Below are 57,421 nucleotides of genomic sequence, written 5' to 3'. Positions count from 1 at the left end.
GCCGCTCCGGGGCGTACCAGCGCCACCGTGCATGAGTTCTTCGACCTGCTCGGTGAGCAGCGGTGCGCGCTGATCACCCACGTCAGCGCCGATGGGGCCGACTTCATCGACACCGTCGTGACTGATCGGTGTCCGGCCGCAGTGCGGGTGGCCGATCCGTTCCACATCGTCGCCTGGGCCACTGACGCCCTCGATGAGGTCCGCCGCCAGGGGTGGAACGATGCCCGTAAACAGGCCCGGGCCGAGCCGAAACGGGGCCGTGGACGCCCACGGTCCGACGCCCCACCTAGGCCGGCCAGCGACCGTGCCAAGGCACTCAAAGGCGCCCGGTACTCGCTGTGGAAGAACCCCGAGAACCGCACCGCCAATCAGCAGGCCAAGCTCGCCTGGATCGCCAGGACCGACCCGAGGCTGCATCGCGCCTACCTGCTCAAGGAAGGTCTGCGGGTGGTATTTGCGCTGCCCCATGACGCGGCCGCTGAAGCCCTGGACCGCTGGATCAGTTGGGCTCGTCGCTGCCGGATCCCCGCGTTCGTGAAACTCCAAAAACGCATCGCCAAACACCGCGACCGGATCCTCGCCGCGATCGAGCATCGACTATCCAACGGCCTGATCGAGTCGACCAACACCAAGATCCGACTGATCACCCGGATGGCCTACGGCTTCAAGTCCGCCGAAGCCCTCATCGCCATGGCCATGCTCAGTCTCGGCGGTCACCGGCCCGTGCTTCCAGGCCGCAAATGACCCACAGATCAGTCAGGAGAGCCATTTTTTGGCGACCTTTTCACGAGTGGTAGTGGGCCGGACATTCCAGTGACACTGACGGCGGGCGAACACGAACTTACGCGCGTGAAGGTGAGCGTGAAGGGTGAGTCCCCTGGAGTGGTGGGGTTTGGTGGCTCGCTGAGGGCGGTGGACACGCCGGAGAGCTTGGTGTCGCCGTTGGGGTGGGCCATCGCGTGATGATCAGTGAGTTACCTCACAAGTGACTCAACTGAAAGGCAATCACGCGATGACCCACGACCATTCTGCCCTGCTCGAGCAACTGACTGAACTCGGCACACTCCGATCCGATGAACTCGGTCTTGCCGGAGTGCTCCCGGAGATCCTGCGGGCCGGCTTGCAGGCCCTGATCGAGGCCGAGGCGACAGCGGCGATCGGTGCCGGCCGTTACGAGCGCTCGGCGGACCGAACGACGGTCCGAAACGGGCATCGACCCAAGACGATCTCGACGCCGGCCGGTGATGTGCGGGTGAAGATTCCCAAGCTGCGGGCTGGGTCGTTCTTCCCGGTCCTGCTGGAACGACGCCGCCGGATCGACAAGGCCCTCTACGCGGTGATCATGGAGGCCTACGTGCAGGGTATCTCGACCCGCAGTGTCGACGATCTGGTGCGGGCCATGGGCGTGGACTCCGGGGTCTCCAAGAGTGAGGTATCCCGGATCTGTGCAGGTCTCGACGCTGAGATCGCCGAGTTCCGGGAGCGTTCACTGACCCACACCGAGTTCCCGTATGTGTTCTGCGACGCCACGTTCTGCAAGGTCCGTGTCGGCGCGCACGTGGTCTCCCAGGCGCTGATAGTGGCTACCGGTGTGTCGATCACCGGCACCCGCGAGGTCCTGGGTACCGCTGTCGGGCAGAGCGAATCGTACGAGTTCTGGCGCGAGTTCCTGGCAAGCTTGAAGGCCCGTGGGCTGCACGGGGTGCATCTGGTCATCTCTGACGCCCATGCAGGATTGAAAACCGCTGTGGCACAACAGTTTACGGGTGCCACGTGGCAACGGTGCCGCGTCCATTTCATGAGGAACCTGCACGGAGCGGTCGCGGCGAAACAGCAGCCCGTCGTTACCGCCGGAGTGCGGACTATCTTCGCTCACACCGAAGCGAAAGATGTTGCCGCGCAATGGGATCAAGTCGCCAACACCTTCGACGGGCCGTTCCCCAAGGCGGCAGCGATGATGCGGGACGCGAAAACCGACGTGCTGGCATTCTCAGCGTTCCCGAAGCCGCACTGGCAGAAAATCTGGTCGAACAACCCGATCGAGCGACTGAACAAGGAAATCAAACGACGCGCCGACGTCGTGGAGATCTTCCCGAACCCCGCCGCGTTCCTCCGACTCGCGACCGCCGTCGTGATCGACGCACACGACGAATGGCAAGTCACCCGCAGATACATGTCCGAGGTCTCCATGGACGAGCTACGCGAGGTCCTCGCCGAGAAGGACAAGGCCGCCGCACTCATGGACGCGCAAGCCCAAATCGCATAGCGTTCACAACGACTCGTTGATCAGAACGCGTGACTCTACGCCCGATCCGAAGTCCACCACCCCAAGGGGCACTATCAGCGTGAATCCTGGAACTGCGGTGTCCATCGGCGGTGACCTGGTAATTACGGATCGGCGGATGCTATTCGCGCCGATCGACGTCCGGAAGGCTGCCGAACTGTTGCGGCGGCTGACTCCGACCTGACTCGTGCCACATTTTGGTGACTTGGCTCGGCGGGTCGTTGCGACCTGGGGTTTTGGCCGCTGGTAGTGCCCGTTTAGGGCACTAAACTGGGTGTCTACGATCGATCGTGTGGGGTTGTTCGTCCGGAAGGTGCGGACCGCGTCGGGTGCGACAGCGGTACAGATCGTGTCGAAGGAACGTGGTGTGCGCCGGATCGTCGAACACATCGGATCGGCGCATTCACCCGAAGAACTCGCGGTGCTGCTCGAGGTCGCCGATACGAAGCTCCATGCAGGTCAGCTCGCTTTCGACTTGTCGGCGTTGGCGCCGGCGAAGGTCTCGGCGGTCCCCGAGGTGGCCGGGTCGCAATCGCGCGTGTTGTGGGAAGTCCTCGAACAGGGCTACCGCGATCTCGGGTTCGACAAGATCGGCACTGACGCGTTCAAACAGTTGGTGCTGGCCAGGATCGTCGAACCGACGAGCAAGGCCGACACGATCCGAGTGCTGGCCGAACTCGGAGTGCCTTCACCATCGCTGCGCACGATCTGGCGCACCCTCACACGCAGTGTCAGCGAGGACTGGCGGACACAGCTCGCTTCGGCGGCGTTGGGGCATGTCACCGCGGGCGGGGCCCTGTCTGTCGTGATGTACGACGTGACGACCCTGTACTTCGAAGCCGAGAACGAAGACACCTTCCGGAAAGTCGGGATGAGCAAGGAACGGCGGGTCGACCCCCAGATCCTCGTCGGGATGCTCGTCGACCCGACCGGGTTTCCCCTCGAAGTGCACTCCTTCGCCGGCAACCGGGCAGAGACCAGCACCCTGCTGCCCGTGCTCACCCGGTTCCGCGAACGCCACCACGGCGCTGACGTCGTCGTCGTCGCTGACGCCGGAATGCTGTCGGCCGCTAATCTCAACGCCCTGCAGGAGGCAGGTTTCGATTTCATCGTCGGGTCCCGCACCGGCTCGGCGCCACGTGACCTGGCCGAACACTACGAACGCCGCGGCACCTACCTTCGCGACGGCCAAACCATCGAGACCAAGCGGACCATGGGGACCGGCGCGCACGCTCGCACACGGCGGGTGGTCTGGCACTACTCACGCAAACGCGAGCGCCGCGACAACATCACCTTGAACAAGCAGATCGAACGAGCCCAGGACATCGCCGACGGACGGCGCCGGCCGAAGAAGGACCGATTCGTGGCCCTCGGGAACCAGCCCGGCGTGAACTGGGACGCGGTCGACAAGGCCCGCTCCTACCTCGGCCTCAAAGGCTATGTCACCAGCCTCCCAAAGACACGCTCTCCGGCGAACAAGTCGTCGCGGCCTACCACGACCTCTTCCGAGTCGAGGAATCATTCCGCATGGCCAAAAGCGACCTACGGGCCCGGCCGATGTTCCACCACCAGCGTGACTCCATCGAAGCGCACCTCACCATCGTGTTCGCCGCACTCGCCGTCACCCGCCACCTCACCGACACCACCGGCTACTCCATCAAACGCATCATCACCACACTGCGCCCAGTCCGCGACGTCATGATCCGGGTACGCGGACAACACGTCATGGCCGAAACACCACTCGACGGAACCGCCGCCGACATCATCGCGAAACTCCACGCCTCAACGGGGCACTAAAGTGGCACGACTCGGGTCCGATATTGGGGATGCCTAGTCTGATTTCAAGGCTCATAGACGGTGGAGTGGCGCTGATAGGAGATCAGCGCGATGTCGTTGCTGATCGTGCAACTGCGATTTCGGTGGCAGCTGGACGTCCCGCATCGTTGTTGGTGCCGCCTACTCTGGTACTCACAGTTGCCGAAGAATCTGTTGAGATCGGCGTACTGGCCGGCCGCTGTTCGCCAAATCTGTCGGCCAAGAACACCGTTGAACGCGACCGGTTGGTTGGGTCGATATCGGAATGGTCTTCATTGCGCGGATAGCTACCGTCCTCGAGCTCGTAGGAACTGGAGTGAAGTCGCTGATCTGTTCGCGGCAGGCGAGGTGCGATGCCAAACGGCCGGATGATGATTTCAGCGGGACCGCGGGTCATCTCTGCCCCTGATGTCAGGGCAGGGGGAGGGTGCGGCCGGCGACTACCAGGACGACCTGCTCGGACTCCACCGACAGCCGGGTGTTGAGTCGTCCGAGTTCGTCGCGGAACACGCGGCCCGCGGCGGTCGCGGGCACCACGCCGGACCCGACCTCGTTGCTGACGGCCACGACTCGGTGCGGGCAGCGGCGCCAGGCAGCGATCAGTCCGTCGACTTCACGGTTTAGCTCGGCCATGGCGTGGGTCAGCGGAGCGCGGTCGCCGTCGTCGGCCCGTTCGAGGGCGGTCCACAGCTCGTGGCGGTCCATCATCCCGGTGAGCCAGGTGCCGAGGCAGTCGATCAGGACCGGTCCGGCGGCGTCGTCCAGCACGGCGGCGAGGTCGAGCGTTTCAGCGGTCCGCCAACTCGCGGGACGACGCGCCCGGTGCAGTGCGACCCGCTCGGCCCATTCGGCGTCGCCGTCGCGGGTGCCTCCGGTCGCGACGTAGAGGACCGAATCCTGGTCGGCGAGAAGGGTTTCGGCGTGCACCGACTTGCCGGACCGGACCGCGCCGAGCACCAGTGTTCGCCCCGTCGGCGTCGACGTCGCGGTCGCGGCCTCGTCCGGCAGGGGGAGGCGCATGCCGTCGACTCCGATCTCGGCGCCCCACTCGGCGAGGACCTCGGCCAACTGCGCGGGCGGGGGATTGTGGTGGCTCAGATGCACGGCGATGACGCGGGTGCCGGTGGTGACGGCACCGGCGCTGCGCAGGGCGGCCAGGGTGCGGGGGAACGAGTCGAGGTCGTGATGATCGGCGCCGTGCTCGATGAATCGCCCGAACGTCTCTTCCAGCAGAAGGAAATCCAGCTCGGTGCCGGTGAGGGCGTCCAATGCCGCGGCGGGCAGCGGCCCGGTGTCGGCGGCCCACAGCAGACGGGCCGCGCGATCGCCGTGTTCGTCGAGGGCGGTGACGTCGTACAGGACGGCGGGTTCGCCGAGGGTCGAGGTGTGCGCGGCGGTCAGGACCCGGACCCGGTAGTCGCCGTCGTTCCCGGTCAACGTCACCTCGTCGCCGGCTGCGACCGATCGCAGTCGCACCGGGTCGGTGTCGGCGATCCAGTCGCGGCACGCGGCCAGCGCGGCGGGCGGGCCGATCACGTCGAGCGGGGTGCGGGCGCCCGCCCACGACCGGATCAACAGTGCTTGCCCGGCGAGATGGTCGAAGTGGTCGTGGGTCAGCAGCAGGTAGCGCACCCCGGCCAGGTCGACCCCGGCGTGGGTGGCCGCGGCGAGCACGTCGGGCCCGCAGTCGATCAGCACCGTGCCGTCGATCAGGGCGGAACTGTGGCCGCGTCGTTCGCCGGAGTCGCGGGCCGCGGTGCACGACGCGCACCGGCAGAACGGGTTGGGCCAGCCGTCGGCCGCGCCGCTGCCCAGCAGCACCACCTCGGTCACGACGACACCTCGGTGCCCGGCGGCGTCGCCGGCTCGGCTTCCTCGGCCTCCTCGGCCCGGTCGGACGCCGGTCGCTCGGTGCGCAGCGGCAGCACCACCGGCACGCCGTCGTGCAGGACGACGTCGACGCGCGCGCCGTACACCTCGCCGATCAATTCCGGATTGAGAACCTCGGTCGGCGAACCGTCGGCGAGTGCGCGACCGTCGCTCAAGAGGATCATGCGCTCGCCGTAGACGGCGGCCAGGGAGAGGTCGTGCATGGCGGCCACGACGGTGATGCCGTCGTCGCGGCGCATGTGTTCCACGAGGTCGAGCACCTGTTGCTGACGGCCGATGTCCAGCGCGCTGGTCGGCTCGTCGAGCAACAGCACCTTCGGTTGCTGCGCCAGCGCTCGGCCCAGGACTGCGCGCTGGAGCTCGCCGCCGGAGAGGGTGCTCGCGACGCGGTCGGCCAGTGGCCCGAGCCCGAGGCGGTCGACCACGTCGGCGACCACCTTCCGGTCCCGCGGTCCCTCGACATCGAAACGGGGAACGTGCGGGGTGCGCCCGAGGGCGATGAGTTCGCGGACCGTCACGCCGTCGGGCACGACGGGACGTTGCGGCATGATCGCGATCATCCGGGCGATCTCGCGCCGTTTGCTGCGGCCGATCCGCCGACCGGCGACGGTCACCTCGCCTTCGACGGAGGTGCCCGCGGGCAGCAAGCCGGCCAGTGCGTGCAGCAGCGTCGTCTTGCCGGCGCCGTTGGGGCCGATCATCGAGACCCATTCACCTTGCGTCACCGTCAGATCCACGGCGTCGACCACGGTGCGGCCGCTGCGCACCACGGTCAGCCCGCGGCAGGTCACCACGTCGGGGGCGCTCATCGGGCCACCCGCCCGCGGCGTAGGACCAGGAGGAAGAACGGCGCACCGATCGCGGCGGTCACCACCCCGATGGGTAGTTCGGCCGGCGCGATCACCGTGCGCGCCAGCAGGTCCGCGCAGACCAGGAACACGGCACCGACGAGCACGGACAGCGGCAGCAGCAGCCGGTGCCCGGGCCCGACCAGCATGCGCACCGCATGCGGAACGACGATGCCGACGAACCCGATCAGTCCCGACACGGACACCACGGCGGCGGTGCCGAGCGTGGCCACTGCGATCAGCAGCAGCCGCACCCGGACCGGTTCCACGCCGAGGCTGGCGGCCTCGGTGTCGCCGACGAGCATCACGTCGAGGGTTCGGCGGAAAGCCATCACCACGGCGATGGTCACCAGCACGTAGGGGACGACCACCTGGATCTGGTTCCAGCCGTCGGTGGCCAGCCGACCGAGCAGCCAGGAGTACACCTGACGCAGGGTCTCGCTGTGGCGCTGCATGAGATAGGTCTGACCGGCGTTGGCGAACGCCGCCACGGCGACGCCGGCGAGGATGATGACGGTCTCGCTGCGCCCGCCGCCTACGGTGCGGCCGAGCAGGAGCGTGGCCGTGACAGCGGCCGCGCCGCCGATGAACGCAGCGGTGGGCACCGCCGCCGAACTCATCGACAGCCCGGCCACGATCGCCGCGGTGGCGCCGAGACCGGCGCCGGACGACACGCCCAGCAGATACGGGTCGGCCAGCGGGTTGCGGAATACGCCCTGATAGGCGGCGCCGGCGATGGCCAGCGTCGCACCGACCAGTGCGCCCAGCACCACGCGCGGCATGCGGATCTGCCACAGGATGGCGTGCTGTTGGTCGGTGAGGCCGCTGTCGACGTCGATGCCGGGCAGCGCATCCACCAGGGAGAGCACCACGCCGCGTGCCGACAGGCCGGCGGGGCCGACGAGAATCGCCCCGAGCATCACGGCGGCCAGCAGCACCGTCGCGCCGATGATGATCGCCCAGCGGGCGCGGGGCCGGTTCTGCCAGCGCCCGCCGGCGTCGCCGCGGGTGGAGTCGCCGCCGGGAACTGTCCCGGCGGATACGAGGTCGGTGCCGGTCACCCGACCGGCGCTGGCTGCGTCGCTGGCAGCGTGGCCAGCAGCCCACTCAGTTGCTCCACCAAGTCGGCCAGGCGCGGACCCCAACGCGAGGCGATGTCTTCGTCGAGCACGTACACGCGGCCTTCGCGGACGGCCGTGATCTGGTCCCAACCGGCACGCTTGGCGACGGCTTCCGGGGTGACGCCGCAGCACTGGTTGTCGGCGAGGAAGATCAGATCCGGATTGTCGGTGATGATCTGCTCGGACTGCAGTTGCGGGTAGGTCACGCCGCCGATGTCGGCGCCGGCGATGTTCTTCAGGCCGAACAGTCCGTACACGTGGCCGATGAAGGTGTCGCCGGCCGCGGTGAAGAACGTCTGATCCAGCTCGTGGTAGTAGGTCAGACCGTCGGCCTGCGGGGCCGCGAGGACGGCCTTGTCGATGCGGGTCGTCATCTCGTCGACCAGCTCGGCGGCGGCGTCGCCCTCACCGACGCTCACACCGATCTTCTCGATCTGGGCGTACGCCTCGGCGACGGTGCTCGGCGCGGGCTGGTCCAGGACGGTCACCCCGGCGCGCTCGAGCCCGGACACCACGTCCGGCGCGAGTTCATTCGACACCACCAGGTCGGGGGTGTAGCCGAGGATCGCCTCCAGGTTCGGGGTGTACCCGGACAGGGCGGTCTTCGGGGCGTCCTCCGGGTAGTCCGACTGATCGTCGACGGCCACCACGCGGTCGCCGGCGCCGACGGCGAACAGCGTCTCGGTGGCCGACGGACTGAGCGAGACGATCCGGGCGGCCGCGGTTTCGGTGTCGGTGACCCCGCCCGAGCCGGTATCCGACGAGCAGGAGGCCACGAGGGCGGCGGTCGCGAGGAGGCTCGCGAGGGCGATACCGCGACGGCGGCGGTTGCTGACTGTCATGAAGTAGTTCCTTCTTCCGAGGAATCAAGTCATTCGTCACGACGGAGCTGACCTGACTCATCCGCCGTGTGGCGGCATCACAGTTGCGGGGACAGCGCCGGATTCGCACCGGCTTCACTGGACGTCGTGACGACCCGACCGGCGGTCGGGTCCACCGCGCGATTCTACCCGTGCACCCGCACGCAACAGAACTCGCGCAGTCCGCGATTGGGCCGCGCGGGGACGACCGGAGCGGCGACGGTACTACTATTTCCCCGAGATACAAGTGTTTCCCCGATAGCGGGTTTGGAGAAGGAAAAGATGACGTCCTCGGAGAATTCGGCGTTGGTCGAGCGGGTCGGGCACTACTACGTTGCCGACCACACCTATGAGATCGGGCATGAGAAGGTTCGCGAATATGCGCGCGCCGTGCAGGATTACCACCCCGCCCACTGGGACATCGCCGCGGCGAAGGAGCTCGGTTATAGCGGGCTGGTGGCGCCGTTGACCTTCACCTCGATCCCGGCGATGGCCGCGAACCAGAAGCTCATGCAAGAAGTGGTCGTCGGCTACGAGACCTATGTGCAGACCGAGCAGTCGTTCCACCAGCACCGGCCGATCGTCGTCGGCGACGTGCTGACCACCGACGTCGAGCTCACCTCGGTGCGACGCATCGCGGGCAAGGACATGATCACCATCACCAACACGCTGGTGGATCAGCACGGCGAGACGGTGCACACCATGGCCACCACCGTCGTGGGCGTGTCCGCCGACGAGGTGGATCCCGGGATCGCGCAGGCCGTCGCCAAGGTGATGATGCACGACGTCGAAATCCTGTCGGTGGAGGCCGCCGCGGCCGACTACGTGAAGACGGTCCGCGAAGGCGAGCCCGCGCCGCAGTCGCAGGCCGGTGCGACCCGGACCGTCGGTTCGCGCAACTTCGACGACCTCGCCAAGGGCGACGCCCTGCCGGTGCACCACAGCGGCCTCACCCGTGGCGACCTGGTCAACTACGCCGGTGTGGCCGGCGACGCCAACCCGATCCACTGGGACGAGAGCATCGCCAAGCTGGCCGGCCTGCCGGACGTGATCGCGCACGGCATGCTCACCATGGGTATGGGCGCCGGTTCGATCTCCGCGTGGTCGGGCGATCCGGGTGCGGTCAGCAAGTACGCGGTGCGCCTGTCGGCCCCCGCGGTGGTCCCGGCCGACGGTCGCGGCGACATCGAATACGGCGGCAAGATCAAGTCGCTGGACGCCGAGACCCGTAGCGGCACAGTCATTTTGACCGCGAAGTCGAACGACAAGAAGATCTTCGGCATGGCCACCCTGGACCTTCGCTTCTCCTGACCTGGCCTTGAGCCACCAGTTGTGCGCGGGCGGAAAATAATTGCGCGTAGGTGTTTCGGACCGCGTCGAGGTGTGACATAGTTGTTGGGCGGGTGACAGATCTGTGCCCGCCAATCTGAAGAAGGCAGTAAAACAGCATGGCACAAGGGACCGTCAAGTGGTTCAATGGCGAAAAGGGCTTCGGCTTCATCGCCCCCGACGGTGGTAGCGAAGACGTCTTCGTCCACTACAGCGCGATTTCGGGCAGCGGCTTCCGCAACCTCGAAGAGGCGCAGCGAGTCGAGTTCGACATCGAGCAGGGCCCCAAGGGTCCGCAGGCGACCAACGTCGTTGCGGTCTGATTAAGAGCTCTTCACAGCAACGCCCCGGTTCCTAGAACCGGGGCGTTGCTGCATCGCCGGGGCACTGAACCCCCGCAGCTCCCGCGAAATGCTTCCGTTCCCGCGAGAGGCTTCCGCTCCCGCGGGCGTCGGGTGAGCACGCGGCAACGGAGAACTCTCGCGGGAACCGAGAACTCTCGCGGGAAGGGGTGCCGCGGGACTAGGTTTGCGGCATGGACGTGCCGGCGATCGATTTCGCTGCGGAGCTGACTGCGTCGGTGCAGTCGGTGCGCGAATATCTGCGGGTTGCGACGTCGCTCGCTCCCGCCCCGCCGTCGACGACACGCGACGGGTGGATCGCCGTCGAGCCGGGCGGCCGCTCGCCCTGGATGCACATGCGGGAGGTCGGCGTCACGGAGGTCGCGCCGTTCGGAGTGCTCGTGACGTTCGTCTGGCGGCCGCTCCTTGCCGAGGATGAGTCGGTTCGCGATCACGGTGGCGGTGATGCTCGACGTTTCGCGGTATTCCTCGGTGCGGGCAACCTCGTCGAGCAGTTTCAGCTCGATCGGTGGTTCACGACGCTGGACCTCGGCCTCGACGGTGCCGGTTGGCGCGACGACGCGGTGCTGATGGGCGGTCTATGGTTCGTCCGACTGGCGGGCAACTGACCGCGGCGGGCCCCTGAGCGGTCCGACATGGACGCAGCTGTACTGACCGGCTTCTGCCAGCGCGGAAGCATGTTCGGTCGGCTGCGGCGATCCTGACCGAACGCGATGCCGCACCCGCGGTGGCGTATCGGGCCGCCCGCTTGGGGAAGGCGATAGCGGACGACGACGCGGGGCCGGTGACGCGCGGCATGCGCGACGGTGCGCTGTCGGCGGAGAAAGCGGACGCGGTGGTGACCGGGTTGGCACACCTGACCGATCGCGTGAACCTATCGGAGGAGAAGCGGGCCAAGGTCGTCGGCGCGCTGCTGGTGCAGACCACGCCGGCGCGGGTGCCCGTCGCCGAACGCGATGATCTGAACGCGATGACGATGGACCGCACCGACGACGGTCGGGTGGCGGTGACCCTGGATCTGGACACACTCGCGGCGGAGGAACTGTGGGCGGCGCTGGATCCGTTGACGCGGCCGGTGCCGGAGCCGGACGGCTCGGAGGACACGCGGTCGGCGAAGCGGCGGCGTGCCGATGCGGTGACGCAGGTGGTGCGGACCTATCTGTCGCATTCGGACCGGCCGGAGTCCGGGGGAGTACTGCCGGAAGCCACGCTTCCAACGCGATGCGTTGTTGGAGAATTCCATATCGACGTCGGGTCCGCGCCGCACGGTGCGGCGCGGACCCACCCGGTCGGGTTGATCAGCCGGTGGCGATGATCAGCGGCACCAGGAGTTCAGCGACGGTCCAGCCGCCGTGGTGGCCCGGCATCATCGTCTCCATCGGTTCGTGGACGCTGCGGGTGAGCAGCGTGTCCCGTCCTGCCACGGCCACCACGTCGCCGATGCGTTCGGTGACGTGCGCGGCGGCGGGGGCGCCGAACCAGCGTTCGGCCAGCACCTGGTCGCGGGTGGCGACGTGCGCGTGGCCGTCGAGTTCGTGTGCCCAGCGTGCGAACACATCGTCGGCGCGACCGGGCTCGGCGTAGACGTGGCGGACGCGCGCCTCGCCGCCGACGGCCCGGACACCCTCGGTCAGCGCCGGCGTGGTGTCGATGTCGATGCGGCGCCCGGCGGTGATCATGCCGTGGTCACCGGTCACCACCAGCGTGGCGCCGGGTTGCAGGGCCTCGACGATGGCCGCGGCCACGTCGTCGATCCGGCGGAGCCGTTCCTGCCACTCCGGGGTGCCCGGTCCCCACCGGTGCCCGGCCGCATCGAGGTTGGGCAGATAGGCATAGACCAGCCGAGGTCCCTGATCGCCCGCCGCCAACAGCTCGACGGCTTGGTCGCGCACCGCATTCGGCGACGAGGCATCGCGATAGTCCGCGGGAGTGCCGTAGGCGGCGCGCGTGAGGCCCGACTCGCGGAAGAGTTCGGGCATCAGCGTGATCACCGCGGCGCCGGCGTGGGTGAGCTCGTCGAACGCCGACGGCATCGGCTGGACCTCGGTCGGCGGGTAGAGGCCGTCGGCGGGCGGCCCGTCGGCGGTGTCCAGGGTCCACCGGAGGGCGTTGAGAGTGTGCTCGACGGCCGGATCGAGGTCGCGCGGTGCGAAGCTGTAGCCGAGGACGCCGTGCTCGGCGCACGGCAGGCCGGTGCCCAGACTCGTGAGACTGGTGGCCGTGGTCGACGGAAAGCCGACCCGCAGCGGCATGGAGCGATGGGCGAGGAGCGTCGGCGCGAACACCGAATGTTCGTGCAGCAGCAGGTCTCCCAGTCCGTCGACCATGAGGATCACCACGGTGTGGCTGTCCGGAATGGGGAGTGGTCGGTCGGCGCCGAAGCCCAGTGCGCTGGACGCTGATCCGGCCAGATCGGCGAGGGTGGGGTCGTCGGGCCAAGAGCCGGGGAGCAGTTCGTGGAGACGGTCCATGCCTGCGACGCTACGGAAGCCGACCGCGTTTGTGGCCCACAATGGGGGACATGGACGAGAGCACACCGCCGGTTCGCTATCCGGAAGCCGTGACAGTCGCCGATTTCGCCGCCAACCTCGCGGCCGTCCGGGCGCGGATCGCCGCGGCCGCGGCCCGTGCGGGACGCGATCCCGACGAGGTTCGCCTTCTACCGATCTCCAAGACCGTGCCCGCTGACCGCGTGCGTCTCGCGGTGGCCGCGGGGTGCCGTCAACTCGGTGAGAACAAGGTGCAGGAGGCCAAAGGCAAGGCCGCGGCGCTCGCCGATCTCGACGTCTCGTGGTCGGTGGTGGGCCATCTGCAGACCAACAAGGCCAAGGACGTGGTGGCCTTCGCCGACGAGTTCCAAGCGCTCGACAGCATGCGGGTGGCGCAGGCGCTGGATCGACGACTGGCGGCGGCCGACCGCACTCTGGACGTGCTGGTGCAGGTGAACACGTCGGCCGAGCCGCAGAAGTACGGGCTGGAACCGGCCGACGTGTTGCAGTTTCTGCGCGAGGTGTCGGACCTGCCCACCCTGCGCGTCCGCGGTCTGATGACGCTGGCGCTGTTCACCCCGGACTCCGAACTGGTCCGCCGGTGCTTCCGTCGGCTCCGCGCGGTCCGCGAACGGGTCCGGGACGTGGACGCCGACCTGCTCGGGCCGGGCGAACTGTCGATGGGCATGTCCGGCGACTACGAGGTCGCTATCGAAGAAGGATCGACCTGTGTTCGCGTCGGCCAGGCGATCTTCGGTGCCCGCGCGACCCCGGACAGTCACTACTGGCCCTCGGCCGCCGACCCCGCACCGTCGGGAGACTAGGGTGAATGGCACCGAGTGACATAAGTGATTGGAACGGTGAACTGTGACTGACATCAACACGGCTGCGGCGCGCGGCGGCGATGCTCGTGCCAACACCATCGACGGGATCCTGCGACGCAGCGCCGCCGTCAACAAGGAGCGGGTCGCCCTGCGCTTCGGTGGCCGCGAACTGACCTACGCGGCGCTCGACGACGCTGTCTCGCGGGCCGCGGCTGCACTTCTCGACCTCGGGCTCACGGCCGGCGACCGCGTCGCCGCCTACGGCACCAACTCCGATGCCTACGTGATCGGCTACCTGGCCGCGGCGCGCGCCGGTCTGGTGCACGTGCCGATCAACTACGCGCTCACCGGGGAGGAACTGAGCTACCTGCTGGCGCAGTCCGGCGCCCGCGCCGCGCTGGTGGATCCGGCACTGGCCTCGCAGTTGGACGCGGTCCTGAGCGCGACCGCCGTCGAACATGTACTTCCGCTGCGGGAGGCGGACGGTTCGCTGCTGGAATTGGCGACCGCGGGCGAGGCGCTCGACTTCGAGTCGGCGGCCTCCGGCGAAGATCTGGTGCAGCTGCTCTACACCTCGGGCACCACGTCGAAGCCCAAGGGCGCCATGATGACTCATCGCGCACTGGTCCACGAGTACACGTCGTCGATCGTGGCGCTCGACCTCGCCGCCGATGACAACCCGCTGATCTGCATGCCGCTGTACCACTCGGCAGGCATGCACGTGTTCATGGTTCCGTACCTCGCGGTCGGCGCCACCGTCACGCTGCTGCCCGCGCCGGACATCCCGGAGATTCTGCGGATCGTGGAAGCGGACCGGATCGGTGCGCTCTTCCTCGCCCCGACCGTGTGGGTGCCGTTGGCCGCACACCCGGACCTGGACACTCGCGACCTGTCGTCCCTGCGTAAGGCGCAGTACGGGGCGTCGATCATGCCGGTGACCGTCCTGAATCGTCTCCGCGAGAAGTACCCGGACCTGGGCTTCTACAACTGTTTCGGTCAGTCGGAGATCGGTCCGCTGGCCACCGTGCTGCGCCCGGAGGAGCACGCGGAGCGGCCGTCGTCGGCCGGCCGCGCGGTGCTGTTCGTTCAGACCCGCGTGGTCGACGCCGACGGCAACGACGTGCCCGACGGCGAACCCGGCGAGGTGCTGTACCGGTCGCCGCAGCTGTGCGAGGGCTACTGGGACAACCCGGAGGCCACCGCGGCGGCGTTCGAGGGCGGCTGGTTCCACTCCGGCGACCTCGTGACCCGTGACGCGCAGGGCTACCTCACGGTGGTCGACCGCATCAAGGACGTGATCAACACCGGCGGCATCCTGGTCGCCTCCCGCGAAGTGGAAGACGCGCTCTACACGCACGACGCGGTGGGCGAGGTCGCGGTGATCGGTGTGCCGGACGAGAAGTGGATCGAAGCGATCACCGCGGTGATCGTGGTCCGCGACGGCGCGCAGGTGACCGAAACCGAACTGATCGCCCACGTGAAGGAGCGCCTGGCGCCGTTCAAGGTGCCCAAGGCGATCCGCTTTGTGGAGTCGCTGCCGCGCAACCAGAGCGGCAAGCTGCTCAAGCGCGAGCTGCGCGACTCCTGATCGCCCAGCGGGGACGTCACGACGACGAGGACAACAACCGGACCAGGTAGTTCGCCGAGCGGGCGACGTTCGGGTCCTCGTCGTCGCGCAGGCGCGACAGCGCTGCCACCGTGGGCGGCCCCGGCACCTCGGCCAGGGCCTGCGTGAGGCGCAACCGCGCGCCGGGATCGGCGGCGGCGTTCACCTGCGTCACCAGCAGGTCCACCAGGTCCTCGGCGCGGTCGCGCCGCCGCGCCAGCGCACCGAGGGCCTCGGCGGCATCGACGTCGGCCACGCCGTCGATCACCATCTGCAGGAGCACCGGCAGGGCCTGGGCCACACCCCGCGGCCCGACGGCCAGTGCGGCCCGCCGCCGCAGTACCGGATCGTCGTGATCGAGCAGCGCCGACAGCGTGGCGGTCGCCGCGTCCGACGGTGACTCGGCGATCGCTTCGACGGCGCGACGTCGCACCAGCGGGTCGGGGTCGTCGAGCGCGGACGCCAGCGGGCCGAGCGCTACATCGCCGGAGCGACGCAGCGCCCACTTGAGCGCACCCGCGGTAATGGGCTCGGTCTCGGCCAGCACAGCCTGGGTCAACGGCTCCGCCAGGCGGACCGCGTCGCCCGCGTCCATGCCGAGTGCGCTGAGTTGGCGTCGTACCGGCTGCACCGACTGCAGGCCGCGGATCAACGGCAGCAGCTGCTCCACCTGCGCCCATCGCTGCGGCGCGCCCGACCGCAGCGTCGACAGGCGCTCCAGCAGATCGGCCTCGGCGGCGAGTCGTTCCTTCGTCTGCGTGATCAGCCGGTCGATCAGTGCGCCCGGGTCCGCCCCGGAATCCGCCAGTGCGACAGCGACTTCCGCGAGGGACAGGCCGAGGGTCCGCAGGCTCTCGATCCGGAACAGGCGCTGGAGATCGCCGTCGTCGTACTCGCGGTAGCCGCCCGCCGATCGCGTCGACGGCGTGAGCAGCCCGATCTTGTCGTAGTGGCGCAGCATGCGGACACTGACGCCGGACTGCTGTGCCACCTCGCCGATCTGCATGGTCGTCTACACCTCGTCCAGTCCGGCGTCGGGGTCGTCGAGCAGCCGCTGTGTGGCGGCGGCGTGCACACGCACCGCCTCATTGTCGCTCGATGCGGCGGCCCGCAGCGGGCTTTCGGCAGCTTGGCCGAGTGCCGCCAGGGCCCGGCTCAGACTGCGGCGCAGCGGCCGATCGTCGCGGCCCAGACGTGCGGCCAACGACCAGGCGAGCGACTCGCGCAGATCGTCCGGCACCAGCACCACCGCGGCGCGCCACGCGCTCGCGGCGAGATCGTCGTCGGGGGAGTCGAGCAGTTCTGGAGTGACCGCCGACCAGCCCCGCGGGTCGCCAATCTTCGACATCGTGTGCAGCGCTTGGCTTTTCGCCTGCGATCCACGGCCGCGGACCTCGCGCAGCAGCAGCGGCAACGTCGCCTCCACGTCCTGGCGAACCAGCGCCCAGGTCAGCATGTCGCGGACGAAGAAATCCCGCTCGATCGCGCACCGCTGCACGAGGAGCGCGGGATAGCGGGCAGCGGGTTCGGTGCCCGCGGCGAGTGCTGCACGCAGCCGCACCGAGGCGTTCGGTGCGGTGAGTGCCGTCGACACCTGTTCGTGGCGCATCGAGACGGTCATGGGCTTCTCCTTACGGTTCCGGGTCGGTACCCGATACCGAGTGAACGGCCTGACACCGTGTCAGGGTCAAAGGGACCATTGCGTGCGCGCAACCATTCGCGCAGAATCGATCCATGTATGCACGCAGAGCAGCGCGTTGGGCGGCATCGCTGGTGACGTTGGGGTTGGTCGTGGGATGCTCGGCCGAGGACGTGGCCCTCCCCAGCGCCACGACCGTCGAGGCGGGTGCGTCAGAGGTGGCGACGGGACTCGACGCGCCCTGGTCGATCGCCTTCTATGGCGACACGCCGCTGGTCAGTGAACGCGATTCGGCACGGATCGTAGAGCTCGACGCCGACGGCGAGTCCCGCGAAGTGGCCCGCGTCGACGGGGTACGTGCCGGTGGTGAGGGCGGCTTGATGGGCCTCGCGGTCCGCGACGACTACCTGTACGCGTACTACTCCACCGCATCCGACAACCGCATCGAACGCTTCGCCATCGACGGCGAGCCCGGCGCACTGTCGCTCCGCGACGGGCAGGTGATCGTCGACGGCATTCCGGTCTCGGCCCATCACAACGGCGGCCGCCTCGCTTTCGGCCCCGACGGCCGGCTGTACGCCACCACCGGCGATGCGGGGCAGCCGGACCGGGCCCAAGACCCGAATTCGCTGGCCGGCAAGATCTTGCAGATCGCCGACCCCGACGGTGCCCCGGACCAGGTGCAGGCGCGGGTGTACTCGATGGGCCACCGGAACTCGCAGGGACTGGCGTGGGCGCCGGACGGCACGATGTTCGCCGCCGAGTTCGGGCAGGACACCTGGGACGAGCTCAACGTGATCACCGAGGGCGCCAACTACGGGTGGCCGGTGGTGGAGGGCATCGCCGGGCGCGAAGGCTTCGTCGATCCCGTGCAGCAATGGTCGCCGCAGCAGGCGAGCCCCAGCGGTATCGCCTTCCACGACGGGCGGATCGTGATCGCCAACCTGCGCGGGCAACGCCTGCGCACCGTCGCCGCGAGTGCGCCGTGGGGCACCACCGACACCCTCCAGGGCGCCGGTCGACTCCGCGATGCGGTGGTGGCGCCCGACGGTTCGCTGTGGGTGCTCACCAACAACACCGACGGGCGCGGCCGGCCGGGCGCCAACGACGACCGGATTCTGCGCGTCCAGCTCAGCTCTGGCGACGTCGAACCATCTCGGTGATCCACGTCGGCGCATAGGGCGAGGTGCAGTTCGGCGCGGTGGGGTAGTCGCGCAGCACGCCGAGGCGTTCGCCGATCGCCAGCGCGCGCGGTCGCCGGCCGGGGTCCTCGATGCCGATGTGGGCCAGGCACGTGTTCATCGCCCACTGCAGGCGCTCGGGCGCGTCGGCCATCTCCGCCTCGATTACGTCCAGGAGACCGTCGAGGTCGAGGCTCGCGAGGTCGTCGGCCTTGGCCGCCCGCACCACCCGGTCGGCGGTGAGCGCGCAGCCCGCACTGGCGACCACCGGATCGGCGTCGGCCAGCCACGCGACCCGCAGTTCTTCGGCATGCGGGCTCTTCTTCACCACGTAGCCCACCAGCCAGTCGTGCACCTTGGGGGTGCGCGTCTGCCGGATCATGGTGTCCAACTCGTCGCGGCGGAACTGCTTGGGTCGGCACACGAGGATCGCCAGGAGGCGCGCGGCGCTGTCGTCGGTGGCCCACAGGGCTGTCGCGAGATCGGGTTGCGCCTTGAACTTCTTGGCGACCGCGCGCAGCGCCGTGAGGTGCACCGCGTGATCGTCGCCGTGACGGGTGTTGACGGCGAGGAACGTGGGGTCGCGCAACTCCGCGAGTTCGGCTAGGACGTCGTCGAGTACGGGTGCGGTCATGCGGCCGAGGATAGTGCGCCGCGTACCCTCGTAGCCGTGGTTGATCTCGCATATGTCATCGCAGGTTCCGAGGCCACCGGCGGCGCCGGTCTGCAGGCCGACCTGAAAACCTTCCAGGAGCTGGGCGTCTTCGGCGTCGGTACCATCACGTGCATCGTGTCGTTCGACCCGAAGAACGGCTGGGGTCACCGCTTCGTGCCCGTGGAGCCTGGCGTGATCGCCGACCAGTTCGAGGCCGCCAACGGGGTGTATGACCTCGACGTGGTGAAGATCGGCATGCTCGGCACCCCGGCGACGATCGACGTGGTCGCCGACTCGCTGAACAGCCGCCGCTGGCGGCACGTGGTGCTCGACCCGGTGCTGATCTGCAAGGGGCAGGAGCCCGGCGCCGCTCTCGACACCGACACCGCGCTGCGCGAGAAGGTGCTGCCGCAGGCCACCGTCGTGACGCCGAACCGCTTCGAGGCGCAGATCCTCTCCGGCATCGAGCAGATCCAGACCGAAGAGGACCTGATCGAGGCGGCGCGCCGCATCCACGCGCTCGGCCCGGAGTACGTGATCGCCAAGGGCGGCGTCGACCTGCCCGGCGACGACGCCATCGACGTGCTGTTCGACGGCGAGACGGTGACGGTGTTCCGCGCGCCGAAGATCGGGCAGGAGCGGGTCTCCGGCGCGGGCTGCACCCTGGCCGCCGCGATCACCGCGGAACTGGCCAAGGGGGCCGCCGTGGCCGACGCCGTGGCCTTCGCCAAGGAGTTCGTCACCGCCGGCATCGCAGCGCGGGTCAGCGGGAACGCGCCGTTCGACGCCGTCTGGCAGGGCGGCTACGTGGAACAGCTGAGCCTGAACGACTAGCGGTACTCGCTGTTCGCGGCGATCACGCCCGCGCCGCGCAGATAGCCGAGCAGCCCGGTGGTCAGGGGCAGGTCCGCCAAGTCGGCGGGGGCCACCCACCGGACCTCCTCGGCGTCGTCGCCCGAACGCAGGACGCCGCCGGTGACGGTGCCCGCGAAGTCGTGCACCTCGAAGAGTTCGTCGTCGCCGAACGGCACCGTCGCGGTCCACAGTTCTTCGCCGACGGTCACCTCCAGGCCGGTCTCTTCGCGAACCTCGCGCACCGCGGCTTCCTCGAACGTCTCGCCAGGCTCCACGTGACCGCCGGGCACCGACCAGCGGCCGCGCTGCGGGTCGTGGCCGCGCTTGACCAGCAGCACACGTCCGTCCTCGTCGACGAGGACGACACTGGCGGCGAGGACGATGCGCATCCGTCCACCGTAGCGGGGCGCAGTCGCGGTGGGCGTGCCCGATAGAGTCGCGTCGTGCGCAGTCGGGGGATGGTCAGTTGGATGCGGTGGATCGGTGACCTCGGGTGGTGGCTGTTCGTAGTGGCGACCGTGCTGCACATCGGAGCGCTCCCGGGCGACGGAATGCCGCGCCGCTACGCCGACTACGTGGAAACCGACCTCGGCTGGACCGCCTACACGCCCGTCCACAGCATCGGCTCCGGATTCACCCAGTGGAACATCGTGGCCACCGCCGCGGTGGTCGGGCTGGTGGTCGCGGCATGCGCGGCGGTGGCCGAGAGTGTGTTGCCGCCACGCGGTCTCTGGAGCGCGGCCGCACCGGCCGCGACCGCGGTCGGCGCCGGTGTGTTGCTTCTGGGCTCTTACTGGGCCGATCCGGCGCGGGGCTCGGTGACGGTGAAGCCGTGGCTGGTGCTGCTGATGCTCGTGGCCGCGGTGGTGATCCGCGAGGCAGGAGTCCGGTGGACGCGCAGCCGCGGCGACGGGGTCAGCCGTCGAGGAGCTGAAGAAGCACCTGCGCCTCACTGATCTGCGGCTCCTTGGTGGCCGTCAGCAGCGTGAGGTTCCCCGCTGCAGCGAACTCACGCAGCCGGGCCAGCGCCTGCTTCTGCTCGTCGTCGTCGGCGAGCTCGTCGCGGTACCGCTGCGCGAACTCGTCGAACTTGGCGGGGTCGTGGGAGTACCACTTTCGCAGCCCAGTCGACGGCGCCACTTCCCTGCACCACAAGGTCAGGTGGGCGCGGTCCTTGCTGATGCCGCGCGGCCACAGTCGGTCCACCAGCACCCGCGCGCCGTCGTCCGGGTCCGGATCCTCGTAGATGCGGCGCACCCGCACGGTCTTCTCCGTCATCGCTGCGGCCCTTCCTCCGGTTGTCGATCGTCCTGGTCCTGCAGTCCCGCGGCGCCCGCCAGTGCGTCGGCGCGCGCGAGCACGTCCTGGAGCATCTGCGGCGTGAGACGCCCAGTGAACGTGTTGTGCGACTGACGTGGAAGCAGCCGAGCAGGATCAGGCGGCGGCCGTCCGGGTGCTGCACCGGAACCTCGACGCCGTGCCCGAACTTCGGTCGCGGCCGCGGCACCTCCCAGCCGGTGTCGATCAGCGCCGACAACAGCGCCTGCCAACCGAACGCGCCCAGCACCACGACCGTGCGCAGGGTCGGCGCCAGCAACTCCAGCTCGCGGGCCAGATACGGCGAGCAGGTGCGCCGCTCGACGGGGGTCGGCTTGTTCTGCGGCGGCGCGCAGTGCACCGGTGACGTGATGCGTGCGCCGATCAGCTCCAGACCGTCGTCGGCGGATACCGCGTCGGGCGTACTGGCCAGTCCCGTCGCGAACATGGCGGCGTACAGGAAGTCGCCGCTGCGGTCGCCGGTGAACATGCGGCCGGTGCGGTTGGCGCCGTGCGCGGCCGGAGCCAACCCGAGGATCAGGAGGCGGGCATCCGCCGGCCCGAAGCCGGGAACCGCTCTGCCCCAATAGATCTGGTCGGCGAACGCGGCCCGCTTCTCGCGAGCCACCTCCTCGCGCCACGCCACCAGTCGCGGACACGCGCGGCACGTGGTGATCAGCGCGTCGAGCTCGCCGAGGTCGCGGACCGCCCGGGCGCGCCGCGGTGCGGTGGTGCCGGAAGGAGCCATGACTTCACGGTAGCGGCGAACCGACGGCAGCGGGGCGGCCTCGGTCTACGCTCGGGGCATGTCCGGACCGCAGGCATCGCCCGCGCTCTCCGCGCTGGTGTCGGCCGCCGCGGATGCCGCCGCGACGCGTTCGCGCACGGCCAAGATCGCCGCGCTGGCGGCGGTGCTCGCGCAGGTGCCGCCGGCGCAGGCGCCCGTTGTGGTCGGGCTGCTGCTGGGCAGCCCGGTGCAGGGCCGCCTCGGCGTCGGGTGGCGGACGGTCGCGAGCGAGCGCCCGGCCCCGGCCGCCGCCGCGTCGTTGAGCGTCGCGGACGTCGACGAGGCCTTCACCGTGCTGGCGACCGCCCGGGGCGCCGGCAGCGCTGCGCGGCGCACCGCCGCGCTCACCGACCTGCTCGGCCGGGCGACCGCGACCGAGCAGGACTTTCTGGTGCGCGTGCTGACCGGCGAGATGCGTACCGGTGCGCTGGCCGGGGTCCTGACCGATGCGATCGGGCAGGCGGCGGCGGTGCCGGTCGCCGTGGTCCGGCGCGCCGCCATGCTGTCCGGGGACCTCGGTGCGACCGCACGCGCCGCGCTGGCGGGGGAGGACCTGGCCCGGATCACGTTGACTCCGGGCGTGCCGGTGCAGCCGATGCTGGCGGCGTCGGCGCCGAGCGTCGAGGAGGCGGTGGCAGCGCTCGGTCCGGTGTCGGTCGAGTACAAACTCGACGGCGCGCGGCTGCAGGTGCACCGGGTCGACGGGGTGGTGCGCGCCTACACGCGGAGCCTGGCCGAGGTGACCGATCGCGTCCCCGAGGTCGTCGAGCTGGTCGGCGGCTTCCCGGGCGGGGACCTGGTGCTCGACGGCGAGACGCTCACCCTCGACGCCGACGGCCGAGCCCGGCCCTTTCAGGACACGATGAGCCGGTTCGGCGGCCGGGACACCGGCGACCGGCCGCTGTCGGTCAGCTTCTTCGACGTGCTGTACGCGCAGGACCGAAGCCTCGTCGACGCACCGCTGTCCGACCGGCACGAGTTGCTGCAGGCGATCGTCGGCCCGGCCCTGATCCCCGGTGCCCTGATTCCGGGCGGCGGTGCGGTTGACGGCCCCGCCGAGCGAGCCCGGGCCGCGCGGGACACGTTCGACGCGGCGCTGGCCGCCGGCCACGAGGGCGTCGTGGTCAAGGCGCTGGGCGCCCCGTACGCGGCCGGCCGCCGCGGCGCGGACTGGATCAAGGTGAAGCCGGTGTACACCTTCGACCTGGTGGTGTTGGCCGTCGAACGCGGCTCGGGACGACGCACCGGCCGGCTGTCGAACCTGCACCTGGGCGCCCGCGACCCAGACGGACGGTTCGGCGATGCCGGCGGTTTCGTGATGGTCGGCAAGACGTTCAAGGGGCTGACCGACGACCTGCTGCGCTGGCAGACCGAATTCTTTCCGACCATCGCCACCGGCGACGACGGATACGTCCTCACGCTGGCCCCGGAGACGGTGGTCGAGGTGGCGATCGACGGCGTGCAGCGGTCGAGCCGCTATCCCGGCGGCCTCGCGCTGCGGTTCGCGCGGGTCAAGCGCTATCGCACCGGTGCCGACGCCAAGCCCGCCGCCCACGCCGACACCGTCGACGATCTGCTGCAGCGGCTCCCGCCGCAGGGATAGCCGCCCCCTGGACCCCACGTCAGCGGGTGGCGGGCGCTCGGCCCTGGCAGAATGGGCCAGAAGAAGCCCCCTGCCCACGGAGAAGCCTTGGCCGTCGTTCGCACCCTCCGCGCCGCCGGTGCCGTCGTCGCGATGACGGCCGCCGCGCTCCTGCTGCCGTTGACGCCGACGGCGCACGCGGCGCCGCCCAGCCTGCTGGCGCCGGACACCGAGGGACTGACGCCCCAGTTGGCGATCGCCTACACCCTGGCCGCGCGCGAAGCCCACGCGGCAGGGGTGCCGCTGTGGATCAACTCGGGCAAGCGCAGCCGCGCCGAGCAGGCCGCGCTGTGGCGCGACGGACTGCGCACGTACGGCAGCGCGTCGGCCGCCCGCCGGTGGGTGCTGCCGCCGAACGAGTCGACCCATGTGACTGGACAGGCGATCGACGTCGCACCCCGCGCGGGTGCGACGTGGCTGCAGCGCAACGGCTTTCGGTACGGATTGTGTCGCTCGTTCGACAACGAATGGTGGCATTTCGAACTCGCGACGCTCCCCATGACGCCGTGCCCTCCGCGGGTGCCGGACGCCTCCGTACGGCCGCGTCGCTGACCCCGCGGGCGGGGAGTCGGCTGGCTGCCCCGCAGGGTTCTGCGTCACAATGGAGCGGTGCCCGAGTATCTGTCGTACGAAGAGTTCGGCCGCAACTTCTTCGAAGTAGCGGTCACCGAGTCGCGTATCGGCGCCGCGTTCAGCGCGATCGCGGGCGAAGAGTTCCAGGTGGGACCCCTGCCGGCCGGACCCGGCGGTGTGGTCAAGGTGGTTGCCGACGTGCACATCGCCGACCCGCAGATCACCCGCGTGGTGGGCGAGCTGATCACTTTCACCGTGAAGCTGCCGCTGGCCATCGGACTGCTGATCGACCTGAAGGTCGACCGCATCCACTACGACGTCGAAGGCCTGATCACGCTCCCACTGACGGTGCGCTGCGCCAAGCCGCTGGAACTGCGCATCGAGGTGGATCCGCCGGCGCCGCGCGATGTGGTGGTGGACGTGAACTCGCGGAACATGCGCGGTGAGCTCATCCGCAACCTGGCGCAGGTCGACGCCGAGATCCGCCGGGTGATCGCGAAGACCGTGGCCGAAGAGATCGACAAGCCGGAAGTGCGCAAGGCCCGGTACATCGACGTCGCCGCCGAACTCGCGCGCGCCCTCGAGGGGACCACCGAGGAAGAGGCGGACGCCGTCGCCGACGTCGCCGAGATCGCCGAGACGGAGGCCTTCGCGGCCCTCGTCGACGACGAACCGCACGGGATCCGCGCCCTGGAGTGACGGCGTTTCCGCCGGACCCTGGCCGCGGTCGCGGATTCCTGGTTGGCTGGAGCCATGGCCACCGACGAGTCCCCAGAAGACGGCTTCTACGTGCAGGCTGATCAGCCGTACGAGCGGGACACCCGCTACATCGAGACCCGCATCACCCGCGACGGCGCCGACGGCTACCCGGTGGAACCCGGTCGCTATCGCCTGGTGGTCTCCTACGCCTGCCCGTGGGCCAACCGCACGATCATCGTGCGCCGCCTGCTGGGCCTGGAACGGGCCATCTCGATGGGCGTGTGCGGCCCCACCCACGACCAGCGATCGTGGACCTTCGACCTCGATCCCGGGGGCGTGGACCCGGTGCTCGGCATCCCCCGGCTGCAGGACGCCTACTTCACGCGCATCCCCGGCTACGAGAAGGGGATCACCGTCCCGGCCATCGTCGACGAACGCAGCGGCGCGGTGGTCACCAACGACTTCCCGCAGATCACCATCGACTTCGAGACCGAATGGGTCGACTTCCACCGGCCCGGCGCGCCGGTGCTGTACCCGGAGGATCTGCGCGCGGAGATCGACGAGGTGAACGCACTGGTCTATCGGGACGTGAACAACGGCGTCTACCGGTGCGGATTCTCCGGTTCGCAGAGCGCGTACGACGCGGCCTACGACCAGCTGTTCAGCCGCCTGGACTGGCTCTCGGAGCGGCTCGCCGATCAGCGCTACCTGGTCGGCGACACCATCACCGAGGCCGACATCCGACTGTTCACGACGCTGGCCCGCTTCGATCCGGTGTACCACGGCCACTTCAAGTGCAACCGGCAGAAGCTGTCGGAGATGCCGGTGCTGTGGGCGTACGCCCGTGACCTGTACCAGACGCCCGGCTTCGGGGATTCGACGAACTTCGATCACATCAAGCGGCACTACTACGAGGTGCACCGCGACCTGAACCCGCTCGGCATCGTGCCCAAGGGGCCGGACCTGTCGAACTGGACCACCCCGCACGGTCGCGAGGCGCTCGGCGGACGCCCGTTCGGCGACGGCGACGCCCCCGCCCCGCTCTAGGCCCCAGCGCCCTCACGAGGGACGAAATCCCCTGGTGAGGGAATAGTCCTCCCGCCCCGATGGTTGGAACTCCGTGGAATAGAAAGAGGTCCGCGGAGTGGGGTTCAGGCGTAAGAAGGTCGGTTCGAGTCAGACGTTCGCCGCCTTAGCGGTACCCAACTTCCGGATGTACGTCACCGGCGCCTTCGTGTCGAACATCGGCACCTGGATCCAGCGCGTCGCGCAGGACTGGCTGGTGCTGCAGCTCTCCGGCGGATCGGCGATGGCCGTCGGTGTCACCACCGCCCTGCAGTTCCTGCCCGCGCTGCTGCTGTCGCCGTGGGGTGGACTCCTCGCCGACCGCGTCGACAAGCGGAAGCTGCTCATCCTCACCCAATCGTGGATGGCGATCTCGGCCCTCGGGCTCGGCGCCCTCACCGTCGCCGGCGTCGCGCAGACCTGGCACGTCTATCTCTTCGCCTTGATCTTCGGTATCGGTGCGGCGCTCGACGCCCCCGCCCGGCAAGCCTTCGTCTCCGAGGTGGCCGGCCGCGAGCACCTGACGAACGCGATCGGCCTCAACAGTTCGTCGTTCAACGCCGCGCGGCTCATCGGACCCGGCATCGCGGGCCTCATCATGGCCTCGGCCGGCGTCGGCTGGGCGATTCTGACCAACGCCATCAGCTACTTCGCCTTCCTGGTGGCCCTCAGCATGCTGAACCGGAGCGAACTGTCCCGCTCGGAGCCCGTCGCCCGTGCGAAAGGTCAACTGCGCGAAGGCTTCTCGTATGTGGCGCAGCGCGCCGACCTGCTCATCGCGCTCGGGGTGGCATTCGCCGTCGGCACCTTCGGCATGAACTTCCAGATGACCAACGCGCTGATGGTGCGCGGCGAGTTCCACCTGGGCGCGGAAGCCTACGGGCTGCTCGGCTCGATCATGGGCATCGGTTCCCTTCTCGGCGCGCTGATCGCCGCGCGCCGCGGCAAGGTGCCCAGCCTGCGTTTCGTGGTGGGAGCGGCGACCGTCGTCGGCGTCATCATCACCGCCTCGGGCCTGGCTCCCAACTACCTCTGGTACGCGATCAGCCTGCCGATCACCGGACTCGTGGTCCTGCTGACCCTGACCGCCACCAACATGTACATCCAGACCAGCGTCGATCCGCAGGTCCGTGGCCGGGTGATGGCGCTCTATATGACGGTGCTGATGGGCGGCACACCGATCGGTGCGCCCCTGCTCGGCTGGCTCGCCGAGATCTTCGGCCCCCGCGCCTCCCTGATCGGCGGCGGCCTCCTGCAGCTGTTCGTGATCGGCCTGGTGGTCCTGCTGGTGCGCCGCCGTTCGGTCGCTACCGCGCGGGTACCGGAGATCGACGAGGAGACCGAAGTGGTCGACGTCGAACCCGCAGATCCCGCTCCCGCAGATCCCGATCCGGCAGACCCCGATCCCGTGGGCGTCAGCTCGTCGGAGTCCAGCCCAGCAGCACCGCCACGAGTGATCCTGCCAACACCGCCGTCGCGACAACCAGTGCCCACGCGGTGACGATCACCACGAGCCACAGCGTCCGCAGATAGACGGGCATGAAGGCGGCCAGCAGCGGGTGCCGGGTGGAGTCCGGTGTGATCCGGCCGGTGAACGAGCCGACCAACCGGGCGGCCTGCCACAGGCCGCGCGGCCGCCAGATCGACGTGGGCCCGCTCGCGAGGGCGGCGATGTCGGCCAGTTCCGTGCCGGCCCGCACGTCGGCGACGTAGTCGCGGGCCTGCGCGGTCAGGTGGTCCGGCCGCTCGATGGAGCGGGTCAGCGGGGCGAGTCGGCGGTGCACGAGTACCGGCAGCAGCACGGCGGGCAGGCACAGCAGCACCACGATGAGGATGCCGACCGGTACCCGCCACTGATCGGCGTGCTGCCACGACAGGGCGCCCACGGTCATGGCCAGCAGGCCCAGGCTCGCGGCGAGCGCCGCGATGGTCAACAGCAGGGCGCGCAGCCCGCGGCCGGTGACGGCCAGGCTGCGTGCGAAACGGTCGGCCACCGTCCGGGAATCGGGCATGGCTCACTGTACCGACGGGACCGGCACCGGTAGCCTTGCGCGAGTGTCCGGAACCGTTGTGAACCCCGCCAGCCCGTCGAATCCCGCGCCGATCAAGTCGGTCAACGCCCGTCTCGCCGACGAACTCGGCGTCGCCGAAGGCCAGGTGGCCGCGGCGGTGAAACTGCTCGACGAGGGCTCCACCGTTCCGTTCATCGCCCGCTACCGCAAGGAAGTCACCGGCAGCCTGGACGACGCACAGCTGCGTCGTCTCGAGGAGCGACTGACCTACCTGCGGGAACTCGACGAGCGTCGGCTCGCAGTCCTGGCGTCGATCGAGGAGCAGGGCAAGCTCACCGACCAGTTGCGCGCGGCCCTGATGACCGCCGACACCAAGGCCCGGATCGAAGACATCTACCTGCCGTACAAGAAGAAGCGGCGCACCAAGGCGCAGATCGCGCGGGAGGCCGGTCTGGAACCGCTCGCCGACGCGCTGTTGGCCGATCCCACGCTCGTCCCGGACGAGGCCGCTGCGGCCTACCTCGGCGAGGATGTGGCCGACGCCGCCGCCGCGCTCGACGGCGCACGCCACATCCTGATCGAGCGGGCCGGGGAGGACGCCGAACTGGTCGGCGCCGTCCGCGAGAAGTTCTGGGCCCAGGGCCGCCTGGCGACCGAGCCGAAGTCCGAGCAGATCGCCGCCACCCCCGCCGCGCAGAAGTTCCGCGACTACTTCGACTTCAGCGAGTCGCTGGAGACCATGCCCAGCCACCGGGTGCTCGCCGTGCTCCGCGGCGAGAAGGAGGGTGCGCTCAGCCTGACCTTCGACGGCGGCGAGGACGAGGACTACATCACCCTGGTGGCGGCCACGCTGGGCATCGACCGCAGCGCACCGGGCGCGGCCACCGACTGGCTGGCCACCACCGCCCGCTGGGCGTGGCGCACCAAGCTGCTGATCTCGGCCACCATCGACGCCCGCCTGGGTGTCCGCAGCCGTGCCGAGGAGCAGGCGGTCACGGTCTTCGCCACCAACCTGAAGGACCTGTTGCTGGCCGCCCCGGCCGGCACCCGCGCGACGCTGGGCCTGGATCCCGGCTTCCGCACCGGCGTGAAGGTCGCCGTGGTCGACGGCACCGGCAAGCCGCTGGACACCGCGGTGATCTACCCGCATCAGCCCGCCAACAAGTGGGATCAGGCCAAGGCCGGCCTCGCCGCGCTGATCGCCGAGTACGACGTGGAGCTCGTCGCGATCGGTAACGGCACCGCCTCGCGCGAGACCGATGCGCTCGCCACCGAGCTGATCGCCGACCTGCGTAAGGCGGGTCGGGCCGCTCCGGCGAAGGCCGTCGTCTCCGAAGCGGGCGCGTCGGTGTACTCGGCCTCCGAGTACGCCTCCGCCGAGTTGCCCGACATGGACGTCTCCCTGCGCGGCGCGGTGTCCATCGCCCGCCGCCTGCAGGATCCGCTCGCCGAACTGGTGAAGATCGACCCGAAGTCGATCGGCGTGGGGCAGTACCAGCACGACGTGACCCCCGGGACGTTGGCCAAGAGCCTGGACGCGGTGGTCGAGGACGCGGTGAACGCCGTCGGCGTGGACCTCAACACCGCGTCGGTGCCGCTGCTGTCGCGCGTGTCCGGCGTGACCCCGACCTTGGCGCAGGCCATCGTGAACCACCGCGACGGCGTCGGCGCCTTCGCCAGCCGCAAGGCGCTGCTCGACGTGCCGCGCCTGGGCCCCAAGGCGTTCGAGCAGTGCGCGGGCTTCCTGCGGATCACCGGCGGCGACGATCCGCTCGACGCCTCCGGCGTCCACCCGGAGTCGTATCCGGTGGTGCGCCGCATCCTGGACCGCACCGGCCTCGCCCTCGGCGAACTGATCGGCGACACCCGGACGCTGCGCACCCTGCAGCCCGCGGAGTTCGCGGACGAACGCTTCGGCGTGCCCACCGTGACCGACATCCTGAGCGAACTGGAGAAGCCGGGCCGCGACCCGCGTCCGGCGTTCGCCACCGCCACCTTCGCGCGGGGCGTGGAGAAGGTCGCCGACCTCAAGCCCGGCATGGTGCTCGAAGGCGTCGTCACCAACGTCGCCGCGTTCGGTGCCTTCGTCGACGTCGGCGTCCACCAGGACGGCCTCGTGCATGTCTCGGCGATGAGCGACAAGTTCGTCTCCGACCCGCACGAGGTGGTCCGCTCGGGCCAGGTGGTGAAGGTGAAGGTCGTCGAGGTGGACACCGACCGCCAGCGCATCGGCCTGACCCTGCGTCTGAACGACGAACCGGGCGACCGCGCCAAGCGCGGCGGCGGTCGGCCCGGCGGCGATCGGCCGGGCAACAGCCCACGGGGCGGTAAGCCCCAGTCGGGCAACCGCCAGGGTGGCAACACGCGGGGTGGTGGCCGCCAGGGTGGGAATCGCCAGGGCGGCGGGGGACGCTCGGACAGCGCCGCCTCGGGCTCCATGGCACAGGCATTGCGGGACGCCGGCTTCGGTCGCTGACAGCGGCCCCGTTTCGGCTACTGGGCGACGCTCGCCGATCCGGACGGCAACCAGTTCTGCGTCGCCGCAGCCGCCGATCACTGACCGCCGGTTACAGGTCCTCGCTGGCGATGTAGCGGCGGCGCGCCGACAACAGCTGTACCTCGGGGCGCGACGCGGCGAGGCGTTCGACGGCGTCGAGCACATCGACCACGTGGGCGCGATCGGCGCTCACCGCAGCGGCCCCGAGGCCGGCGCGGCGGTGCAGGTCGCGGTGCTCCACCTCGGCGACCGAGACGTCGTACTTGCGGGCGATCTCGGCGACGATCGGGCGCACCACCGATCGCTTCTCTTTGAGCGAGTGCACATCGCCGAGCAGGAAATCGAGTTCTACAGTTCCAATCCACATACGGGTGCCGAGCCTAACGCACGCGGGCGCCCGTCGGATAGAGCTGCTTGGCGAGCGCTCGCTTGTCGGCCACGGCGGTGGCGACCTCGTCGACGGTGTAGCCGCCGGCGACGGGACGATCGGGGATCGGGTCGTCGCCGGACAGGATCGGCCAGCGGCTGCCCAGGTCGGCGAGCGAGGCGTGCTTGGTGCCGTAGTAGTCCGGTTTCGGGACGACGGCGACGCCGGAGTCGCCGGCCGCGGCGGCCAGCAGGTGCGGGTGGAAGCGGGTGGACAGCCAGGTGGCGCCGTGCCCGGTCGGCAGGCCGTCCCGCCACACGTCGAGGAAGGTCCGGATCCGGGCGCCGTCGAGGCGGTCGCCCATCAACGTCGGCACGGTCATGTCGTAGCCGGGAATGGCCTCGACCACGGTGACCTTCTCGGCAGGCACCGCCCAGGCGTCCAGGGTCGCCGTCAGCAGGTCGGCGAGGGCCGTCGGACCGCTCGCCTCGCCGCGACGGAAGTCCTCGGTCAGATCGCTCTGGGCGCAGAGCACCACCTCGCCGCTCGGCGGCACTGCGGTGGGCCGCTGCAGACGCGGCGACAGCCATGCATCATCGCCGTGTCGCGTGGCCGCGGCGATGCCGTCGAGCAGCTCGAAGGACGGTCGGTCCCGGACATCGAACACGGTGAATTGCGCTGCGTCCGTGAGGAATCGGCTCAGCGCCTCGCCCTCGAGGGCGGGGACGAGACCCTGCCCGGTGGCCACGGCGCGGGCGCCGGTGACTCGGGAGACCTCGGCGACCGCCGCCACCAGTGCCATCTGATGCGGCCACACCCGGTTGATGTAGCCGCCGCCGACCAGGTGAATGGTCTTGGCGCGCAACAGCATCTCCACGCCGGAACCCTCGGCGGGCGCCACCCCGAAGCGGCTCGCGGCCGCGGCCACCCACTCCCAGGGCCGCACCGGATCGATGTCGGAGTCCTCCGGTGCCGAATTCGCATGGTGGGTCAACTCCCACAGGGTGTTGACGAAGATCGCCCGCGAATTGGCCTGCCGCAGAAGGAGATTCGCCGATCCGGGCCGACCGCAGTCGACGACGACGGTGGCCAGCGGACGGTGCCGCGCGAAGTAGCGCAGCCACGCCTCCATGATCAGTTCGTCGCCGTAGTTGGGGTAGCCGGCCGGACCCACCAGGTAGATCAGGTCGTGGAACTCGAAGGCGCGGCGCGCTTGCCTGCGCAGCGTGGCCAGGCGAGAGGGTGCAGTGTTCACGGTGGAGAAATGTCGGTCAGTCCTCGGTGTCGCCGATGAGGGTGGCGACGTGATCGGGGACGAACTTGCTCAGCGAGCGCGGCGGCCGTACGTAGTTGCCCGACGACAGCGGCCGCTTGGGCAGCTTCACCACCGGGCTCGGCACATTCGTGTACGGGATGGTGGAGAGCAGGTGCGCGATCATGTTGAGGCGCGCGGCCTTCTTGTTGTCCGACTCCACCACGAACCAGGGGCTGGCGGAGGTGTCGGTGTGCACCATCATCTCGTCCTTGGCGCGCGAGTAGTCCTCCCACCGGTAGATGGATTCCAGATCCATCGGGGAGAGCTTCCACTGCCGCACCGGGTCGTCGCGGCGGGCGCGGAACCGGCGGAGCTGCTCGGCGTCGGACACCGAGAACCAGTACTTGCGCAGCAGGATGCCGTCGTCGATCAGCATCTGCTCGAAGATCGGGGTCTGGCGCAGGAAGCGGGTGTGCTCCTCGGGGGTGCAGAAGCCCATCACCTTCTCGACGCCTGCGCGGTTGTACCAGGACCGGTCGAGCAGCACGATCTCACCGGGCGCGGGCAGGTGCGCCACGTAGCGCTGGTAGTACCACTGGCCCTTCTCCCGGTCGGTCGGCGCGGGCAGTGCGGCCACCCGGGCGACGCGGGGGCTCAGGTACTGGGTGATGCGCTTGATGGCGCCGCCCTTGCCCGCGGCGTCGCGGCCCTCGAAGATCACCACGACGCGTGCGCCGGTGGCGCGGACCCACTCCTGCAGGGCGACCAGTTCGGTCTGCAAGCGGAAGAGCTCGGACTCGTAAGCCTTCTTGGACAGCGAGTTGGTCGACTGCGACTTCTTCTTCTTGGTCTTTTCCTGCTTGCTCATAGCGTGATCCTAGTGTGCGGTGCGGATAGGGAGAGGTGGAGTGCTCTACAGTGCGTCGACAGCGGCGATCTCGGCCTGCAGCTCGGCCACCGAGGCGTCGATACGGGCGCGGGAGAACTCGTTGATCTCCAGCCCCTCGACGATCTGCCAGTCGGTGCCGTCCGAGCGGACCGGGAACGAGCAGACGAGGCCTTCGGGAACGCCGTAGAGGCCCGGCGAGACGATGGCGGCCGACGTCCAGCCCTCGCTCGCGGTGCCGAGTGCCCAGTCGCGCACGTGGTCGATGGTGCCGTTGGCGGCGGACGCCGCCGAGGAGGCGCCGCGCGCGGCGATGATCGCCGAACCGCGTTGCGCCACCGTCGGAATGAAGTCGTCCACCAGCCAGTCGCGGTCGGCTGCGAGTGCCGCGCCGGTCAGCTCGCCCGCGAGCGCGTGGAAGATGTCCGGGTACTGGGTGGCCGAGTGGTTGCCCCAGATGGTGATACCGCTGATCGCGGTCACCGGCACGTCGGCGCGCCCGGCCAGCTGAGCGATCGCCCGGTTGTGGTCGAGGCGGGTGAGTGCCGAGAAGCGTTCGCGCGGAATGTCGGGCGCGTTCCGCGCGGCGATCGCGGCATTGGTGTTGGCCGGATTGCCGACGACGGTGATGCGCACGTCGTCGGCCGCGACCTCGCCCAGCACCTTGCCCTGCGCGGAGAACACCGACGCGTTGGCCGACAGCAGGTCGGCGCGCTCCATGCCCTTGGTGCGGGGCTTGGCACCGATCAGCAGGGCCTGCTGCACGCCGTCGAAGGCGGCGCGCGGATCGTCGAAGATCTCCACCGACGCGAGCTGCGGCAGGGCGCAGTCGTCGAGCTCCATCGCGATGCCCTCCGCGGCGCCCAGGGCGGCGGCAGTTCGAGCAGGCGCAGGTGCACCGGCTGGTCGCGGCCGAGCATGGCGCCGGCGGCGACGCGGAAGAGCGCGGCGTAACCGATGGTGCCCGCGGCGCCGGTGACCGTCACCGTGACGGGCGGCTTGGTGAAGGCGGTGGAGTGGGTCGAGGAGGTGGGCATGTGAGCGCCTTTCGTCGGTCCCCGGCGGGAAGACCGGGGGCGGGGCTGGGTGCGGGTGAGTTCGGGCGTCAGTTCGCGCGCAGGCGCAGACCCGCGTTCGGGTCGGCGTCATTGGTGAGCGCGAGCTCGTTGCCGTCGATGCGGTAGGTCACCGAACCGCGCAGCGTGTCGAGCACGACCTGTTCCACGCGGGCGATCTCGGGCGGGCACGCCATCTTGGTGGCGGCGATCGAACTGAAGGTGATCTTGTCGCCGGCCACCGTGGCGTTGCCGCGGAAGTTGTTGCAGCCGGTGGACCCGGAGACCGTGCCGTCGTCGGCCAGTCGGAGGTTCGGGGCGGAGTCCTCGATGGCGCGGGAGGACTCGACGGCCTGCTCGGTCACGATGGCGGTCACCGTCCAGGTGGTGCCGGTCAGCGCGGTGTTCGCGCGTTCGACGAGGGTCACCGCACGGCGGGCGTCGCCCTCCCCGCGGGTGAGCGTGAGGGTGTCGTCGGCGAGAGACCAGGTCAGCGGGCCGGACAGGAAGTCGGCGAGCCACGCGTCGGCCTGCTCGGCCGGACCCGGGCAGGCCATCATCGTGGAGGCGAGCTGCCCGGGCGTCATCGTCGCGCCGTCGAACGTCACCTCGCCCATGTGGCGGTTGCAGCCCGCGGTGGCCGCGATCCGGCCGGGCTGGGGGAAGGTCAGTTCCACCGGGCCGCCGCCGGGGATCGCGGGCCCGGTCACCTCGGTGGACAGATAGGTCTTGCCCACCAGCGCCGACGGCTCGGCCTGGGCGGCGGCTTCGTCGGAGCCGCATGCGGTCAGGGCGGCCACGGCGACCAGCGCCAGCACCGCGTTGAGACGGAGGATTCTGCGGTAGGAGCTCACACAGACAACGGTAGTGCACTGACCCCATGCCCGTGTCGGCCCGACCCGCGTACGGTAGATCACGATTCGTACCCGGACGCCGTCCGTTCGGGGGTAGCCACGGCAAGGAGTGGGATAGTCACCGATGGGTAAGTTCTCGAACGCGATGTGGCGCATGCTCGGTGCGCAGGCGACGCGTAACCAGTCGAAGTCTGTGGCGATGATCGAAGCCTCGACCGCTCACGACGACTGGGCGCAGGCGCTGACCGACGACGAATTCGCTTCGGCCGCAGCCGAATTGGACGTCACCACCGAGAGCGGCCGCACGCGGTTCCTCGCCTTGGCGCGGGAGGGCGGCACGCGATCCCTGGAGATGACGCCGTTCGACGTGCAGTTGCAGGGTGCGCTGCGCATGCTCGACGGCGACGTGGTGGAGATGGCCACCGGTGAGGGCAAGACCCTGGCCGGCGCGATCGCCGCCGTCGGTTTCGCCCTGTCCGGGCATTCGGTGCACGTCATCTCGGTGAACGACTACCTCGCCGGTCGTGACGCGAAGTGGATGAAGCCGCTGTACGACCTGTTCGGCATCGACGTGGGCGCGCTGTCGGAGAAGTCGACCCCGGACGAGCGGCGCGCGGCCTACGACTGCCCGGTGACCTACGGCTCGGTCAACGAGATCGGCTTCGACGTCCTCCGCGATCACCTGGTCCTGACCGCCGACGCTCTCGTCGCGCCGGTGCCCGACGTGGCGATCGTCGACGAGGCCGACTCGGTGCTCGTCGACGAGGCGCTGGTGCCGCTGATCCTGGCGGGCGCGACACCGGCCGCAATCCCCAACAGCGCGATCTTCGATGTGGTCTCCCGCCTCAAGGCCAAGCACTACGACATCGACGCCGACGGCCGGAACGTCTCGCTCACCGAAGAGGGCGCGCAGCTCGTCGAGGCCACCCTCGGCGGCATCAACCTGTACGACGACGAACACGTCGGCTCCACCCTGGTGCACGTCAACGTCGCGCTCTACGCGTACTACCTGCTCGAACGCGACGTGGACTACATCGTCCGCGACGGCGGGGTGCACCTGATCAACGCCTCGCGCGGTCGCGTGGCCCGTCTGCAGCGCTGGCCCGACGGCGTGCAGGCCGCCGTCGAGTTCAAGGAGGGTCTGGAGCTGACCGAGGCCGGCGAGGTGATCGACACGATCACCGTGCAGGCGCTGATCGGCCGCTACCCGAAGGTCGCAGGCATGACCGGCACCGCCATCGCCGCCGGCGAGCAGTTCCGGCAGTTCTACGGCCTCGAGGTATCGCAGATCCCGTCGAACGCGCCGAACATCCGCGAGGACGAGCCGGACCGCGTCTACGACACCAAGGCCAACAAGGTCGAGGCCGTCGTCGACTTCGTGGCGGCCACGCACGAGACCGGACAGCCGATCCTGATCGGCACCCACGACGTCGCCCAGTCCGAAGAGCTGGCCTACTTCCTGGAGCGCGCCGGGGTCACGGCGGTGGTCCTCAACGCCAAGAACGACGCCGAAGAGGCCGCGATCATCGCCGAGGCCGGCCGCAAGAACGCGGTGACCGTCTCCACGCAGATGGCCGGACGCGGCACCGACATCCGCCTCGGCGGCTCGGACGGCGACGACGACGCGCGCGAGGAGGTTCTCGACCTCGGGGGCCTGTGCGTGGTCGGCACCGGCCGGTACGACACCGAGCGGCTGGACAACCAGCTGCGCGGCCGCGCCGGCCGCCAGGGCGACCCGGGCCGCTCGGTGTTCTTCTCCAGCCTGGAGGACCCGCTGGTCACCAAGAACATCACCACGCTGCGCGAAGTGCAGGCCGACGCTCCGGACGGCCTCCTGGGCCCCAAGGGCATCGAGACCGTCGAGCAGGCGCAGCGCATCGCCGAGGCCGCCATGCTGACCCTGCACTCGAACACCTGGAGCTACAACAAGCAGGTCAACGAGCAGCGCGAGTCGATCGTGCGACGCCGCATGAACGTGCTCAAGACCGACGCCGCCGCACGCGACCTGGAGAAGGCCGAGCCCGAGCGCTGGTCCGAACTCGCCGAGGACCTCGACGACGAGGTGTTGACCGACGCGGCCCGCGAGATCGTGCTGTACCACCTGGACCGCGCCTGGGCCGATCACCTGGCCTACGTGGCCGACGTGCAGGCCAGCATCCACCTACGGGCGCTCGGCGCGCAGAGCCCGCTGGAGGAGTTCCACAAGCTGATCTTCGGCGAGTTCACCCAGATCGTCGACGAGGCCATGACCGCGGCGGCGGCGACCTTCCGCGAGGTGACGATCACCGCCGACGGCGTCGACCTCGACGGGGCCGACCTGCACCGTTCCACCATGACCTGGACCTACCTGGTCAACGAGAACCAGTTCTCCGCCGGTTCGCAGGCGATGCAGGGGATTGTGGGCATCTTCCGATGACCCGGGCTCCCGGCCCGTCGGCACAGCCGGTCCCGTCAGGCGAGTCCGCCCCGCCGGAACGCGCCGACACCCCGTGGACGGTGCCCAACGCGCTCAGCCTGATGCGGCTGGCGCTGATCCCGGTGTTCGTCTGGGTCCTCATGGGCGCCGACTCGCCCGGCTGGGCGCTGGCGATCCTGATCGTCTCGGGGCTCTCGGACTGGCTCGACGGCAAGCTCGCCCGTTGGCTCGATCAGTCGTCCAAGATCGGTGCGCTGCTCGACCCGGCGGCCGACCGGCTGTACGTGATCGTGATTCCGATCTGCTTCGGTCTCAAGGGATACGTGCCGTGGTGGGTCATCGGGCTGATCGTCGCGCGCGATGTGCTGCTGCTGGGCACCGCGCCACTGCTCAAGAGCCGCGGCATCACCGCCCTGCCCACGCTGTACATCGGCAAGGCGGCGACGTTCGCGCTGATGAGTTCGTTCCCGTGGCTGCTCGGCGGGCAGATCGACGGGATCGTCGGCACCGTGGCCTTCCCGATCGGCTGGGCCTTCCTGATCTGGGGCGTCGGCATGTACCTGTGGACGCTGGTTCTGTACTGGATCCAGACGGTGCAGGTGGTGCGGACGCTACCCAGGGGGATGGCAGCGGCCGCTGCCGCCGACCGATAGAGTTCTACGCGGCGTGCGCACAGCGCGTCGTCCGAGAAGCCGGGGCCGACGCCCCGGACGCAGAAAGGTGAGACCGTGACTTCCACCCAGGTTCCCGCGGAACTGCGCTACACCGACGACCACGAGTGGCTCCGCAAGGTCGGTCCGTCGACCGTGCGCGTGGGCATCACCGACTTCGCGCAGGACGCGCTGAACGACGTGGTCTTCGTGCAGCTGCCCGACGTCGACTCCGAGGTGACCGCCGGTGAATCGTTCGCCGAGGTGGAGTCGCACAAGAGTGTCTCGGACATCTTCGGCCCGCTGGCCGGCACGGTCTCGGCGACCAACGACGCCGTCGTGGACGCGCCGGAACTGGTCAATTCGGACCCCTACGGCGAGGGCTGGCTGGTGGAGATCACCGTCGCCGACGACGCCGATCTGGACGCCCTGATGGCCGCGCTTCTCGACGCGGACGGATACCTCCAGGTCATCGCCGACTGATCGGCGAGGAACTCGGCGCAGTAGAATTCGAACCATGCCCGATCGTCGGCGACTCGCTGACGGCGACGGGGGTGAACCGGTAGGTTCTCTGGGTAAGAGATCCTGCCCGCGAACGCACTCAACGGCGAGGAGTGTTCGCTGCCATGTATGTGCTTGACAGGACCGACCCAGGGTCGGCGAAGGAGTTGTGGTGAGCGGTAAAGACGACGGTTACGAAGCACCGGTGGAGACCACTTCGGTATTCCGTGAGGAGTTCATCAAGGAGATCGACGCGCCCGCGACGACTCCGGAAGCCGGTGAGACCGGTGTGGAGCGGCTGCTGCCCGGCACGGCCCTCCTGGTGGTCAAGCGCGGCCCCAACGCGGGCTCGCGCTTCCTGCTGGACCAGGCGACCACCTCGGCCGGTCGCCATCCCGACAGCGACATCTTCCTCGACGATGTGACGGTCAGCCGTCGCCACGCCGAGTTCCGCCTGTCCGGCAACGACTTCAAGGTGGTCGACGTCGGGAGCCTGAACGGCACCTACGTGAACCGTGAGCCGGTCGACGACGCGACGCTCACCAGTGGTGACGAGGTGCAGATCGGCAAGTTCCGTCTCGTCTTCCTGTCCGGCCCGCGCGCCGGAGAATAGGACTGCCACCTCCCGTGACAGCGAACGCTGCCCGCGCGGATTCCGCGCGCTCGGACGTCGGAAGCCGGTCGATGTCGATCGGTGCGGTCCTCACGCTTCTGCGCGAGGACTTCCCGGACGTGACCATCTCCAAGATTCGCTTCTTGGAGGCGGAGGGTCTGGTGACGCCCGAGCGTGCGCCGTCGGGCTACCGCCGGTTCACCGAATCCGACTGCGAGCGTTTGCGATTCATCCTGACGGCGCAGCGCGACCGGTATCTGCCGCTCAAGGTGATCCGCGAGCAGCTGGATGCGATCGACGCCGAAGCGGCGGAGGGTCCGGGTACGCGGCTGCTGTCGTCGGCCCGCAGCGCGGTGGCCCCGGCCACCGACTTCGCCACGCGGGGCGGTCGTGTGTCGCGGGAAGCGCTGATCGAGCGCACCGGCGTGGACAACGCCTTCATCAGCGAGCTGATGCGCAACAGCCTGCTGGCCTCCGGCCCGGGCGGTTTCTTCGACGAGGACGCGGTGCGGCTGGTGGAAGCCGCCGCGGCGCTCGCGAACTTCGGTCTGGAGACGCGCCACCTGCGCGCCTTCAAGGTGAGCGCCGACCGCGAGGCCGGTCTGGTCGCGCAGATCGCCGGCCCCATCGCCAAGGGCAAGGGGACCGGTGCGCGTGACCGCGCCGAGGAACTCATCCGGGAGATGGCGGCGCTGTCGGTGACGCTGCATACTCAACTGGTGAAGGCCGCGGTCCGCGGCGTCCTCGACTGAGTGCCTCGACCGAGCAGTGCGCAGTACCGGTAGAAAGGGCTGAACCATGGGTGAGATGCGAATCGTCGGGATCCGAGTGGAGGCCCCGCAGAACCAGCCCGTGCTGCTGCTGCGTGAGGCCGAAGGCGCTCGTTACCTGGCCATCTGGATCGGACAGAGCGAAGCGGCGTCGATCGCGTTGCAGCAGCGCGGTATCGAGCCGCCGCGGCCGTTGACGCACGACCTGATCGTGAATCTGTGCGCGGCGTTCGACCAGGAACTGACGCAGGTCCGCATCGTGGACATGCAGGAGGGCACCTTCTACGCCGAGATGGTCTTCAGCGGCGGTGCCGTGGTCTCGGCCCGGCCGTCGGATGCGATCGCCGTGGCGATGCGCGTCGGTGCGTCGATCGTCGCCAGCGAAGAGGTGCTCGACGACGCCGGGCTGTCGATGCCGGACGAAGACGGCGAAGCGCCGGGCGAAGCCGCGAGCGACGACGACCTCGAAGCCTTTCGGGAGTTCCTCGACCACGTCTCGCCCGAGGATTTCCTCGGTCCCGAGTCCTGACGGTCACGGAACGGTCACTGCTCGGTCACTGTTGACCTACACCTCAACTTTAGGTTGAGGTTTGCCCGCGCGTCGCGTTGTTTCGTCGCCCCGCAGTCCCTAGTTTCAATGTCAACGCCGTCGCCAACTCGCGCGGCCGACACACTGAACTGATTCGGCGGAGTATCCTCGTTGAGAGGACTTCCACCGGTCCGATGTTGCGTGAGGGAGACACCGTGGGCGACCAGCCTTCTGATCCGCGTGCCGACGAGCAGAGCGTGCTCGATGAGCGAGTGACCGAACCCGTACAGGGCGGCCTCGACGAAGTGGCGCCGGGGCTGTTCCCGAACGACACCGTCCCCGACGAACTCGTCGGCTACCGCGTGCCGAGCGCCTGCCAGATCGCCGGCATCACCTACCGCCAGCTCGACTACTGGGCCCGCACCTCGCTGGTGGTGCCGTCCATTCGCGGCGCGGCCGGTTCCGGCAGCCAGCGGCTGTACTCCTTCAAGGACATCCTGGTCCTCAAGATCGTCAAGCGACTGCTCGACACCGGCATCTCGCTGCAGAACATCCGCGTCGCCGTCGACCACCTCCGCCAGCGCGGCGTCGAGGACCTCGCCCGCATCACCCTCTTCTCCGACGGCACCACCGTCTACGAATGCACCTCCGCCGAGGAGGTCGTCGACCTCCTGCAGGGCGGTCAGGGCGTGTTCGGCATCGCCGTCTCCGGCGCCATGCGCGAGCTCACCGGCACCATCGCCGACTTCCCGGGCGAGCGCGCCGACGGCGGCGTCACCGAGACCGCCCCGGAGGACGAACTGGCCGCCCGCCGGAAGAATCGCACGCGTCGCACCGGATAGCTCCTCGGTCCCGGTGTGGGTAGACTTACGGCCACGTCGCTGAGCTGCGGGAGAGAGTCCCATCCGGGGCCGCCGAAGGAGCAACACCTCTCCGTCAAACTCTCAGGCAGAAGGACCGTGGCAACAGTCGGCGTCTCTGGAAAGTGACCGGTTCGTACCCTCTTGCTGGGTGCCGGCCGGTCCGCCCACGGTGAAAGGCACCGCCGCGGCCTGCACGGTCTCGGCGCGCTGAATCTCTCAGGCGTCCCGCCCCGGCGTGACATGACAGAGGGGGAGGGCCCTTGTCCGGCGCCGCGCCGGACCGACCAGACGAGGCCGTCCCGCCATGACCGAAATCCTGCCCGCACCCTTCGTGGCCCGCCACATCGGACCCGACGCGGACGAAACCGCACGCATCCTCGAGGTCCTCGACGTGGCCTCCCTCGACGAACTCGCCGAGCGCGTGGTGCCCGCCGCGATCGCCGACCCGGCCGGTGCGCTGGCCGCCCTCGACGCGCCGCTCACCGAAGCCGAGACCACCGCGCGCCTGCGCGCGCTGGCCGGCAAGAACACCGTCGCGCGCAGCATGATCGGCCTCGGCTACTACGACACCCACACCCCGGCCGTCCTCAAGCGCAACATCATCGAGAGCCCCGCCTGGTACACCGCGTACACCCCGTACCAGCCGGAGATCAGCCAGGGCCGCCTCGAGGTGCTGCTGAACTTCCAGACCATGGTCGCCGATCTGACCGGCATGGAGGTGGCCAACGCGTCGATGCTCGACGAGGCCACCGCGGCCGCCGAAGCGATGACCCTGCTGCGTCGAGCCGGTAAGTCCAAGTCCCCGCGCCTGGTGGTCGACGTCGACCTGTTCCCGCAGACCCGTGCGCTGATCGAGACCCGCGCCGAGCCACTCGGCATCGAGGTGGTCGAGGCCGCACTGGATGCCGCAGCCGCCGACGGCGGGCTGCCCGAGGGCGAGTTCTTCGGCGTCATCCTGCAGGTGCCGGGCGCGAGCGGCCGGGTGGTCGACGCGACGTCGATCATCGCCGCGGCCCACGAGCGCGGTGCCCTGGTCGCGGCCGGCGTCGATCTGCTGGCCGCCACCCTGATCACCCCGCCCGGCGAACAGGGCGCCGACGCGTGCTTCGGCACCACCCAGCGCTTCGGCGTGCCGATGGGCTTCGGTGGACCGCACGCGGGCTACCTCGCCGTGCACGCCAAGCTCACCCGTCAGCTGCCCGGCCGCCTCGTCGGCGTGTCCAAGGATGCCGACGGCAACCTCGCCTACCGTCTGTCGCTGCAGACCCGCGAGCAGCACATCCGCCGGGAGAAGGCCACCAGCAACATCTGCACCGCGCAGGTCCTGCTGGCCGTCCTCGCCGCGATGTACGCCTCGTACCACGGCCCGGCAGGGTTGACCGAGATCGCGCAGCGCGTCCACGGTCGCGCGGTCGCGCTGGCCACGCGCCTGGCCGCGGGCGGTCGCACGGTGGCCCACCGCCGGTTCTTCGACACCGTCGAGGTGCGGGTGCCCGGCGAGGCCGCGGCCATCGTCGCCGCCGCCAAGGCCGACCACGGCATCAACCTGCGCCTGATCGACGCCGACCGCGTCGGCATCGCGTGCGACGAGACCACCACCGAGGCCGACGTGGCCGACGTGCTGTCGGTGTTCGGCATCGCCGCGGACGGGTCGGCGGACGAGGACTTCGTCGTCGAGGTCGCCGACCGCACCAGTGGCTTCCTCGGCCACCCGTCGTTCCATCGCTACCGCACCGAGACCGCCATGCTGCGGTACCTGCGCATGCTGTCGGACAAGGACGTCGCCCTGGACCGCAGCATGATCCCGCTGGGCTCGTGCACCATGAAGCTCAACGCCACCACCGAGATGGAGCCGATCACCTGGCCCGAGTTCGGCGGCCTGCATCCCTTTGCGCCGCTGGAGGATTCGGCTGGCATCCGGGAGCTGATCACCACCCTGGAGGACTGGCTGGTGGCCATCACCGGTTACGACCGGGTAAGCCTGCAGCCGAACGCCGGTTCGCAGGGCGAGTACGCGGGCCTGCTCGCGATCCGCAAGTACCACCTCGCCGCCGGTGACACCGAGCGCGACATCTGCCTGATCCCGTCGAGCGCGCACGGCACCAACGCCGCGTCCGCGGTGATGGCGGGCATGCGCGTGGTGGTGGTGGCCTGCCGCGAGAACGGCGACGTCGACACCGACGACCTGCGGGCCAAGATCGACAAGCACCGCGATGAACTCGCCGCGATCATGATCACGTACCCGTCCACGCACGGCGTCTTCGAGCACGAGATCACCGACATCTGCGCGGCCGTGCACGATGCCGGCGGCCAGGTGTACGTGGACGGCGCCAACCTGAACGCTCTGGTCGGGCTCGCCCGACCGGGCCGGTTCGGCGGCGACGTCTCGCATCTGAACCTGCACAAGACCTTCTGCATCCCGCACGGCGGCGGCGGCCCGGGCGTCGGCCCGGTGGCGGTGCGCGAGCACCTGGCGCCGTTCCTGCCGAGCCACCCGCTGGCGTCGGAGCTGCCGGACACCGGCATCACGATCTCGGCCGCCCCGTACGGCTCGGCGTCGATCCTGCCGATCACCTACGCCTACATCGCGATGATGGGTGCCCAGGGGCTGCGTGAGGCCACGCTGACCGCGATCGCCTCGGCCAACTACATCGCGCGGCGGCTGGACGAGTACTTCCCGGTGCTCTACACCGATCCGAACGGTTGGGTGGCGCACGAATGCATCCTGGATCTGCGCGATCTCATCAAGGAGACCGGGGTCAGCGTCGACGATGTGGCCAAGCGCTTGGCGGACTACGGCTTCCACGCGCCGACCATGAGCTTCCCGGTGGCCAACACCCTGATGGTGGAGCCCACCGAGAGCGAGAACCTCGACGAGATCGACGCCTTCATCGACGCGATGGTGGCCATCCGCGGGGAGATCGCCAAGGTCGCCGACGGCACCTGGACCGTCGACGACAACCCGCTCGCCGGCGCCCCGCACACCGCCGAATGCCTGGCGGCCGAGTGGGATCGCGGCTACGACCGGATGACCGCGGTGTACCCGAGCGGCCTGCCGTCGGCCGGGGCGCGCGCCAAGATCTGGCCGTCGGTGCGCCGTATCGACCAGGCCTTCGGCGACCGGAACCTGGTCTGCAGCTGCCCGCCGATCGAGGCGTTCGCGCAGGACTGACACTCCCGGCCTGACGGGGAGTAGCGTCGATCGCACGATCGATCAACCCCGGAGGCCGTCGTGAGCCGAGTCCGCGTGCACAACCTGTTCATCTCGCTCGACGGCTACAGTGCGGGCACCTATGTGACCGAGGACGAGCCGATCGGGAAGGCCCGTGCCCTCTTCGGCGACTTCGACGGCCGGGTCATCGAAGGCATCCATCGCGTCGACGAGCCGATCACCGCCGACCGCATCTTCACCAGCACCTGGGGACAGGGGATCGGCGCGGAGATCATGGGCCGCCGCAAGTTCGGGCCGCAGACCGGACCGTGGGGCCACGACGACTGGCGCGGGTGGTGGGGCGATGCGCCGCCGTTCCGGACCCCGGTGGTGGTGTTGACCCATCATGAGCGGGCGCCGCTGGCGTTCGACAACGGCACCGTCTTCCATTTCCTGAACGCTCGGCCCGCGGAGGCGCTGGCCTTCGCGCGGGACCTGGCCGACGGCGGCGACATCCGGCTCGGCGGCGGACCGTCGACCGTTCGTCAGTTTCTGCAGGCCGATCTCGTCGACTTCCTGCACCTGGTCACCGTGCCGGTGGTGCTGGGCGAGGGCGAATCGATCTGGCCGGGCTGCGCGGGGATCGAGGACGGTTTCGCGGTCGAAACCGTCACCACCGGCAGCGGCGTGACGCACCGGTTGTTCAACCGCACGCGCTGAGCGCGTTGCGCCACGGCAGGCATCGAGCACCCGTCGTCGTCCGCCCCTCCGGGCATGCAGTAATAATCAAGGGAGCAATGACACTCGCCACACTCGGAGGACGACAGTGACCGAATCAGTAGACCCGCAAGACTTTGTCGCGGCCGTGTATGCGGGCCTATCGGCGCCGGGCGCGCCCTTCGAACTGCAGCAGGAAGAAGTGCTCGGCGCCGAGATCCCGGTGCTCGTTCATCGCGATCGCTCGTTGGGCGCGGTCCTCGCCGACTCCCTCCGCTTCGGTGATCGGGACTACCTGATCACCGAGAACACCCGCATGACCTTCGCCGAGCACGGTGCGGCGGTCGCCGCCTTCGCCACCGCGCTGCGCGATCGGTACGGCGTCGGGAAGGGCGACCGCGTCGGCATCCTGGCTGCCAACACCCCCGAATGGGTGGTGGCCTTCTGGGCGGCGCAGACCCTCGGCGCCATCGCCGTCGGCTACAACTCGTGGTGGGCACCGCGCGAGGTGGCCTACTCGGTGGAACGCACCGAGCCGACCGTGATCGTCGCCGACGCCAAGCGTGCGGCGGTCCTGGCCGAGGCCGGTGTCGACGTCCCGGTGATCACCATGGAAGAGACGATGCCCGCGCTGCTCACCGAGTTCGCCGGCGCGGCGCTGCCGGAGACCGAGGTCGACGAGGAGGATCCCGCGGTCATCCTGTTCACCAGCGGTACCAGCGGTCGCCCCAAGGGGGCGGTGCACTCGCAGCGCAACGTCCTCGGCGTGATCGACTACCACCGGCACAGCGATGCCGTGCTGGCCGCCTTCACCGGTGCCGAATGGACCAAGGACACCGTGTCCGAGCGGCGCTACCTGCTGACCTCGCCGCTGTTCCACATCGCCAGCCTGCACAATCTGGCGCTGCCGCGGCTGGCCACCGGCGGTGCCGTGGTGATCTACCAGGGCGCCTTCGACCCCGAGCGCGCGCTGGCCCTGGTCGCCAAGGAGAAGGTCACCAACTGGGCCGTGGTGCCCACGATGGCCCAGCGCATCCTGGAGGTCGACGACCTCGAGAAGTTCGACCTGTCGGCGATGTCGGCCTTCGCGCTGGCGTCGGCGCCGTCGTCCCCGGCTCTGCAGCAGCGGCTGCGCGAACGGCTCCCGTTCGCCGAGTTCTCGCTGGTCGACAGCTATGGCATGACCGAATGCGCCACCGCCATCGCGGTGGCCACCCCGCTCGACCTGATGGCGGTGCCCGGCAACGTCGGACGCCCCGTGTTGGGCGTCCAGATGGAACTGCGCGACCCGGAGGGCAACCGCGTCCCCGACGGCGAGCTCGGCGAGGTCTGCGCACGCAGTGCCTACGTGATGCTCGGCTACTGGAACGACGAGGCGGCCACCGCGGCTGCGATCACCGAGGACCGCTGGCTGCGTACCGGCGACTACGGCGTGATCGACGGCGGACGACTGTTCCTCACCGGCCGGCGCTCGGACCTGATCCTGCGCGGCGGCGAGAACATCTACCCGGTGGAGGTGGAGCAGGTGCTCGACGAGCACCCGGCCGTCGACGAGTCGCTGGTGCTCGGCATCGACGACGCCGACCTCGGTTCCACGGTCGGTGCGGTGGTGGTGCTGCGCGAGGACCTGCCCGCCGACGAGACGCCCACCGAGGAGGAACTGACCGCGTTCGCCCGCGAGCGGCTGGCCTACTTCAAGGTGCCGACCACGTGGCGGATCACCTCGGATCCGTTGCCGCGCAACGCGACCGGCAAGACGATGCGCGCGAAGGTGACGATCTGACATGAGTGATACGACGCCCTCTCGGTTCGCCGGACGGACCGCGATCGTCACCGGTGCCGCCTCCGGTATCGGCGCCGCCGTCGCGCGCCGCCTCGTGGCCGAGGGGGCGTCGGTCGTCGCCGTGGACATCGCCGCCGACGCACTGACGCAGGTGGCTGCCGAACTCGGCGACGCCTGCGCGCCCGTCGTCGCCGACGTCACCGACGAGGACGCGGTCGCCGCGGCGGTGGCGACCGCTGTGCAACGGTTCGGCGGCCTCGATCTGGCCTTCAACGTCGCCGGGGCCTCCCGCTACGGCGCGGTCACCGACCTGGCCGCGGCGGACTGGGATTTCACCGTCGACCTGGTGCAGAAGGCGGTGTTCCTGTGCGTCAAGCATCAGGCCCGCCAGCTGGTGGCGCAGGGCCGCGGCGGCGCGATCGTCAACGTCGCCTCGCTCAACGCGCACATCCCGATGGTGGGCGGGAGTCCGTACTCCACCGGCAAGGCCGGGGTGGAGATGTTCAGCAAGAACGCCGCCCTGGAACTGGCCCCCGCCGGGATCCGCGTCAACGCGGTGCTGCCCGGTCTCATCGACACCCCGTTGGTGTCCCCGGTCCTGGGCTACGAGCCCGCCAAGGAGCTGTTCCTGGAGCGCATCCCGCTGCGCCGCCCGGGCAGCCCCGACGAAGTGGCCGGCCCCTGCCTGTATCTGGCCTCTGACGACGCCGCCTACATCACCGGCACCTCACTGGTGATCGACGGCGGCTGGGAGATCTCCAACTACGCGGACCTGTCGAGCCTCGGCACGACCTGACGATCTGACCAGCACGAAGGAAAGAAGACGACGATGACCTTCGACACGGTGATCACCGGCGGACGAGTGTTCGACGGAACCGGAGCGCCCGCGGTACTGCGCGACGTCGGCATCCGCGACGGCCGTGTCGTCGCGGTCAGCCCCACCCCGCTCGACACCGACGGTGTGGACCGGGTCATCGACGCGACGGGCAAGTGGGTGATGCCCGGCATCATCGACATCCACACGCACTACGACGTGGAGGTGCTGGCCAATCCGGGCCTCACCGAATCGCTGCGCCACGGGGTCACGACCATCTTCCTCGGCTCGTGCTCGCTGTCGACGGTGCACGTCGGCGCGGAAGAGGCCGGCGACCTGTTCGGTCGCGTCGAGGCCATTCCCCGCCGGCACGTGGTGCAGGCGCTCGACGACCACAAGACCTGGTCCGGCGCCGCCGAGTACGTGCAGGCACTGGAGGCGCGGCCGCTCGGTCCGAACGTGGCGGCCTTCGTCGGCCACTCGGACATGCGGGTGGCCCAGATGGGTCTGGTGCGCGCCACCACACACGAGGTGAAGCCGACCGCGGCCGATCTGGCGGCCATGGAGCGCATGCTCGGCGAGGCGCTGGACGAGGGCTTCGTGGGTCTGTCGTCGCAGCAGTTGCTGTTCGACAAGCTCGACGGCGAGGTCTGCCGGTCCCGGACGCTGCCGTCGACGTACGCCACGCGCAGCGAGAAGCGTCGCCTCAATGCGATCCTGCGCAAGCGGCGTCGTGCGCTGCAGGGCGGTCCCGATGTGGCACGCCCGCAGACCCTGGTGTCGATGGTGCTCTCCAGCCTCGGCATCGGCCGGCCGAACTTGAAGGTGAGCCTGCTCTCGGCCGCGGACATCAAGGCTATCCCGGGCGTGATCCACCTGTTCCCGTTGATGGCGAAGGTGATCAACAAGCTCGGCGGCGACTTTCGCTGGCAGCACCTGCCGGTGCCGTTCGAGGTGTACTCCGACGGCATCGACCTGCCGGTGTTCGAGGAGTTCGGCTCCGGTGCGGCCGCGCTGCACCTGGCCGATCAGATCGACGAACTACAAGCCCTGCTGGCCGACGAGGACTACCGCCGGTGGTTTCGCAAGGACTACGACAAGAAGTACGGTCCGCGCGTGTGGCACCGCGACTTCTTCGACGCCGAGATCGTCGAATGCCCGGACGAGACGGTGATCGGCAAGACCTTCGGCCAGGTCGGCCTGGACCGCGGCGGCCTGCACCCGGTGGACGCCTTCCTGGATCTGCTGGTGGAGCACGGCGACAAGGTGCGCTGGCGCACCACCATCTCCAATCACCGCGAGGACGTGCTGAACAAGCTGGCCGCCGATCCCGGCATCCAGCTCGGCTTCTCCGACGCCGGCGCGCACCTGCGCAACATGGCCTTCTACAACTTCGGCCTGCGCTACCTGCACCGCGTGCACGCCGCCGCCGAAGCCGGGCAGCCGTTCATGACGGTGGAACAGGCCGTCCATCGGATGACCGGCGAGCTGGCCGACTGGTACGGCCTGGACGCCGGACACCTGCGTCCCGGGGACCGCGCCGACGTGCTGGTGCTCGACCCGGCGCACCTCGATGCGACCCTCGACGCGTACGCCGAGGCGCCCATCGAGGACTGGGACAACCTGTCGCGGATGGTCAACCGCAACGACGAGACGGTCACCGCGGTGCTGGTGAACGGTCGCTACGTGTTCGGCGAGGGCGTGGCCGACCCGGCGCACGGCGTCGAACGCTCCGGCGAGTTCCTGCGCGCCACCACGTAGGACACACTGGGATGGCAGAGGCTATCGCGGTGTCTGCTGCGACGAGGAATAGCGGCCGATGATCGGCCCAGAAGCACGGGAAACAGCCGCAGAATTCTGGCTCTCCTGACTGATCTGTGGGTCATTTGCGGCCTGGAAGCACGGGCCGGTGACCGCCGAGACTGAGCATGGCCATGGCGATGAGGGCTTCGGCGGACTTGAAGCCGTAGGCCATCCGGGTGATCAGTCGGATCTTGGTGTTGGTCGACTCGATCAGGCCGTTGGATAGTCGATGCTCGATCGCGGCGAGGATCCGGTCGCGGTGTTTGGCGATGCGTTTTTGGAGTTTCACGAACGCGGGGATCCGGCAGCGACGAGCCCAACTGATCCAGCGGTCCAGGGCTTCAGCGGCCGCGTCATGGGGCAGCGCAAATACCACCCGCAGACCTTCCTTGAGCAGGTAGGCGCGATGCAGCCTCGGGTCGGTCCTGGCGATCCAGGCGAGCTTGGCCTGCTGATTGGCGGTGAGGTTCTCGGGGTTCTTCCACAGCGAGTACCGGGCGCCTTTGAGTGCCTTGGCACGGTCGCTGGCCGGCCTAGGTGGGGCGTCGGACCGTGGGCGTCCACGGCCCCGTTTCGGCTCGGCCCGGGCCTGTTTACGGGCATCGTTCCACCCCTGGCGGCGGACCTCATCGAGGGCGTCAGTGGCCCAGGCGACGATGTGGAACGGATCGGCCACCCGCACTGCGGCCGGACACCGATCAGTCACGACGGTGTCGATGAAGTCGGCCCCATCGGCGCTGACGTGGGTGATCAGCGCGCACCGCTGCTCACCGAGCAGGTCGAAGAACTCATGCACGGTGGCGCTGGTACGCCCCGGAGCGGCCCACACCAGCCGACGCCGGTCGTGATCGACGACGACCATGAGGTACTTGTGGCCCTTCTTGTAGCTGATCTCGTCGATCCCGATACGCCGCAGCCCATCGAACCGGTCGTGCTGGGCGTCGATGTCCTCCCAGACGCGGTCGATGATCGATCCGACGGTGCGCCAGGCGATGCGCATCAACTCAGTCACTGTGGACTTCGAGGCCTGGGTCGCCAACCACGCGACCTGATCGTCGAAGGCATAGGTGTGGCCCGCGTCATGGCGGGCCCACGGCACCGCGGCGACCACCACCCCATGCTCGCGGCACCGCACCCGAGGCGTATCGGCCTCGAGCTCGGCACGAATCGTGCCCAGGTCCAGCGCCCGCCAGCGCCGCCGCCCCGGCCCGCCATCATATTGGGGACTGCGCCGCCGGCACCTCCCGCACCGGCCACGTTGGCGCGCGACGGGCCGCACATGGGCCACCAGCACCTGCGCGTCCTCGTCGAATACGACCCGCTCCAGCACGGTCTTCTCGATTCCGAGCAGATTCCGCCATAAGCTGACATCACGCACGCCGTTCTCCTGACCACAGGTTTCTGTTTCCTCGACAGTTCAGAACCTATGCAGGACAACGGCGTGCGCCTACTCAGACGCGCTCACCCCACCCACACATGTGTCAGGAGAGCCAGAATTCTTGGTCGATTCCATAGAGTATCTCCGCGCCGGCGGTGTAACCAGCGAGATCATGTCCACGTTGAACTCCGTCGATCTTTCACATGAGGACGGATCCGATTTCATCGACTACTTCCTCTTGGACTTGATGGGCACAGCATCGTCGTACATCAAGACCCAGTTTCCGTCGAACGAAGATGCACATCGACTGGACCTCTTGTTGTCGGCCTCGTCCGACTTGACGAGGGACATCTCCGGGCTGTCGACCGCAGACCTAGCGCTGATGATCAGCACGTATCAAAAGAAGGCGACGACACCGCCTGAATTCGACAGGGTTTCTGCGTCCCTTATGATTCACACGCTTCTCGAGCCAGTTGGAAGGCGACGGCTACTCGAAGAGCGGGCGAGGTTTGCTGAGGCCTATATCAGGGTGCAGCCCGGCCTCAGCGGATCGGTGGAGTAGGCATGGTTCGGGAAGCTGTCGTCAACGAGTGGGTCGTTGCGCTGGTCGATGCGTACCAGTTGGGCGATGGAGGGCGAGTGCTTCAATCGCTTGCGGAAGCTGATGAGGACGAAGACCTTCTACTCATCACAGTGAATGCGTTTCTTATGACAATGGCGTCAGTCGCGATTCGTGAAGCACTCGGCCACTCCGACTCCACCGAGGGCAGCAGAAGCCTCGCGGTGTGGACGCACGGTGTCGCGGCTGGGCGTAGCGGAATACGCGATCTCCCCATCCGGGAGTGGGCGGGGGTTATCGGCTGCGCGGCAGGCGATCTCAGTGCGGGCATTCCCACCGATACCAGTCGGAGAGTTGCCCTCTTCGCGACTCTGCTGTCCATGTTCAGCAATGACGGAGAGTCTGCGCTACTGCCGTATCAGAGACTCCGGGAGGAGAGCGTGAACCTTTCCGAAGCGGCACGGTTGCACTTGGAGAACACTCAATGGAGCGTTGGGCCTGAGAATGCGTAGTTGAGATCCGAGCATCTGCCGAAACGCCGAGCTCGTCCGTCACGATCACCGGTGTGGCCGGCGACACCGGTGATCTGCTCAGGACTCTGAGCGGAGGGTCTTGTCGATCTCCACCGAGGCGGCGGGTTCGGGGATCGGCAGGGGATCGGTCACCTCGTCGAAGGACACCGTGGCGGTGTTCTTAGGGAGCGGTCCGGTGCCGCGGAAGCCGGCCTGGGTGAGGAGCTTCATCTGCTCCGGCTTGCGCGCGAAGGTGAAGAATTCGGCGGTCGCATCGGCGACGAAGGCCTGCACCTGCGTCCCGGCGAGGGTGATCACCGGGTAATCCACCTGCGGGGTGGGGCCGGTCGGCGCCACCGCGGCGACCGTGGCCTCGGCGTCGTCCTTGGTGAGCAGGTAGAGGTGCTGTTCGGTGATCGGCACGGCGCGGATCGGTGCGGTCGACGGATCGGTCGATGCGCTGATCGACTGCACGGCCGCGTCGACGGAGCCGTCACCGGCGCTGGGCGGCGCCGACATCAGCTGGGTCACGGCGGTGACGACCTCGCTCGACGAGGCCTGCTCGGCGGTGAGCGGTCCGGTCGCATCGGCGGTCACCGCGGCGACGGCCTGCGCGGCCAGCGAGGTGGCGTCGGACTGCGGGCCGGTGGGCATGGCCATGCGGATCGAGCCCCAGCTGCGGTGCCCGAAGGCGCCCAGCGAGTTGGCGCGGGTCAGCGCGGGCAGGTCGCCCCAGGCGATGCGGCCGTCGGCGGCGTCGGCCAATTCCGGTTCCACAGCCAGCCGGACGGGGGAGCTCACCAACGACTGCGGGCGGCCGGCGAGCGTGGTGGGTGCGGCGACCTCGAGCGCGGCGGCCCACACCGAGGATTCCGGCACCCAGGCGCCGGGGTAGGCGCCGTACGCCTGCGCGTCCCAGGTCTTGGCGGTGAGCCCTTCGAGCGTGGCCTGCGCGTCGGCGGGGCGGACTTCGACGGTCACGCAGTGGTCGCGGACGATCGGATCGAGCGCGTTGTAGGCCTTCGCCATCTCCTGCAGGGCGGGGGCGATCGCCGGATCGGCGATGATGGGCACCACGCCTTCACCCTCGAGGCAGCTCTCGGCGACGGCGCTGCCGTCGTCGATCCGCTCGCCGTATCCACGCCAGGCCACGACGATGGCCACGATCAGGATCAGGCTCAGCGCGCCGGCCAGAAGCGGTCGGCTGAACAACTGTCGGGTGCCGCCGCTGCGGTGTGTCCCCACTGGGTGTCCCCTTCGTCGGTGGCGCGGTCGCCCGGGGCCGGACGGCCGGGGCGCCGCTGTCACTACTCGTCATATCAGTGCCGCGCGCGTTGTGGTGGGCGGCGCGCGGAAGTCGCCGCAGGTCACTAGAAATCGAGCCCGGACAGCGAACTGTCCGGGCTCGAACTCCTTGGCGAGACGATCAGCCGTTGGCGGCCTTGTACTCGCGACGCGCGCGGTGCAGGATCGGCTCGGTGTAGCCGCTCGGCTGCGCCGCACCTTCCAGGATCAGCGCCTTGGACGCCTGGAACGCGATGTTGCCGGCGAAGTCGGGCGCCATCGGGCGGTACGTCGGGTCGTCGGCGTTCTGGCGGTCGACGACCGGTGCCATCCGCTCCAGGGCGGCGACGACGTCGGCCTCGGTGACGATGCCGTGCCGCAGCCAGTTGGCGAGCAGCTGGCTGGAGATCCGCAGGGTGGCGCGGTCCTCCATCAGGCCGACGTCGTGGATGTCGGGCACCTTGGAGCAGCCGACGCCGTGGTCGATCCAGCGGACCACGTAGCCGAGAATCGACTGGCAGTTGTTGTCCAGCTCCTCGCGCTTCTCCTCATCGCTCCAGTTCGGGTTCGCCGCGAGCGGGATGGTGAGGATGTCTTCGAGCTTGGCGGGGTCGCGCTTGGCGATCTCGTTCTGACGCTCGAAGACGTCCACGTCGTGGTAGTGGAGCGCGTGCAGGGTCGCCGCGGTCGGCGACGGCACCCACGCGGTGTTGGCGCCGGCCGTCGGGTGCGCGATCTTCTGCGCCAGCATGTCGGCCATCAGATCGGGCATCGCCCACATGCCCTTGCCGATCTGCGCCTTGTGCTGCAGGCCCGCGGCCAGACCGGTGTCGACGTTCCAGTCCTCGTAGGCCTTGATCCACGCCTGCTGCTTCATGTCGGCCTTGCGGACCATCGGTCCGGCCTCCATGGAGGTGTGGATCTCGTCGCCGGTGCGGTCGAGGAAGCCGGTGTTGATGAACACGACGCGCTCGGAGGCGTTGGCGATGGCGGCCTTGAGGTTGGCCGTGGTGCGACGCTCCTCGTCCATGATGCCGACCTTGAGGGTGTTGCGCGGTAGGCGCAGGACGTCCTCGACACGGCCGAACAGCTCGGCGGTGAAGGCCACCTCGGCGGGACCGTGCATCTTGGGCTTGACGATGTAGATCGAGCCGGTGCGCGAGTTCTGCAGACCCTCGGCAGCCATGCCGTGGATGCCGATCGCGGAGGTGACGAGGGCATCCAGGATGCCCTCGGGGACCTCGTTGCCGTCGGCGTCGAGGATGGCCGGGTTGGTCATCAGGTGGCCGACGTTGCGGACGAACAGCAGCGAGCGACCGTGCAGCTCGACGGGATTGCCGTCGCGCCCGGTGTAGACCCGGTTCGGGTTCAGCACGCGGGTGAAGGTCTTGCCGCCCTTGGAGACTTCTTCGGCCAGGTCGCCCTTGTTCAGGCCCAGCCAGTTGTGGTAGCCGAGCACCTTGTCCTCGGCGTCGACCGCGGCGACCGAGTCCTCGAAGTCCATGATCGTGGTGACCGCGGACTCCAGCTCGACGTCCTTGATGCCGGCCGGATCGGTGGAGCCGATCGGCGAAGCCGGGTCGAAGAGGATGTCGATGTGCAGGCCGTGGTGGCGCAGCAGGATCGACGACGGCGCGGCGGCATCGCCGGTGTAGCCGACGAAGGCGTCCGGGTCGGCGAAGGTGGTGGTCTCGCCGCCGGCGTTCACGTCACCGAGGACGACGGTGACCGTGCCGCCGTCGACCACGTAGCGGGTAGCGGCGGTGTGGCTGCCGGTCTCCAGCGGGACGGCCTTGTCCAGGAAGGCCTTGGCGAAGGCGATGACCTTGTCGCCGCGGACCTTGTTGTACGAGCGGCCCTTCTCGGCGCCGTCGGTTTCCGGGATCACGTCGGTGCCGTACAGCGCGTCGTACAGCGAGCCCCAGCGGGCGTTCGACGCGTTCAGCGCGAAGCGGGCGTTGAGGACCGGGACCACCAGCTGCGGGCCCGCGGTGTCGGTGATCTCGACGTCGACGCCGGCGGTGCTGATCTCGAAGTCGGCGGGCGGCTCGACGAGGTAACCGATCTTCTTCAGGAAGTCGATGTAGGCGGCCTGATCGGGGCTGCCAGCGTTGTCCCGGTGCCACTGGTCGATCTGGGTCTGCAGATCGTCGCGGACCGCGAGCAGTTCGCGGTTGCGCGGCGCGAGATCGTTGATGACGGCGGCGGCGCCGGCCCAGAAGGCGTCCGGATCGATCCCGGTGCCGGGGAGTGCCTCCGTGTTCACGAAGTCGTACAGCACCTCCGCAACCTGCAGTCCATGGACATTGACGCGTGCAGTCATGGCGACCCTTCTGTAGCTGGTGATCTCTCGTCCGGGTCAACCCCCGAAGGGCCCGGTGCATTCCCCGCGCACGTGTGCGGACGTGCGCGGGACACGATCATGGTACTAGGCCTCCTACCTGCTGGTATTCCCAGGTCCCGGGGGCCTCTCGCGGTGTGCGGACGGTCACCGATGGTTCCGGCGGTGTCCTCGGCGCACAGCGGGTGCTCGGCGGTGAGGGCGATCACCGCCGATGCGCGGCGGTCAGCCGATGCGGTGCGTGCCGTCGCGCAGATCGCCGACGAACGCCTCGGCCAGGTCGGCCAGCGCGATGACGCCGACGAGGGTGCCCGCCTCGTCGATCACGCCGGCGAGGTGGGCGCTGGCGCGCCGCAGATGCGCCGCGGCCTCGTCGAGCGCGGTGCTGGCGGCGACCCGCGGGAGGGGACGGATCTTGTCCGAGCCCAGGATGCTCTCCGGTCCGAGGTCCTCGTCCAGGATGTCCTCAAGGACGTCCTTGAGGTGCAGATAGCCGATGTACGAGCCGTCCAGGCCGAGCACCGGGAACCGGGAGTAGCCGGTCTCGCGGACCGCGCGTTCCACTCCGCCCAGCCGCGGGCCCAGGCGACCGGTGGCGGCGTCGACGGCCACGTTCACGGTGCGGACCTCGCGCAGCGGGATCATCACCTCGTCGACGGTGCGTTCCACCGTGTGCAGTGCCCGCGTCAGCCGCTCGTGCTCCTCCGCGTCGAGCAGCCCGAGTTCACGCGACTCGACGATCATCTCGGCCAGTTCGGTCTCGTTGACGGTGGAGGCGACCTCGTCCTTGGGATCCACGCCGAGTAGGCGCAGCAGGGCGTTGGACAGCGCGTTGTAGAACCAGATGATCGGGCGGACCAGTCGGATGAACAGCAGCTGCACCGGGATCATCAGCATGGCGGCGCGTTCCGGGCCGGCCAGCGCGATGTTCTTCGGCACCATCTCGCCGAGCAGGATGTGCAACACCACCACCAGGCTCAGGGCGATGACGAAGGCGATCGGATGCAGGAATGACTCGGGGACGTTCATCAGATCCAACGGCTTCTCGATCAGATGCGCGATGGCCGGCTCGCCGACGCGGCCCAGCAGAATCGAGCAGATCGTGATGCCCAGCTGGGAACCGGCCAGCATCAGCGACAGCTGCTCGGAGGCCTTGATGACCGTGCGAGCCCGCTTCTTGCCGCTCTCCTCGAGGGCGACGAGGCGGTCGCGCCGCGCCGCCAGCAGTGCGAATTCAGCGCCGACGAAGAAGGCGTTCGCCGCCAGCAATACGACGGTCAGGATCACGCCCCACCAGTCACCCATGGTCGACCTCCTGCGTCTGCGTGTCGACGTCGTTCTCCGGTGCGGCGGGATGGATCGGGGTGAGCCAGACGGCGTCCACCCGGTGCCCGTCCATCGCGACGACGGTGGCCCGCCAGCCGGTCAGGTCGGCCGGATCGCGGTCGGGATCGATGCTGCGCGCGGGGAGGTCGACGATGTCGCCGACCTCGGGGATGGCGCCGAGCAGGAACATCACCTGGCCGCCCAGCGTTTCGTAGGCGCCGTCGGGTGCGCGGTAGCCGGTGGCCTCGGCCACCTCGTCGTTGCGCAGCAGGCCCGAGCAGCGGAAACCGTTGCCGACGCGGGTCACCTCGGACTCCTCGTCGTCGTGCTCGTCGGTCACGTTGCCGAGGATCTCCTCGATGAGGTCCTCGGAGGTGACGATGCCCGCGGTGCCGCCGTACTCGTCGACCACCAGGCAGATCTCCAGGCCGTCGGCCTTGATGCGGCCCATCAGCGCGTCGCCGTCGAGGCTGCCCGGCACGCGCGTCATGGTCCGGGCCAGTGAGCGCAGCGAAGTGGTGGTCTGGGCGTGCGGCGGCACGGTGAACGACTGCTTGATGTGCACCACGCCGACCAGATTGTCCATGTCGCCGTCCTCGGCGAGCACGAACCGCGAGTGTCCGGTCTCCGAGGCGGCCGACACC

General features: G+C 69.2%; 50 protein-coding genes, 4 pseudogenes and 2 riboswitches (2 of these 56 running past the window's edge). Of the genes and pseudogenes, 32 read left to right on the top strand and 22 right to left on the bottom strand.

All coding sequences use genetic code 11. The annotated features are described in order from the left end of the window. From MUG78_RS15465 to MUG78_RS15455, 3 genes and pseudogenes are all read left to right on the top strand, one after another. A pseudogene (locus MUG78_RS15465) lies at positions 1-744 on the top strand (ISL3 family transposase) (it extends 555 nt beyond the left edge of the window). A gap of 268 nt (positions 745-1,012) precedes the next feature. Beyond that, positions 1,013-2,266, top strand: a complete 1,254-nt coding sequence (locus MUG78_RS15460; RefSeq protein ID WP_246996919.1) for an IS256 family transposase — start codon at positions 1,013-1,015, stop codon at positions 2,264-2,266. 310 nt (positions 2,267-2,576) lie between these two features. Next, a pseudogene (locus tag MUG78_RS15455) lies at positions 2,577-4,081 on the top strand (IS1634 family transposase). 429 nt (positions 4,082-4,510) lie between these two features. Here MUG78_RS15455 and MUG78_RS15450 read toward each other — a convergent pair. The 4 genes from MUG78_RS15450 to MUG78_RS15435 form a co-directional block, all read right to left on the bottom strand. Then, positions 4,511-5,932, bottom strand: a complete 1,422-nt coding sequence (locus MUG78_RS15450; RefSeq protein ID WP_246996295.1) for a bifunctional adenosylcobinamide kinase/adenosylcobinamide-phosphate guanylyltransferase — start codon at positions 5,930-5,932, stop codon at positions 4,511-4,513. Further along, positions 5,929-6,798 carry an ABC transporter ATP-binding protein gene (locus MUG78_RS15445; RefSeq protein ID WP_246996293.1) on the bottom strand — a complete coding sequence of 290 codons (870 nt, stop codon included), beginning with the start codon at positions 6,796-6,798 and terminating at the stop codon, positions 5,929-5,931. Before MUG78_RS15445 ends, MUG78_RS15450 begins: the two co-directional genes overlap by 4 nt. Beyond that, the gene (locus MUG78_RS15440) at positions 6,795-7,757 is read right to left on the bottom strand and encodes a FecCD family ABC transporter permease (RefSeq protein ID WP_246997097.1); all 963 of its coding nucleotides are present in this window, start codon (positions 7,755-7,757) and stop codon (positions 6,795-6,797) included. The genes MUG78_RS15445 and MUG78_RS15440 overlap by 4 nt, the downstream gene beginning before the upstream one ends. A 137-nt stretch (positions 7,758-7,894) precedes the next feature. Beyond that, on the bottom strand, positions 7,895-8,800 hold the full coding sequence (locus tag MUG78_RS15435; RefSeq protein WP_246996291.1) for an ABC transporter substrate-binding protein: 906 nt from the start codon (positions 8,798-8,800) through the stop codon (positions 7,895-7,897). A 26-nt stretch (positions 8,801-8,826) separates the two neighbouring features. Next, a riboswitch (cobalamin riboswitch) is annotated at positions 8,827-8,970 on the bottom strand. A gap of 130 nt (positions 8,971-9,100) precedes the next feature. Here MUG78_RS15435 and MUG78_RS15430 point away from each other — a divergent pair. The 4 genes from MUG78_RS15430 (at position 9,101) to MUG78_RS15415 (ending at position 11,824) form a co-directional block, all read left to right on the top strand. Continuing rightward, the gene (locus MUG78_RS15430; protein WP_246996289.1) at positions 9,101-10,129 is read left to right on the top strand and encodes a fused (3R)-hydroxyacyl-ACP dehydratase subunits HadA/HadB; all 1,029 of its coding nucleotides are present in this window, start codon (positions 9,101-9,103) and stop codon (positions 10,127-10,129) included. Positions 10,130-10,266: 137 nt separating this feature from the next. Further along, complete coding sequence (locus tag MUG78_RS15425; protein ID WP_246996287.1) at positions 10,267-10,470, top strand: cold-shock protein; 204 nt, start codon at positions 10,267-10,269, stop codon at positions 10,468-10,470. 212 nt (positions 10,471-10,682) lie between these two features. After that, a complete protein-coding gene (locus tag MUG78_RS15420; protein ID WP_246996285.1) occupies positions 10,683-11,117 on the top strand; it encodes a hypothetical protein in 435 nt (144 codons plus the stop codon). Between the two features lie 140 nt (positions 11,118-11,257). Then, positions 11,258-11,824 carry a DUF222 domain-containing protein gene (locus MUG78_RS15415; RefSeq protein WP_246996283.1) on the top strand — a complete coding sequence of 189 codons (567 nt, stop codon included), beginning with the start codon at positions 11,258-11,260 and terminating at the stop codon, positions 11,822-11,824. On the opposite strand, the gene MUG78_RS15410 is transcribed toward MUG78_RS15415, so the two are convergent. Then, a complete protein-coding gene (locus MUG78_RS15410) occupies positions 11,808-12,980 on the bottom strand; it encodes an alkaline phosphatase family protein (RefSeq protein WP_246996281.1) in 1,173 nt (390 codons plus the stop codon). The genes MUG78_RS15415 and MUG78_RS15410 overlap by 17 nt on opposite strands. A gap of 50 nt (positions 12,981-13,030) precedes the next feature. Here MUG78_RS15410 and MUG78_RS15405 point away from each other — a divergent pair, with 50 nt between their 5' ends. Continuing rightward, entirely contained in the window at positions 13,031-13,822 is a 792-nt protein-coding gene (locus tag MUG78_RS15405) for a YggS family pyridoxal phosphate-dependent enzyme (protein WP_372493257.1), read from the top strand. Positions 13,823-13,865: 43 nt separating this feature from the next. Then, positions 13,866-15,410 carry a fatty acyl-CoA synthetase gene (locus MUG78_RS15400; RefSeq protein WP_246996277.1) on the top strand — a complete coding sequence of 515 codons (1,545 nt, stop codon included), beginning with the start codon at positions 13,866-13,868 and terminating at the stop codon, positions 15,408-15,410. A gap of 16 nt (positions 15,411-15,426) precedes the next feature. Here the strand turns inward: MUG78_RS15400 and MUG78_RS15395 are convergent, their stop codons facing one another. Beyond that, complete coding sequence (locus MUG78_RS15395) at positions 15,427-16,434, bottom strand: MerR family DNA-binding transcriptional regulator (RefSeq protein ID WP_246996276.1); 1,008 nt, start codon at positions 16,432-16,434, stop codon at positions 15,427-15,429. A gap of 6 nt (positions 16,435-16,440) precedes the next feature. Continuing rightward, entirely contained in the window at positions 16,441-17,049 is a 609-nt protein-coding gene (locus MUG78_RS15390; protein ID WP_246996275.1) for a HEAT repeat domain-containing protein, read from the bottom strand. A gap of 113 nt (positions 17,050-17,162) precedes the next feature. Here MUG78_RS15390 and MUG78_RS15385 point away from each other — a divergent pair, with 113 nt between their 5' ends. Next, positions 17,163-18,230, top strand: coding sequence for a PQQ-dependent sugar dehydrogenase (locus tag MUG78_RS15385; protein WP_246996274.1), 1,068 nt, complete (start codon positions 17,163-17,165; stop codon positions 18,228-18,230). Here the strand turns inward: MUG78_RS15385 and MUG78_RS15380 are convergent. Next, positions 18,199-18,882, bottom strand: a complete 684-nt coding sequence (locus MUG78_RS15380) for a DNA alkylation repair protein (RefSeq protein ID WP_246996273.1) — start codon at positions 18,880-18,882, stop codon at positions 18,199-18,201. The two genes, MUG78_RS15385 and MUG78_RS15380, sit on opposite strands and share 32 nt — an antisense overlap. 36 nt (positions 18,883-18,918) lie before the next feature. Between MUG78_RS15380 and thiD the strand changes: the two genes are divergently transcribed. Continuing rightward, positions 18,919-19,737, top strand: a complete 819-nt coding sequence (gene thiD / locus MUG78_RS15375; protein ID WP_246996272.1) for a bifunctional hydroxymethylpyrimidine kinase/phosphomethylpyrimidine kinase — start codon at positions 18,919-18,921, stop codon at positions 19,735-19,737. Here the strand turns inward: thiD and MUG78_RS15370 are convergent. Then, complete coding sequence (locus tag MUG78_RS15370; protein ID WP_246996271.1) at positions 19,734-20,147, bottom strand: NUDIX hydrolase; 414 nt, start codon at positions 20,145-20,147, stop codon at positions 19,734-19,736. The genes thiD and MUG78_RS15370 overlap by 4 nt on opposite strands. Before the next feature lie 54 nt (positions 20,148-20,201). Between MUG78_RS15370 and MUG78_RS15365 the strand changes: the two genes are divergently transcribed. Next, positions 20,202-20,714, top strand: coding sequence for a hypothetical protein (locus MUG78_RS15365; RefSeq protein ID WP_246996270.1), 513 nt, complete (start codon positions 20,202-20,204; stop codon positions 20,712-20,714). Here MUG78_RS15365 and MUG78_RS15360 read toward each other — a convergent pair. Both MUG78_RS15360 and MUG78_RS15355 read right to left on the bottom strand, forming a co-directional pair. Then, positions 20,674-21,036, bottom strand: coding sequence for a DUF488 domain-containing protein (locus tag MUG78_RS15360; RefSeq protein ID WP_246996269.1), 363 nt, complete (start codon positions 21,034-21,036; stop codon positions 20,674-20,676). The two genes, MUG78_RS15365 and MUG78_RS15360, sit on opposite strands and share 41 nt — an antisense overlap. Further along, positions 21,033-21,823, bottom strand: a pseudogene (locus MUG78_RS15355) (uracil-DNA glycosylase). The gene MUG78_RS15360 and the pseudogene MUG78_RS15355 overlap by 4 nt, the downstream one beginning before the upstream one ends. 58 nt (positions 21,824-21,881) lie before the next feature. Here MUG78_RS15355 and MUG78_RS15350 point away from each other — a divergent pair. The 5 genes from MUG78_RS15350 (at position 21,882) to MUG78_RS15330 (ending at position 27,342) form a co-directional block, all read left to right on the top strand. Further along, positions 21,882-23,465 (top strand): ATP-dependent DNA ligase, encoded by a 1,584-nt coding sequence (locus tag MUG78_RS15350; RefSeq protein ID WP_246996268.1) that lies wholly within the window; start codon positions 21,882-21,884, stop codon positions 23,463-23,465. Between the two features lie 132 nt (positions 23,466-23,597). Beyond that, a complete protein-coding gene (locus MUG78_RS15345; protein ID WP_246997095.1) occupies positions 23,598-24,056 on the top strand; it encodes a M15 family metallopeptidase in 459 nt (152 codons plus the stop codon). Between the two features lie 57 nt (positions 24,057-24,113). Beyond that, positions 24,114-24,776 carry a hypothetical protein gene (locus MUG78_RS15340; RefSeq protein WP_246996267.1) on the top strand — a complete coding sequence of 221 codons (663 nt, stop codon included), beginning with the start codon at positions 24,114-24,116 and terminating at the stop codon, positions 24,774-24,776. Between the two features lie 54 nt (positions 24,777-24,830). Then, on the top strand, positions 24,831-25,823 hold the full coding sequence (locus tag MUG78_RS15335) for a glutathione S-transferase family protein (protein ID WP_246996266.1): 993 nt from the start codon (positions 24,831-24,833) through the stop codon (positions 25,821-25,823). A 166-nt stretch (positions 25,824-25,989) separates the two neighbouring features. Continuing rightward, positions 25,990-27,342, top strand: coding sequence for an MFS transporter (locus MUG78_RS15330; RefSeq protein ID WP_246996265.1), 1,353 nt, complete (start codon positions 25,990-25,992; stop codon positions 27,340-27,342). Here MUG78_RS15330 and MUG78_RS15325 read toward each other — a convergent pair. Further along, complete coding sequence (locus tag MUG78_RS15325; protein ID WP_246996264.1) at positions 27,257-27,853, bottom strand: hypothetical protein; 597 nt, start codon at positions 27,851-27,853, stop codon at positions 27,257-27,259. The two genes, MUG78_RS15330 and MUG78_RS15325, sit on opposite strands and share 86 nt — an antisense overlap. On the opposite strand from MUG78_RS15325, the gene MUG78_RS15320 reads away from it, so the two are divergent. Continuing rightward, a complete protein-coding gene (locus MUG78_RS15320) occupies positions 27,852-30,329 on the top strand; it encodes a Tex family protein (protein ID WP_246996263.1) in 2,478 nt (825 codons plus the stop codon). The two genes, MUG78_RS15325 and MUG78_RS15320, sit on opposite strands and share 2 nt — an antisense overlap. Before the next feature lie 91 nt (positions 30,330-30,420). Here the strand turns inward: MUG78_RS15320 and MUG78_RS15315 are convergent, their stop codons facing one another. The 5 genes and pseudogenes from MUG78_RS15315 to MUG78_RS15295 form a co-directional block, all read right to left on the bottom strand. Further along, positions 30,421-30,717, bottom strand: a complete 297-nt coding sequence (locus MUG78_RS15315) for a DUF503 domain-containing protein (RefSeq protein ID WP_246996262.1) — start codon at positions 30,715-30,717, stop codon at positions 30,421-30,423. 13 nt (positions 30,718-30,730) lie between these two features. Next, positions 30,731-31,972 (bottom strand): polysaccharide pyruvyl transferase family protein, encoded by a 1,242-nt coding sequence (locus tag MUG78_RS15310; RefSeq protein ID WP_246996261.1) that lies wholly within the window; start codon positions 31,970-31,972, stop codon positions 30,731-30,733. Between the two features lie 16 nt (positions 31,973-31,988). Then, entirely contained in the window at positions 31,989-32,840 is an 852-nt protein-coding gene (gene ppk2, locus MUG78_RS15305) for a polyphosphate kinase 2 (protein WP_246996259.1), read from the bottom strand. Positions 32,841-32,885: 45 nt separating this feature from the next. Continuing rightward, a pseudogene (locus tag MUG78_RS15300) lies at positions 32,886-33,895 on the bottom strand (malate dehydrogenase). A 68-nt stretch (positions 33,896-33,963) separates the two neighbouring features. Then, positions 33,964-34,767 (bottom strand): META domain-containing protein, encoded by an 804-nt coding sequence (locus MUG78_RS15295; protein ID WP_246996257.1) that lies wholly within the window; start codon positions 34,765-34,767, stop codon positions 33,964-33,966. Between the two features lie 124 nt (positions 34,768-34,891). Between MUG78_RS15295 and secA2 the strand changes: the two genes are divergently transcribed. The 12 genes from secA2 to MUG78_RS15235 all read left to right on the top strand — a co-directional run bounded on the left by secA2 (position 34,892) and on the right by MUG78_RS15235 (position 49,335). Beyond that, a complete protein-coding gene (secA2, locus tag MUG78_RS15290; protein WP_246996255.1) occupies positions 34,892-37,183 on the top strand; it encodes an accessory Sec system translocase SecA2 in 2,292 nt (763 codons plus the stop codon). Beyond that, the gene (locus tag MUG78_RS15285) at positions 37,180-37,836 is read left to right on the top strand and encodes a CDP-alcohol phosphatidyltransferase family protein (RefSeq protein WP_281499849.1); all 657 of its coding nucleotides are present in this window, start codon (positions 37,180-37,182) and stop codon (positions 37,834-37,836) included. Before secA2 ends, MUG78_RS15285 begins: the two co-directional genes overlap by 4 nt. Positions 37,837-37,911: 75 nt before the next feature. Continuing rightward, positions 37,912-38,316: a glycine cleavage system protein GcvH gene (gene gcvH, locus MUG78_RS15280; protein WP_246996253.1), complete on the top strand. Its 405-nt coding sequence runs from the start codon at positions 37,912-37,914 to the stop codon at positions 38,314-38,316. 190 nt (positions 38,317-38,506) lie between these two features. Beyond that, positions 38,507-38,947: a glycogen accumulation regulator GarA gene (gene garA / locus MUG78_RS15275; RefSeq protein ID WP_246996251.1), complete on the top strand. Its 441-nt coding sequence runs from the start codon at positions 38,507-38,509 to the stop codon at positions 38,945-38,947. 14 nt (positions 38,948-38,961) lie between these two features. Next, positions 38,962-39,699 (top strand): transcriptional regulator FtsR, encoded by a 738-nt coding sequence (ftsR, locus tag MUG78_RS15270; protein ID WP_443669988.1) that lies wholly within the window; start codon positions 38,962-38,964, stop codon positions 39,697-39,699. A 46-nt stretch (positions 39,700-39,745) separates the two neighbouring features. Continuing rightward, positions 39,746-40,246, top strand: a complete 501-nt coding sequence (locus MUG78_RS15265) for a bifunctional nuclease family protein (protein ID WP_246996249.1) — start codon at positions 39,746-39,748, stop codon at positions 40,244-40,246. A gap of 215 nt (positions 40,247-40,461) precedes the next feature. Next, entirely contained in the window at positions 40,462-41,088 is a 627-nt protein-coding gene (locus MUG78_RS15260; RefSeq protein WP_372493294.1) for a MerR family transcriptional regulator, read from the top strand. A gap of 37 nt (positions 41,089-41,125) precedes the next feature. Beyond that, positions 41,126-41,216: riboswitch (glycine riboswitch) on the top strand. Between the two features lie 197 nt (positions 41,217-41,413). After that, positions 41,414-44,281 carry an aminomethyl-transferring glycine dehydrogenase gene (gene gcvP / locus MUG78_RS15255; RefSeq protein ID WP_246996245.1) on the top strand — a complete coding sequence of 956 codons (2,868 nt, stop codon included), beginning with the start codon at positions 41,414-41,416 and terminating at the stop codon, positions 44,279-44,281. A gap of 60 nt (positions 44,282-44,341) precedes the next feature. Beyond that, positions 44,342-44,980 carry a dihydrofolate reductase family protein gene (locus tag MUG78_RS15250; RefSeq protein WP_246996243.1) on the top strand — a complete coding sequence of 213 codons (639 nt, stop codon included), beginning with the start codon at positions 44,342-44,344 and terminating at the stop codon, positions 44,978-44,980. A 106-nt stretch (positions 44,981-45,086) separates the two neighbouring features. Beyond that, the gene (gene casG, locus MUG78_RS15245; protein WP_246996241.1) at positions 45,087-46,760 is read left to right on the top strand and encodes a steroid-24-oyl-CoA synthetase; all 1,674 of its coding nucleotides are present in this window, start codon (positions 45,087-45,089) and stop codon (positions 46,758-46,760) included. Position 46,761: 1 nt separating this feature from the next. Further along, the gene (locus tag MUG78_RS15240) at positions 46,762-47,556 is read left to right on the top strand and encodes an SDR family NAD(P)-dependent oxidoreductase (protein ID WP_246996239.1); all 795 of its coding nucleotides are present in this window, start codon (positions 46,762-46,764) and stop codon (positions 47,554-47,556) included. 33 nt (positions 47,557-47,589) lie between these two features. Further along, entirely contained in the window at positions 47,590-49,335 is a 1,746-nt protein-coding gene (locus MUG78_RS15235; RefSeq protein WP_246996237.1) for an N-acyl-D-amino-acid deacylase family protein, read from the top strand. A 121-nt stretch (positions 49,336-49,456) separates the two neighbouring features. On the opposite strand, the gene MUG78_RS15230 is transcribed toward MUG78_RS15235, so the two are convergent. Continuing rightward, entirely contained in the window at positions 49,457-50,755 is a 1,299-nt protein-coding gene (locus MUG78_RS15230) for an ISL3 family transposase (protein ID WP_246996235.1), read from the bottom strand. Between the two features lie 121 nt (positions 50,756-50,876). Here MUG78_RS15230 and MUG78_RS15225 point away from each other — a divergent pair, with 121 nt between their 5' ends. Then, positions 50,877-51,317: a hypothetical protein gene (locus tag MUG78_RS15225; protein ID WP_246996233.1), complete on the top strand. Its 441-nt coding sequence runs from the start codon at positions 50,877-50,879 to the stop codon at positions 51,315-51,317. A 2-nt stretch (positions 51,318-51,319) separates the two neighbouring features. Further along, positions 51,320-51,826, top strand: coding sequence for a hypothetical protein (locus MUG78_RS15220; RefSeq protein ID WP_246996231.1), 507 nt, complete (start codon positions 51,320-51,322; stop codon positions 51,824-51,826). A 78-nt stretch (positions 51,827-51,904) separates the two neighbouring features. On the opposite strand, the gene MUG78_RS15215 is transcribed toward MUG78_RS15220, so the two are convergent. From MUG78_RS15215 to MUG78_RS15200, 4 genes are all read right to left on the bottom strand, one after another. Further along, positions 51,905-53,071, bottom strand: a complete 1,167-nt coding sequence (locus tag MUG78_RS15215) for a hypothetical protein (RefSeq protein WP_246996229.1) — start codon at positions 53,069-53,071, stop codon at positions 51,905-51,907. A gap of 181 nt (positions 53,072-53,252) precedes the next feature. Beyond that, entirely contained in the window at positions 53,253-55,433 is a 2,181-nt protein-coding gene (locus MUG78_RS15210) for a malate synthase G (protein WP_246996226.1), read from the bottom strand. A 243-nt stretch (positions 55,434-55,676) separates the two neighbouring features. After that, the gene (locus MUG78_RS15205) at positions 55,677-56,756 is read right to left on the bottom strand and encodes a hemolysin family protein (RefSeq protein ID WP_246996223.1); all 1,080 of its coding nucleotides are present in this window, start codon (positions 56,754-56,756) and stop codon (positions 55,677-55,679) included. Beyond that, positions 56,749-57,421, bottom strand: partial view of a hemolysin family protein gene (locus MUG78_RS15200; protein WP_246996219.1) — the 3' end only. Its footprint extends 728 nt past the window's final position; the window shows 673 of its 1,401 coding nt (coding positions 729-1,401); its start codon lies beyond the right edge, outside the window; its stop codon occupies positions 56,749-56,751. The genes MUG78_RS15205 and MUG78_RS15200 overlap by 8 nt, the downstream gene beginning before the upstream one ends.

The organism is Gordonia alkaliphila, assembly GCF_023017165.1.
In the GTDB taxonomy this organism is placed as follows: Bacteria; Actinomycetota; Actinomycetes; order Mycobacteriales; family Mycobacteriaceae; genus Gordonia; species Gordonia alkaliphila.
Note: the sequence above shows the minus strand (reverse complement) of the source record. Positions and strands in the feature narration are given on the sequence as shown.

Excerpts from the sequence above, each read along its gene's own strand:
- MUG78_RS15460 (WP_246996919.1), top strand. The coding sequence starts at position 1,013 with ATGACCCACGACCATTCTGCCCTGCTCGAGCAACTGACTGAACTCGGC.
- MUG78_RS15445 (WP_246996293.1), bottom strand. The coding sequence starts at position 6,798 with ATGAGCGCCCCCGACGTGGTGACCTGCCGCGGGCTGACCGTGGTGCGC.
- MUG78_RS15440 (WP_246997097.1), bottom strand. The coding sequence starts at position 7,757 with ATGCTCGGGGCGATTCTCGTCGGCCCCGCCGGCCTGTCGGCACGCGGC.
- MUG78_RS15435 (WP_246996291.1), bottom strand. The coding sequence starts at position 8,800 with ATGACAGTCAGCAACCGCCGCCGTCGCGGTATCGCCCTCGCGAGCCTC.
- MUG78_RS15430 (WP_246996289.1), top strand. The coding sequence starts at position 9,101 with ATGACGTCCTCGGAGAATTCGGCGTTGGTCGAGCGGGTCGGGCACTAC.
- MUG78_RS15425 (WP_246996287.1), top strand. The coding sequence starts at position 10,267 with ATGGCACAAGGGACCGTCAAGTGGTTCAATGGCGAAAAGGGCTTCGGC.
- MUG78_RS15420 (WP_246996285.1), top strand. The coding sequence starts at position 10,683 with ATGGACGTGCCGGCGATCGATTTCGCTGCGGAGCTGACTGCGTCGGTG.
- MUG78_RS15410 (WP_246996281.1), bottom strand. The coding sequence starts at position 12,980 with ATGGACCGTCTCCACGAACTGCTCCCCGGCTCTTGGCCCGACGACCCC.
- MUG78_RS15405 (WP_372493257.1), top strand. The coding sequence starts at position 13,031 with ATGGACGAGAGCACACCGCCGGTTCGCTATCCGGAAGCCGTGACAGTC.
- MUG78_RS15395 (WP_246996276.1), bottom strand. The coding sequence starts at position 16,434 with ATGCAGATCGGCGAGGTGGCACAGCAGTCCGGCGTCAGTGTCCGCATG.
- MUG78_RS15390 (WP_246996275.1), bottom strand. The coding sequence starts at position 17,049 with ATGACCGTCTCGATGCGCCACGAACAGGTGTCGACGGCACTCACCGCA.
- MUG78_RS15385 (WP_246996274.1), top strand. The coding sequence starts at position 17,163 with ATGTATGCACGCAGAGCAGCGCGTTGGGCGGCATCGCTGGTGACGTTG.
- MUG78_RS15380 (WP_246996273.1), bottom strand. The coding sequence starts at position 18,882 with ATGACCGCACCCGTACTCGACGACGTCCTAGCCGAACTCGCGGAGTTG.
- MUG78_RS15370 (WP_246996271.1), bottom strand. The coding sequence starts at position 20,147 with ATGCGCATCGTCCTCGCCGCCAGTGTCGTCCTCGTCGACGAGGACGGA.
- MUG78_RS15360 (WP_246996269.1), bottom strand. The coding sequence starts at position 21,036 with ATGACGGAGAAGACCGTGCGGGTGCGCCGCATCTACGAGGATCCGGAC.
- MUG78_RS15350 (WP_246996268.1), top strand. The coding sequence starts at position 21,882 with ATGTCCGGACCGCAGGCATCGCCCGCGCTCTCCGCGCTGGTGTCGGCC.
- MUG78_RS15345 (WP_246997095.1), top strand. The coding sequence starts at position 23,598 with ATGACGGCCGCCGCGCTCCTGCTGCCGTTGACGCCGACGGCGCACGCG.
- MUG78_RS15335 (WP_246996266.1), top strand. The coding sequence starts at position 24,831 with ATGGCCACCGACGAGTCCCCAGAAGACGGCTTCTACGTGCAGGCTGAT.
- MUG78_RS15330 (WP_246996265.1), top strand. The coding sequence starts at position 25,990 with ATGTACGTCACCGGCGCCTTCGTGTCGAACATCGGCACCTGGATCCAG.
- MUG78_RS15320 (WP_246996263.1), top strand. The coding sequence starts at position 27,852 with ATGGCTCACTGTACCGACGGGACCGGCACCGGTAGCCTTGCGCGAGTG.
- MUG78_RS15325 (WP_246996264.1), bottom strand. The coding sequence starts at position 27,853 with ATGCCCGATTCCCGGACGGTGGCCGACCGTTTCGCACGCAGCCTGGCC.
- MUG78_RS15315 (WP_246996262.1), bottom strand. The coding sequence starts at position 30,717 with ATGTGGATTGGAACTGTAGAACTCGATTTCCTGCTCGGCGATGTGCAC.
- ppk2 (WP_246996259.1), bottom strand. The coding sequence starts at position 32,840 with ATGAGCAAGCAGGAAAAGACCAAGAAGAAGAAGTCGCAGTCGACCAAC.
- secA2 (WP_246996255.1), top strand. The coding sequence starts at position 34,892 with ATGGGTAAGTTCTCGAACGCGATGTGGCGCATGCTCGGTGCGCAGGCG.
- MUG78_RS15285 (WP_281499849.1), top strand. The coding sequence starts at position 37,180 with ATGACCCGGGCTCCCGGCCCGTCGGCACAGCCGGTCCCGTCAGGCGAG.
- MUG78_RS15265 (WP_246996249.1), top strand. The coding sequence starts at position 39,746 with ATGGGTGAGATGCGAATCGTCGGGATCCGAGTGGAGGCCCCGCAGAAC.
- gcvP (WP_246996245.1), top strand. The coding sequence starts at position 41,414 with ATGACCGAAATCCTGCCCGCACCCTTCGTGGCCCGCCACATCGGACCC.
- MUG78_RS15240 (WP_246996239.1), top strand. The coding sequence starts at position 46,762 with ATGAGTGATACGACGCCCTCTCGGTTCGCCGGACGGACCGCGATCGTC.
- MUG78_RS15235 (WP_246996237.1), top strand. The coding sequence starts at position 47,590 with ATGACCTTCGACACGGTGATCACCGGCGGACGAGTGTTCGACGGAACC.
- MUG78_RS15220 (WP_246996231.1), top strand. The coding sequence starts at position 51,320 with ATGGTTCGGGAAGCTGTCGTCAACGAGTGGGTCGTTGCGCTGGTCGAT.
- MUG78_RS15210 (WP_246996226.1), bottom strand. The coding sequence starts at position 55,433 with ATGACTGCACGCGTCAATGTCCATGGACTGCAGGTTGCGGAGGTGCTG.
- MUG78_RS15205 (WP_246996223.1), bottom strand. The coding sequence starts at position 56,756 with ATGGGTGACTGGTGGGGCGTGATCCTGACCGTCGTATTGCTGGCGGCG.